At 66.5% G+C, this 55,592-nt stretch carries 56 protein-coding genes and 1 pseudogene (2 of these 57 only partly in view); 35 read left to right on the plus strand and 22 right to left on the minus strand.

What is annotated here, in order from left to right; all coding sequences use genetic code 11:
- From KHO22_RS03280 to clpS, 3 genes are all read right to left on the minus strand, one after another.
- A protein-coding gene (locus KHO22_RS03280) for a tripartite tricarboxylate transporter substrate binding protein (protein ID WP_211945671.1) crosses the window boundary here: on the minus strand, positions 1–851 show its 5' portion. It extends 160 nt beyond the left edge of the window; 851 of the gene's 1,011 nt are visible here — the first part of the coding sequence; its start codon is at positions 849–851; its stop codon lies off the left edge, out of view.
- Positions 852–985: 134 nt separating this feature from the next.
- On the minus strand, positions 986–3,280 hold the full coding sequence (clpA, locus tag KHO22_RS03285; RefSeq protein ID WP_211945672.1) for an ATP-dependent Clp protease ATP-binding subunit ClpA: 2,295 nt from the start codon (positions 3,278–3,280) through the stop codon (positions 986–988).
- Positions 3,277–3,603 carry an ATP-dependent Clp protease adapter ClpS gene (clpS, locus tag KHO22_RS03290; RefSeq protein WP_116318045.1) on the minus strand — a complete coding sequence of 109 codons (327 nt, stop codon included), beginning with the start codon at positions 3,601–3,603 and terminating at the stop codon, positions 3,277–3,279. Before clpS ends, clpA begins: the two co-directional genes overlap by 4 nt.
- A gap of 523 nt (positions 3,604–4,126) precedes the next feature.
- Between clpS and KHO22_RS03295 the strand changes: the two genes are divergently transcribed.
- Positions 4,127–4,336, plus strand: a complete 210-nt coding sequence (locus KHO22_RS03295) for a cold-shock protein (protein WP_211945673.1) — start codon at positions 4,127–4,129, stop codon at positions 4,334–4,336.
- A 232-nt stretch (positions 4,337–4,568) separates the two neighbouring features.
- Here the strand turns inward: KHO22_RS03295 and KHO22_RS03300 are convergent, their stop codons facing one another.
- Both KHO22_RS03300 and icd read right to left on the minus strand, forming a co-directional pair.
- Positions 4,569–5,030: a VOC family protein gene (locus KHO22_RS03300; protein ID WP_211945674.1), complete on the minus strand. Its 462-nt coding sequence runs from the start codon at positions 5,028–5,030 to the stop codon at positions 4,569–4,571.
- A gap of 137 nt (positions 5,031–5,167) precedes the next feature.
- Positions 5,168–6,418 (minus strand): NADP-dependent isocitrate dehydrogenase, encoded by a 1,251-nt coding sequence (gene icd / locus KHO22_RS03305; protein WP_211945675.1) that lies wholly within the window; start codon positions 6,416–6,418, stop codon positions 5,168–5,170.
- 252 nt (positions 6,419–6,670) lie between these two features.
- Between icd and KHO22_RS03310 the strand changes: the two genes are divergently transcribed.
- The 3 genes from KHO22_RS03310 to KHO22_RS03320 all read left to right on the plus strand — a co-directional run bounded on the left by KHO22_RS03310 (position 6,671) and on the right by KHO22_RS03320 (position 8,246).
- Complete coding sequence (locus KHO22_RS03310; RefSeq protein WP_211945676.1) at positions 6,671–7,336, plus strand: pseudouridine synthase; 666 nt, start codon at positions 6,671–6,673, stop codon at positions 7,334–7,336.
- A gap of 103 nt (positions 7,337–7,439) precedes the next feature.
- Positions 7,440–7,640: a hypothetical protein gene (locus KHO22_RS03315; protein WP_211945677.1), complete on the plus strand. Its 201-nt coding sequence runs from the start codon at positions 7,440–7,442 to the stop codon at positions 7,638–7,640.
- A gap of 156 nt (positions 7,641–7,796) precedes the next feature.
- Entirely contained in the window at positions 7,797–8,246 is a 450-nt protein-coding gene (locus KHO22_RS03320; protein ID WP_211945678.1) for a DUF192 domain-containing protein, read from the plus strand.
- A 54-nt stretch (positions 8,247–8,300) separates the two neighbouring features.
- Here the strand turns inward: KHO22_RS03320 and KHO22_RS03325 are convergent, their stop codons facing one another.
- Positions 8,301–8,786, minus strand: a complete 486-nt coding sequence (locus KHO22_RS03325) for a YajQ family cyclic di-GMP-binding protein (RefSeq protein WP_211945679.1) — start codon at positions 8,784–8,786, stop codon at positions 8,301–8,303.
- Positions 8,787–8,924: 138 nt separating this feature from the next.
- Between KHO22_RS03325 and murB the strand changes: the two genes are divergently transcribed.
- Positions 8,925–9,935 (plus strand): UDP-N-acetylmuramate dehydrogenase, encoded by a 1,011-nt coding sequence (murB, locus tag KHO22_RS03330; protein WP_211945680.1) that lies wholly within the window; start codon positions 8,925–8,927, stop codon positions 9,933–9,935.
- Positions 9,936–9,960: 25 nt separating this feature from the next.
- Here murB and ppnP read toward each other — a convergent pair whose 3' ends face one another.
- A complete protein-coding gene (ppnP, locus tag KHO22_RS03335) occupies positions 9,961–10,272 on the minus strand; it encodes a pyrimidine/purine nucleoside phosphorylase (RefSeq protein WP_211945889.1) in 312 nt (103 codons plus the stop codon).
- Between the two features lie 90 nt (positions 10,273–10,362).
- A complete protein-coding gene (argF, locus tag KHO22_RS03340) occupies positions 10,363–11,286 on the minus strand; it encodes an ornithine carbamoyltransferase (protein WP_211945681.1) in 924 nt (307 codons plus the stop codon).
- A gap of 416 nt (positions 11,287–11,702) precedes the next feature.
- Here argF and KHO22_RS03345 point away from each other — a divergent pair, with 416 nt between their 5' ends.
- Positions 11,703–12,002 (plus strand): DUF3579 domain-containing protein, encoded by a 300-nt coding sequence (locus KHO22_RS03345; RefSeq protein WP_211945682.1) that lies wholly within the window; start codon positions 11,703–11,705, stop codon positions 12,000–12,002.
- 122 nt (positions 12,003–12,124) lie between these two features.
- On the opposite strand, the gene rpsT is transcribed toward KHO22_RS03345, so the two are convergent.
- Positions 12,125–12,391 carry a 30S ribosomal protein S20 gene (gene rpsT / locus KHO22_RS03350; protein ID WP_011298911.1) on the minus strand — a complete coding sequence of 89 codons (267 nt, stop codon included), beginning with the start codon at positions 12,389–12,391 and terminating at the stop codon, positions 12,125–12,127.
- Positions 12,392–12,776: 385 nt separating this feature from the next.
- On the opposite strand from rpsT, the gene murJ reads away from it, so the two are divergent.
- Positions 12,777–14,327 carry a murein biosynthesis integral membrane protein MurJ gene (gene murJ / locus KHO22_RS03355; RefSeq protein WP_211945683.1) on the plus strand — a complete coding sequence of 517 codons (1,551 nt, stop codon included), beginning with the start codon at positions 12,777–12,779 and terminating at the stop codon, positions 14,325–14,327.
- 99 nt (positions 14,328–14,426) lie between these two features.
- On the plus strand, positions 14,427–15,275 hold the full coding sequence (locus tag KHO22_RS03360) for a SirB1 family protein (RefSeq protein ID WP_211945684.1): 849 nt from the start codon (positions 14,427–14,429) through the stop codon (positions 15,273–15,275).
- A gap of 21 nt (positions 15,276–15,296) precedes the next feature.
- Here KHO22_RS03360 and KHO22_RS03365 read toward each other — a convergent pair whose 3' ends face one another.
- Positions 15,297–15,950, minus strand: coding sequence for a VTT domain-containing protein (locus tag KHO22_RS03365; RefSeq protein WP_211945890.1), 654 nt, complete (start codon positions 15,948–15,950; stop codon positions 15,297–15,299).
- Between the two features lie 140 nt (positions 15,951–16,090).
- On the opposite strand from KHO22_RS03365, the gene mutL reads away from it, so the two are divergent.
- From mutL to KHO22_RS03380, 3 genes and pseudogenes are all read left to right on the plus strand, one after another.
- Entirely contained in the window at positions 16,091–18,046 is a 1,956-nt protein-coding gene (mutL, locus tag KHO22_RS03370) for a DNA mismatch repair endonuclease MutL (protein ID WP_211945685.1), read from the plus strand.
- 36 nt (positions 18,047–18,082) lie between these two features.
- Positions 18,083–19,039, plus strand: coding sequence for a tRNA (adenosine(37)-N6)-dimethylallyltransferase MiaA (miaA, locus tag KHO22_RS03375; RefSeq protein ID WP_211945686.1), 957 nt, complete (start codon positions 18,083–18,085; stop codon positions 19,037–19,039).
- Between the two features lie 45 nt (positions 19,040–19,084).
- Positions 19,085–19,589: pseudogene (locus tag KHO22_RS03380) on the plus strand (N-acetyltransferase family protein).
- A 13-nt stretch (positions 19,590–19,602) separates the two neighbouring features.
- Here the strand turns inward: KHO22_RS03380 and KHO22_RS03385 are convergent.
- Positions 19,603–20,529, minus strand: a complete 927-nt coding sequence (locus KHO22_RS03385; protein WP_211945687.1) for a LysR family transcriptional regulator — start codon at positions 20,527–20,529, stop codon at positions 19,603–19,605.
- A 121-nt stretch (positions 20,530–20,650) separates the two neighbouring features.
- Here KHO22_RS03385 and KHO22_RS03390 point away from each other — a divergent pair, with 121 nt between their 5' ends.
- Entirely contained in the window at positions 20,651–21,544 is an 894-nt protein-coding gene (locus tag KHO22_RS03390) for a sterol desaturase family protein (protein ID WP_211945688.1), read from the plus strand.
- A 59-nt stretch (positions 21,545–21,603) separates the two neighbouring features.
- On the plus strand, positions 21,604–23,043 hold the full coding sequence (locus tag KHO22_RS03395) for a coniferyl aldehyde dehydrogenase (RefSeq protein WP_230426732.1): 1,440 nt from the start codon (positions 21,604–21,606) through the stop codon (positions 23,041–23,043).
- A gap of 132 nt (positions 23,044–23,175) precedes the next feature.
- Here the strand turns inward: KHO22_RS03395 and purM are convergent, their stop codons facing one another.
- Positions 23,176–24,228 (minus strand): phosphoribosylformylglycinamidine cyclo-ligase, encoded by a 1,053-nt coding sequence (gene purM / locus KHO22_RS03400; RefSeq protein ID WP_211945689.1) that lies wholly within the window; start codon positions 24,226–24,228, stop codon positions 23,176–23,178.
- 158 nt (positions 24,229–24,386) lie between these two features.
- Between purM and KHO22_RS03405 the strand changes: the two genes are divergently transcribed.
- From KHO22_RS03405 to KHO22_RS03445, 9 genes are all read left to right on the plus strand, one after another.
- The gene (locus tag KHO22_RS03405) at positions 24,387–25,457 is read left to right on the plus strand and encodes an AI-2E family transporter (protein WP_211945690.1); all 1,071 of its coding nucleotides are present in this window, start codon (positions 24,387–24,389) and stop codon (positions 25,455–25,457) included.
- Positions 25,458–25,549: 92 nt separating this feature from the next.
- Positions 25,550–26,257 (plus strand): DnaA regulatory inactivator Hda, encoded by a 708-nt coding sequence (gene hda, locus KHO22_RS03410; protein ID WP_211945691.1) that lies wholly within the window; start codon positions 25,550–25,552, stop codon positions 26,255–26,257.
- Positions 26,258–26,331: 74 nt separating this feature from the next.
- A complete protein-coding gene (locus tag KHO22_RS03415; RefSeq protein WP_211945692.1) occupies positions 26,332–27,006 on the plus strand; it encodes a histidinol-phosphatase in 675 nt (224 codons plus the stop codon).
- Between the two features lies 1 nt (position 27,007).
- A complete protein-coding gene (gene pcnB, locus KHO22_RS03420) occupies positions 27,008–28,516 on the plus strand; it encodes a polynucleotide adenylyltransferase PcnB (RefSeq protein WP_211945693.1) in 1,509 nt (502 codons plus the stop codon).
- Positions 28,513–29,040 (plus strand): 2-amino-4-hydroxy-6-hydroxymethyldihydropteridine diphosphokinase, encoded by a 528-nt coding sequence (folK, locus tag KHO22_RS03425; protein WP_211945694.1) that lies wholly within the window; start codon positions 28,513–28,515, stop codon positions 29,038–29,040. Before pcnB ends, folK begins: the two co-directional genes overlap by 4 nt.
- A gap of 34 nt (positions 29,041–29,074) precedes the next feature.
- Positions 29,075–29,719 (plus strand): deoxynucleoside kinase, encoded by a 645-nt coding sequence (locus tag KHO22_RS03430; protein ID WP_211945695.1) that lies wholly within the window; start codon positions 29,075–29,077, stop codon positions 29,717–29,719.
- Between the two features lie 96 nt (positions 29,720–29,815).
- Entirely contained in the window at positions 29,816–30,637 is an 822-nt protein-coding gene (gene panB / locus KHO22_RS03435) for a 3-methyl-2-oxobutanoate hydroxymethyltransferase (RefSeq protein ID WP_211945696.1), read from the plus strand.
- A 3-nt stretch (positions 30,638–30,640) separates the two neighbouring features.
- The gene (locus KHO22_RS03440) at positions 30,641–31,339 is read left to right on the plus strand and encodes an ABC transporter permease (RefSeq protein WP_211945697.1); all 699 of its coding nucleotides are present in this window, start codon (positions 30,641–30,643) and stop codon (positions 31,337–31,339) included.
- Positions 31,336–32,022, plus strand: a complete 687-nt coding sequence (locus KHO22_RS03445) for an energy-coupling factor ABC transporter ATP-binding protein (protein WP_211945698.1) — start codon at positions 31,336–31,338, stop codon at positions 32,020–32,022. Before KHO22_RS03440 ends, KHO22_RS03445 begins: the two co-directional genes overlap by 4 nt.
- 11 nt (positions 32,023–32,033) lie before the next feature.
- Here KHO22_RS03445 and KHO22_RS03450 read toward each other — a convergent pair whose 3' ends face one another.
- The 4 genes from KHO22_RS03450 to KHO22_RS03465 all read right to left on the minus strand — a co-directional run bounded on the left by KHO22_RS03450 (position 32,034) and on the right by KHO22_RS03465 (position 38,097).
- The gene (locus KHO22_RS03450) at positions 32,034–33,767 is read right to left on the minus strand and encodes a chorismate-binding protein (RefSeq protein ID WP_420839573.1); all 1,734 of its coding nucleotides are present in this window, start codon (positions 33,765–33,767) and stop codon (positions 32,034–32,036) included.
- Between the two features lie 290 nt (positions 33,768–34,057).
- Positions 34,058–35,197: a molecular chaperone DnaJ gene (dnaJ, locus tag KHO22_RS03455; RefSeq protein WP_211945700.1), complete on the minus strand. Its 1,140-nt coding sequence runs from the start codon at positions 35,195–35,197 to the stop codon at positions 34,058–34,060.
- Positions 35,198–35,365: 168 nt separating this feature from the next.
- Complete coding sequence (dnaK, locus tag KHO22_RS03460) at positions 35,366–37,306, minus strand: molecular chaperone DnaK (protein ID WP_211945701.1); 1,941 nt, start codon at positions 37,304–37,306, stop codon at positions 35,366–35,368.
- A gap of 215 nt (positions 37,307–37,521) precedes the next feature.
- Positions 37,522–38,097, minus strand: coding sequence for a cob(I)yrinic acid a,c-diamide adenosyltransferase (locus KHO22_RS03465; RefSeq protein WP_211945702.1), 576 nt, complete (start codon positions 38,095–38,097; stop codon positions 37,522–37,524).
- Positions 38,098–38,356: 259 nt separating this feature from the next.
- Between KHO22_RS03465 and KHO22_RS03470 the strand changes: the two genes are divergently transcribed.
- The 11 genes from KHO22_RS03470 to KHO22_RS03520 all read left to right on the plus strand — a co-directional run bounded on the left by KHO22_RS03470 (position 38,357) and on the right by KHO22_RS03520 (position 48,726).
- Complete coding sequence (locus KHO22_RS03470) at positions 38,357–39,787, plus strand: FAD-binding oxidoreductase (RefSeq protein ID WP_211945703.1); 1,431 nt, start codon at positions 38,357–38,359, stop codon at positions 39,785–39,787.
- 5 nt (positions 39,788–39,792) lie between these two features.
- The gene (locus KHO22_RS03475) at positions 39,793–40,683 is read left to right on the plus strand and encodes a LysR substrate-binding domain-containing protein (RefSeq protein ID WP_211945704.1); all 891 of its coding nucleotides are present in this window, start codon (positions 39,793–39,795) and stop codon (positions 40,681–40,683) included.
- A gap of 14 nt (positions 40,684–40,697) precedes the next feature.
- Positions 40,698–41,216: a GNAT family N-acetyltransferase gene (locus tag KHO22_RS03480; protein WP_211945705.1), complete on the plus strand. Its 519-nt coding sequence runs from the start codon at positions 40,698–40,700 to the stop codon at positions 41,214–41,216.
- A 230-nt stretch (positions 41,217–41,446) separates the two neighbouring features.
- Complete coding sequence (locus KHO22_RS03485) at positions 41,447–42,967, plus strand: FAD-linked oxidase C-terminal domain-containing protein (RefSeq protein ID WP_230426734.1); 1,521 nt, start codon at positions 41,447–41,449, stop codon at positions 42,965–42,967.
- Positions 42,968–42,981: 14 nt separating this feature from the next.
- Positions 42,982–43,902, plus strand: a complete 921-nt coding sequence (locus tag KHO22_RS03490) for an ion transporter (protein ID WP_211945706.1) — start codon at positions 42,982–42,984, stop codon at positions 43,900–43,902.
- Positions 43,903–43,939: 37 nt separating this feature from the next.
- Positions 43,940–45,061 (plus strand): glycolate oxidase subunit GlcE, encoded by a 1,122-nt coding sequence (gene glcE / locus KHO22_RS03495; RefSeq protein WP_211945893.1) that lies wholly within the window; start codon positions 43,940–43,942, stop codon positions 45,059–45,061.
- A gap of 43 nt (positions 45,062–45,104) precedes the next feature.
- A complete protein-coding gene (gene glcF, locus KHO22_RS03500) occupies positions 45,105–46,358 on the plus strand; it encodes a glycolate oxidase subunit GlcF (protein WP_211945707.1) in 1,254 nt (417 codons plus the stop codon).
- Positions 46,359–46,441: 83 nt separating this feature from the next.
- The gene (locus KHO22_RS03505; RefSeq protein WP_211945708.1) at positions 46,442–46,834 is read left to right on the plus strand and encodes a CidA/LrgA family protein; all 393 of its coding nucleotides are present in this window, start codon (positions 46,442–46,444) and stop codon (positions 46,832–46,834) included.
- Positions 46,831–47,556: an LrgB family protein gene (locus KHO22_RS03510; protein WP_211945709.1), complete on the plus strand. Its 726-nt coding sequence runs from the start codon at positions 46,831–46,833 to the stop codon at positions 47,554–47,556. The genes KHO22_RS03505 and KHO22_RS03510 overlap by 4 nt, the downstream gene beginning before the upstream one ends.
- An 86-nt stretch (positions 47,557–47,642) precedes the next feature.
- Positions 47,643–48,014: a VOC family protein gene (locus tag KHO22_RS03515; protein ID WP_211945710.1), complete on the plus strand. Its 372-nt coding sequence runs from the start codon at positions 47,643–47,645 to the stop codon at positions 48,012–48,014.
- A 22-nt stretch (positions 48,015–48,036) separates the two neighbouring features.
- Entirely contained in the window at positions 48,037–48,726 is a 690-nt protein-coding gene (locus tag KHO22_RS03520; RefSeq protein WP_211945711.1) for a helix-turn-helix transcriptional regulator, read from the plus strand.
- A gap of 16 nt (positions 48,727–48,742) precedes the next feature.
- Here the strand turns inward: KHO22_RS03520 and KHO22_RS03525 are convergent, their stop codons facing one another.
- From KHO22_RS03525 to KHO22_RS03535, 3 genes are all read right to left on the minus strand, one after another.
- Positions 48,743–49,237, minus strand: a complete 495-nt coding sequence (locus KHO22_RS03525; protein ID WP_211945712.1) for a glutathione peroxidase — start codon at positions 49,235–49,237, stop codon at positions 48,743–48,745.
- 43 nt (positions 49,238–49,280) lie between these two features.
- The gene (locus KHO22_RS03530; RefSeq protein ID WP_211945713.1) at positions 49,281–50,420 is read right to left on the minus strand and encodes a PilT/PilU family type 4a pilus ATPase; all 1,140 of its coding nucleotides are present in this window, start codon (positions 50,418–50,420) and stop codon (positions 49,281–49,283) included.
- Positions 50,421–50,481: 61 nt separating this feature from the next.
- Positions 50,482–51,525 (minus strand): type IV pilus twitching motility protein PilT, encoded by a 1,044-nt coding sequence (locus KHO22_RS03535; protein WP_211945714.1) that lies wholly within the window; start codon positions 51,523–51,525, stop codon positions 50,482–50,484.
- 78 nt (positions 51,526–51,603) lie between these two features.
- Here KHO22_RS03535 and KHO22_RS03540 point away from each other — a divergent pair, with 78 nt between their 5' ends.
- Together KHO22_RS03540 and proC are read left to right on the plus strand one after the other, a co-directional pair.
- Positions 51,604–52,335, plus strand: a complete 732-nt coding sequence (locus KHO22_RS03540) for a YggS family pyridoxal phosphate-dependent enzyme (RefSeq protein ID WP_211945715.1) — start codon at positions 51,604–51,606, stop codon at positions 52,333–52,335.
- A 1-nt stretch (position 52,336) separates the two neighbouring features.
- On the plus strand, positions 52,337–53,173 hold the full coding sequence (gene proC / locus KHO22_RS03545) for a pyrroline-5-carboxylate reductase (protein WP_211945716.1): 837 nt from the start codon (positions 52,337–52,339) through the stop codon (positions 53,171–53,173).
- A gap of 94 nt (positions 53,174–53,267) precedes the next feature.
- Here the strand turns inward: proC and ubiA are convergent, their stop codons facing one another.
- From ubiA to KHO22_RS03560, 3 genes are all read right to left on the minus strand, one after another.
- Positions 53,268–54,125 (minus strand): 4-hydroxybenzoate octaprenyltransferase, encoded by an 858-nt coding sequence (ubiA, locus tag KHO22_RS03550; RefSeq protein ID WP_211945717.1) that lies wholly within the window; start codon positions 54,123–54,125, stop codon positions 53,268–53,270.
- 174 nt (positions 54,126–54,299) lie between these two features.
- Positions 54,300–54,785 (minus strand): Dps family protein, encoded by a 486-nt coding sequence (locus KHO22_RS03555; RefSeq protein WP_211945718.1) that lies wholly within the window; start codon positions 54,783–54,785, stop codon positions 54,300–54,302.
- A gap of 238 nt (positions 54,786–55,023) precedes the next feature.
- Positions 55,024–55,592, minus strand: partial view of a LysR substrate-binding domain-containing protein gene (locus KHO22_RS03560; protein ID WP_211945719.1) — the 3' portion only. The gene runs 382 nt beyond the window's last position; 569 of the gene's 951 nt are visible here — the last part of the coding sequence; the start codon falls outside the window, past its right edge — the gene reads right to left on this strand; it ends in the stop codon at positions 55,024–55,026.

Raw genomic sequence — 55,592 nt, forward strand, 5'->3', positions numbered from 1 at the left:
GCATCATGGATGCGGCTCACGGTGGCCGGCGCCATGCCTGCCGGACCGAACACGCCGATCCACGAGTACGCCTCGAACCCGCGCACGCCCTGCTCCGCCACCGTCGGTACCTGCGGCAACTGCTTCAGCCGGCTGGTGCCCGTAACGCCCAGCACCTTGATGGTCTTGGCCGCGATATGGGCCTGCACGGCCGCGTAGCTGCTGAAAAAGATGTCGACCTCGTTCGACAGCACGGCCTGCACGGCCGGACCGCCGCCCTTGTACGGCACGTGAAGCATGTGCACGCCGGCTTCGGTCGCCAGGGCCTCGGCGGCAAGCTGGTTGAGGCTGCCGATGCCGGATGAGGCATAGCGCACGCCGTCGTGCCTGGCCTTGGCCAGTGCCACCAGCTCTCGCACATTCGAGGCCGGCAGCGCGGGGTTGGCGGCGATCACGAGCGGAAAGCGTACCAGCTGCGAAATCGGGGTGAAATCGCGGAAGGTGTCGTAGGGCAGCTGCTTGTAGGCAAACGGGTTGATGGCGTGGGTATCGAAGGCCATCAGGAGGGTATTGCCGTCGCCCTTGGCCCGTGCAACCGTACTGGAGGCGATCAGCCCGCCCGCCCCCGGCTTGTTGTCGACCACGACCGTCTGGCCCAGCAAGGCCTTGAGGCCCGGCTGCAACTGGCGCGCCACGATATCGACGCTGCCACCGGGCGGGAACGGCAGGACCATCGTGATCGGACGGCCGCTGGCGGGCGATTCGGCGGGCGCGCTGGCGGCAACGGCTTGCACCGCGGTGAGCGGCGTGGCGGCTAATGGCAGGGCTTTGAGCAGCATGCGGCGCAGCCGCGTGCGTTCGGGACGGGACATCGGTCTTTCAGGAAGAGGCAGCCAGCTGGCTGCCGGGACAAAAAACAAGGGGCGGCATTTCTGCCGCCCCTGTATTTTGCCCGAGGATGGCCGCAATTGCAGACAATGTCCTCGTGCGACGCTCAGGTCGCCACTCAGGCCTCCGCGCGCTGCTCGCTTTCCGACTCCGGCGGCTCCGGATCGGCTTCGGAGAAGTCGAGCTTGATCTGGTCCTGTTCGTCGAGATCGACCACTACCTTGCCCCCGGACACCAGCTTGCCGAACAGCAACTCGTCGGCCAGGGCCTTGCGGATCATGTCCTGGATCAGGCGCTGCATCGGGCGGGCGCCCATCAGCGGATCGAAGCCCTTGTGTGCCAGGAACTTGCGCAGTTTCTCGGTGAAGCTGGCTTCCACCTTCTTCTCGTGAAGCTGCTCTTCCAGTTGCATCAGGAACTTGTCCACCACGCGCAGGATGATTTCCTCGTCCAGCGAACGGAAGCTGATCATCGCGTCCAGCCGGTTGCGGAACTCCGGCGTGAACATGCGCTTGATGTCGGCCATTTCATCGCCCTGCTCGCGCGACGTGGTGAAGCCGATGGTGGCGCGGTTCATGGTCTCCGCCCCCGCGTTGGTGGTCATGATGATGATCACGTTGCGGAAATCGGCGCGCCGGCCGTTGTTGTCGGTCAGCGAGCCATGGTCCATGACCTGCAGCAGGATATTGAAGATATCCGGGTGCGCCTTCTCGATTTCGTCCAGCAGCAGCACGCAGTGCGGCTTCTTGGTGACGGCCTCGGTCAGCAGGCCGCCCTGGTCGAAGCCAACGTATCCCGGCGGCGCGCCGATCAGGCGGCTGACCGCATGGCGTTCCATGTACTCGGACATGTCGAAGCGCAGCAGCTCGATGCCCATGATGAAGGCAAGCTGCTTGGCGACTTCGGTCTTGCCCACGCCCGTGGGGCCCGAGAACAGGAAGGAGCCGATCGGCTTGTCGGTCTTGCCCAGGCCCGCGCGCGACATCTTGATCGCCGAGGCCAGCGCCTCGATGGCCGGGTCCTGGCCGAACACTACCGATTTCAGGTCGCGCTCCAGCGTCTGCAGCTTGCTGCGGTCGTCCTGGTTCACGCTCTGCGGCGGGATGCGGGCAATGCGCGAAACGATGTCCTCGATCTCGCCCTTGCCGATGGTCTTCTTCTGCTTCGACTTCGGCAGGATGCGCTGCGCCGCGCCGGCTTCGTCGATCACGTCGATCGCCTTGTCAGGCAGGTGACGGTCGGTGATGAAGCGCGCCGACAGTTCGGCCGCCGCGGTCAGCGCCGACGCCGCGTACTTGACGCCGTGGTGCTCCTCGAAGCGCGACTTCAGGCCACGCAGGATCTGCACGGTCTGGTCGACCGACGGCTCGACCACGTCGATCTTCTGGAAGCGCCGTGACAGCGCCGCGTCTTTCTCGAAGATGCCGCGGTATTCGGTGAAGGTGGTTGCGCCGATGCACTTGAGCTGGCCCGACGACAGGGCCGGCTTGAGCAGGTTGCTCGCGTCCAGCGTGCCGCCCGACGCGGCGCCCGCGCCGATCAGCGTGTGGATTTCGTCGATGAAGAGAATCGCGTTCGGGTTGTCCTTCAGCGATTTCAGCACGCCCTTGAGGCGCTGCTCGAAATCACCGCGGTACTTGGTGCCGGCCAGCAGCGCGCCCATGTCGAGCGAGTACACCGTGGCCTTTTCGAGGATGTCCGGCACCTCGTTCTTGGTGATGCGCCAGGCCAGGCCTTCCGCAATCGCGGTCTTGCCGACGCCGGCCTCGCCGACCAGCAGCGGGTTGTTCTTGCGCCGGCGGCACAGCACCTGCACCACGCGCTCGACTTCGCTTTCGCGGCCGATCAGCGGGTCGATCTTGCCGGCCTTGGCCAGTGAATTCAGGTTCTGGGTGTATTGCTCGAGCGGGCTTTCCTTGCCGTCGCCGCCTTCGCCTTCGCCCGTGCCATCACCGTGCTTGGCCGGCTCGGACTGATCCTTGCGGATACCGTGGCTGATGAAGTTGACCACGTCCAGGCGCGTCACGCCCTGCTGCTGCAGGTAGTAGACGGCATGCGAATCCTTCTCGCCGAAGATGGCGACCAGCACGTTGGCGCCAGTCACTTCCTTCTTGCCGTTGGAGGTCGACTGCACATGCATGATCGCGCGCTGGATCACGCGCTGGAACCCGAGCGTGGGCTGGGTGTCGACCTCATCCGTGCCGGGAACGACCGGTGTGTTGTCAGCGATGAAATTCTTCAGGCTGGTGCGCAAGTCCTCGATATTGGCCGCGCAGGCGCGCAAGACCTCAGCTGCAGTCGGGTTGTCGAGCAACGCCAGCAGCAGGTGTTCCACGGTAATGAACTCGTGGCGTGCCTGCCGGGCCTCAACGAACGCCATGTGCAGGCTCACTTCCAATTCTTGCGCAATCATGCTTCCTCCATCACGCACTGCAGCGGGTGGCCCGCCTGCCGCGCGTGCGTTGACACCAGCTCGACCTTAGTCGCGGCGATATCTCTGGTGTAGATACCGCAGACGCCCTTACCTTCCCGATGAACGGTGAGCATGATCTGCGTCGCCGTTTCACGGTCCCTGCTGAAATACTGTTGCAGGATCATGACTACAAACTCCATCGGAGTGTAGTCGTCATTGAGCAGCACCACCTTGTACATAGCGGGCGGTTTGAGCGCCTGCTCTTTCCGCTCCAGAATGGTGCCTGCTTCGCGTTGTGGGACATTCGCCAGCCGTGTAGCCATGGCTTTATTCTAACCCTTACTCGCAACTCTGCAATTTGGGGAACTGTGGCAGGATTCAAGAGCCCTGCCACTCATTCCGCGTCGTTCGGACAGCGCCAAAGGCACTGCAATGCACGTGGGTGGCGCATGCCGTCGGGCTATCGCCAATGCGCGCCGCTCCCCTGTGCGCCCCCCACACGGTACCATCAGCCGCCGTCCCATTCCCGCCACACCCTGCCGGGAGTGGGGAATCCGCCAGCTTGACAGTGGATTGGTTTGCCAGAAAAATCGGTCGCACACCGGGTTCAGGCCAGCGAGCCAAGCAAAAGGCCGGACCGGGTGATCCGTGAGCAGGGAGGCTTACGAACAGTGGTGGCAATACTGGCATACATTGGCCGGAAGCGTCGCCACGCGATTCACCCATGCTGCGTCATTGCCGTCCGCATCCCGAAAGGAAGCGGCTGCCATGGCGCCGCTGCGCGTGTCATCCAGCTGGCCGCAGGCTTCCCCGCTTTGAAATCTGCTATTTCGTTGGGGGGAGTATATGGCAAGCGGTATCGTCAAATGGTTCAATGACGCCAAGGGCTTCGGGTTCATCAAGCCGGACGAAGGCGATGAAGAACTGTTTGCGCACTTTTCGGCAATCCAGATGGCGGGCTTCAAGACGCTCAAGGAAGGTCAGCGCGTCTCGTTCGAGGTGACCCAGGGCCCCAAGGGCAAGCAGGCCACCAACATCCAGGACGCCCAGGCCTGAAGTGCGCCGCGACCGCACCCGGGCCGACAGAGTTCCGGGGTGGTCACCAAGGATGCGGGGGGAACTCCCCCGGAACGGGATCCACGAAAAACAGCCTTGCCGCCGCCCTCGGGGCAGTGGCAACGCCGTTGCACGGCTCTCAGCTGCACGCTACCGCATCCGACCGAAAGCCCGGCCTCGCGCCGGGCTTTCTGCATGCTGCGCCAGTGGCGTTGCAGCAAACCCGGACCGCTCAGATCCAGCCGTCGATCTTCAGCCCGCTGGCTTGCTCCGCTTCTTCCCGGCTGACCTGCCGCACGGTCTGTCCGAAGGTCCAGACATGGCCCTCGGGGTCGCGGGCAGTGTAGACGCGGTCGCCGTAGAACTGGTCTTCCGGCTCGCTGACGATCACCGCGCCGGCGGCGCGGGCGCGTTCGCAATGCGCGTCCAGCCCGTCCCGCAGGTGGACATGGACCGACTGCGTGTTCTTGCCGTTCACGCTGGCGGGGCTTGCCGTGTAGTCGGTCCACTCGCTCCCGATCATCAGGTAGCTGTCACCGAAACGCATTTCGGCATGCGCCAGCCGGCCCTGGTCGTCCGTGATGACCATGGTGCGCGCGAAACCGAACGCCTGTTCCAGCCAGTCGAGCGCGCCCAGCGGCTCCCTGTAGAACAGGGCCGGGGCTAGTGCGGTGCGGCGAAACGGGTCTTCCATCTGAGCTCTCCCAGCAATTCCGGACACCTTCACGTTCTAGCCAAGGCGTGCGCGCCAGGCAAGAAAAACCCCGGCAGCCGCATGGCGGTGCCGGGGCTTTTGCATGCAGGCGCGCTGGCGCCTGCCGGACCTGTGGATCACATATTGTCGATCATCACCTGGCCAAAACCGGAGCACGACACCTGTGTCGCGCCTTCCAGCAGGCGGGCGAAGTCGTACGTGACCTTCTTGGACAGGATCGATTTTTCCATCGAGGCGATGATCAGGTCGGCCGCTTCAGTCCAGCCCATATGGCGCAGCATCATTTCAGCCGACAGGATTTCCGAGCCCGGATTCACATAATCCTTGCCGGCATACTTCGGCGCCGTGCCGTGGGTGGCTTCGAACATGGCCACGGAGTCGGACAGGTTCGCGCCCGGCGCGATGCCGATGCCGCCGACCTGCGCCGCCAGCGCGTCGGAAATGTAGTCGCCGTTCAGATTCAGCGTGGCGATCACCGAGTATTCGGCCGGACGCAGCAGGATCTGCTGCAGGAAGGCGTCAGCGATGGCGTCCTTGATGACGATGTCGCGGCCGGTCTTCGGGTTCTTGAACTTGCACCACGGGCCGCCGTCGACCAGCTCGGCGCCGAATTCCGCCTGGGCCAGTTCATAGCCCCAGTCACGGAAACCGCCTTCCGTGAACTTCATGATGTTGCCCTTGTGCACCAGCGTCACCGACGGCTTGTCGTTGTCGATGGCGTACTGGATGGCCTTGCGCACCAGTCGCTGGGTGCCCTGCTTCGACACGGGCTTGACGCCGATGCCCGAGGTTTCGGGGAAGCGGATCTTCTTCACGCCCATCTCGTTCTGCAGGAAGGCGATCAGCTTCTTGGCCTGCGCGCTTTCGGCTTCCCACTCGATGCCGGCGTAGATGTCTTCGGAGTTCTCGCGGAAGATGACCATATTGGTCTTCTCCGGCTCGCGCACCGGCGAAGGCACACCCTTGAAGTAGCGCACCGGGCGCAGGCACACATAGAGGTCGAGCTGCTGGCGCAACGCCACGTTCAGCGAACGGATGCCACCGCCGACCGGCGTGGTCAGCGGGCCCTTGATCGAGACGACGTATTCCTTGAGCACGTCCAGGGTCTCGTCGGGCAGCCACACATCCGGGCCGTAGACCTTGGTGGACTTCTCGCCGGCGTAGATCTCCATCCAAGAGATCTTGCGCTTGCCGGCGTAAGCCTTGGCCACTGCGGCGTCCACCACCTTGATCATCACCGGGGTGATATCCAGGCCCGTACCATCGCCTTCAATGTAGGGAATGATCGGCTGGTCCGGGACATTCAGCGAGAAATCCTGGTTGACCGTGATCTTCTCGCCAGCCGGGACCTTGATATGTTGATACATGACGTCTCCAGTACGGAACGGTTAAGACGGCCGCCCGGCACACGACCCGGCAGCAAAATGAGGGAGGTGGAGCGAAGGCATTGTAGCTGGAGGCCAGGGGCCGCCTGCGTTGCGCCGCACCATGCCAGTCTTATATAAGACACAAGACCAGCTAGTTATTATGCAGCAATTCCTTGTGCTCTGCCATGCCGCCAGGCCGCGCCCGGCCAAGGAACGCCGGCAAGCGGCCGGGCTGCGGCATACTGCTGTCCCATGACGCTGATTGCCCTGAACAAGCCCTTTGGCACCATGAGCCAGTTTTCCGAGCACCCCTCGCGCCCGACGCTGGCCGAGTGGATCGCGACGCCCGGCGTGTACCCGGCCGGCCGCCTCGACGCCGACAGCGAGGGCCTGCTGCTGCTCACCGATGACGGCGGCCTGCAGGCACGGATCGCCGATCCACGCCACAAGCTGGCCAAGACCTACTTCGCGCAGGTGGAAGGCATCCCTGACGAGCCCGCGCTGGCGCGCCTGCGGCAAGGCGTCGATCTCGGCGACTTCCATACCCTGCCGGCCAAGGTCCGCGCGGTTGAAGAACCGTCGTGGCTCTGGCCCCGGCATCCGCCCGTGCGCTATCGCGCAGCGATCCCGACCAGCTGGCTGGAGCTGCAGATCCGCGAAGGCAAGAACCGCCAGGTCCGCCGCATGACCGCCGCAGTCGGCTTCCCGACCCTGCGCCTGGTGCGCGCCACCATCGGCCGGCTTGACCTGCGCGAACTGGAACTGCAGCCCGGGCAGTCCTGCGTCGTGGCGCCGGAGCTGCTCGGCCTGCCGCCCACGCGCGCATCGCAACCTGCGCCGCGCGGTTCCGGGCAGGATACCGTCCGGGCACGCGGAGCTGGCGCCGGCAACAAGGGTCGAGTGCGTTACAAAAACTAACACCCGGCACGTCAACGCAGTGGGCGGTGTCGTCGTTGTTGTCGGTGACGCGTCCAATTGCGCGCCAACTTTCCGACTACAGTCACTCTTCGAGGTAATAGCAATGAAAAAACTGATCGCTGCTCTGGTTGTTGGCCTGTTCGCCACCGGCGCCTTCGCCCAGGCTTCGGCTCCGGCCGCCGCCGAGGCAGCTCCGGCCGCCAAGGAAGCCCCGAAGGCGAGCACGAAGAAGAGCTCGCACAAGAAGCACCACTCCAAGAAGGCAGCTGCTTCGGCACCGAAGGCCGAAGGCGCCGCACAGTAAGCACGCGGCCGCGTCGGATATCCGACGCACGTGTGAAAGGCAGGTTGCCCGGCAACCTGCCTTTTTTTGTATCCACCTGGCGTCGTGCGGATGCCGCTCAGTCTGCGCGTGCGTGCGTTATGCTTGCGCCTGCCATCGAACCCAAGCCGCATTGCCATGCGAATCCTGACCAAGACCCTGCTTTCCCGCTGCATCCTGCTGGCCGCCACCGTCACGGGCCTGGTCCACGCACAGAGCGACCTGCCCGTAGTGCCCCTCACGGCCGGGATGTACGCCATTCAGGCCGAGGTCGCGTCGACGCCCGCGGCGCGCGAGCAAGGGCTGATGTACCGCAAGTCGATGCCGGCCAATGCCGGCATGCTGTTCATGTTCGAGCAGAAGGCCGGGCACTGCTTCTGGATGAAGAATACGGACCTGCCGCTGTCGATCGCCTTCCTGGCTGACGACGGCAGCATCGTCAATATCGAGGACATGGCGCCGCAGACGCAAGACAATCACTGCCCCAAGGCAGCGATCCGCTACGCGCTCGAAATGAACAAGGGATGGTTCGCGCAGAAGGGCATCCGGGCCGGCGCGAAGATCGGCGGGCTGCCGCAGCCGCGCTGAGCGCAGCGGGCAGCCTCGCCAGGCGCCGGCATTGCACCGGTGCCCGTACGGGAATCAGTCCCGGAAGTTGTTGAAGTCCAGCGGCGCCTCGGACACGTCCTTGCGCAGCATCGCGATCACGCCCTGCAGATCGTCGCGCTTGGTGCCGGAAACCCGCACGGCGTCGCCCTGGATGCTGGCCTGCACCTTGATCTTGCTGTCCTTGATCATGCGCACGATCTTCTTGGCCAGGTCGCCGGTCACGCCCTTCTTGATGGTGATGACCTGCTTGACCTTGTCACCGCTGATCTTCTCGACCTTGCCGTAGTCGAGGAAGCGCACATCGACATTGCGCTTGGCCATCTTGTTGATCAGCACATCCTTGACCTGGCCCAGCTTGAAGTCATCGTCCGCGAAGGCGGTCAGTTCGCCCTCCTTTTGCTCGACTCGTGCGTCCGAACCCTTGAAATCGAAACGCGTCGAGATCTCCTTGTTGGCCTGTTCGACCGCATTCTTGATCTCGACCATATTGGCTTCGCACACTACGTCAAACGACGGCATTGCATTCTCCTTGTCACTTGCCTGCACGGCGTCCATGGCCCGATCGGGCCACGCCGGCACTTCCGTATAATCCAGCCTGCCTCGCACCCATGAGGCGCCTGGCCCCGCTGTGGCGGCCGCATCACCCCTCTAGCTTGCATGGCAGATTTCCACGAATTTTATCCCCTGCGCCGCCACAATACATTCGGATTCGATGTCCGCGCGCGCTATGCCGTCCATGTCCGCAGCGAAGCCGACCTGCTGGCCGCGCTGGAAGACCCGCGCGGCCGGGGCCTGCCGCTGGTGGTGCTCGGTGGCGGCAGCAATGTCGTGCTGACCGGCGATCTCGACGCGCTGGTGCTGCTGATGGAGATTCCGGGATACCGCGTCGAAACGGGCACTGATGCATGGCTGGTCACGGCCGGTGCCGGCGAGAACTGGCATGGCCTGGTCTGCCGCACCATTGCCGACGGCCTGCCTGGCCTCGAAAACCTGGCGCTGATTCCGGGCACCGCGGGTGCGGCACCCATCCAGAACATCGGCGCCTATGGCGTGGAACTGCGCGAGCGCTTTGCCGGCCTGCGCGCGCTCGACCGCCAGACGCTGCGCTTCGTGGACCTCGACCTGGCACAGTGCGCATTCGGCTACCGCGACAGCCTGTTCAAGCAGGCGGGCCGCGATCGCTACATCATCACGGCGGTGACGCTGCGCCTGCCGCGCAACTGGCAGCCAGTGCTCGCCTATGGGGAACTGGCACGGGAACTCGAAGGCGATGCGACGCCCGATGCCGCGGCGATCCGCGATGCGGTGATTGCGATCCGTTCGCGCAAGCTGCCGGATCCCGCGCAGATCGGCAATGCGGGCAGCTTCTTCAAGAATCCACTGGTCAGCGCCGAGCAACGGCACGCGCTGCTGGCCAGCCACCCCGACCTCGTCAGCTATGCCCAACCCGACGGCACGTTCAAGCTGGCTGCGGGCTGGCTGATTGACCGCTGCGGCTTCAAGGGTGTCAGTGACGGCCCGGTGGGCGTCTATGGCAAGCAGGCGCTGGTGCTGGTGCACCATGGCGGCGGTAGCGGCGCAGCGCTGCTGGCACTGGCCGCGCGCATCGCCGATACGGTCCAGGCCCGCTTCGGCGTGCGCATCGAGCCGGAACCGGTCGTGCTCTGACCGGCTCCGTGGCCACTATCAGCGATCAGGCGAAGTGGCAGACGTAGTCGAGGGTTTCCTGCACTTCGATATCGAAGCTGCTGTTGCCCGGCACGCTGAACTGCTGTCCGGCGCCATAGGTCTGCCAGGCGTCCGAGCCGGCCAGGCGCACGCGGCACACGCCCGCGTTGACTTCCATGATCTCCGGCGCGCCGGTGTTGAACGTCAGCGTCGACGGGAAGATCACGCCCAGCGTCTTGCGCGTGCCGTCGGCAAACAGCACCGTGTGGCTTACGCACTTGCCGTCGAAATACAGGTTGGCCTTCTTGACGACCGATACGTTGTCGAACTGGCTCACTTCCATCTCCTTGATTGCAGTCATGTGGATGCGGTCACGTAAAAAGAGGGGCCATCGCGGCCCCTCCCCTTGTGCCTGTCGGCGCTTGCTTCAGTAGCGGCCGCAGAGCAGGTATTCCATCAGCGCCTTCTGCACGTGCAGGCGGTTTTCCGCCTCCTCCCAGACCACGCTCTTCGGGCCGTCGATCACCGTGGCCTCGACTTCCTCGCCACGGTGGGCGGGCAGGCAATGCATGAACAGCGCATCGGACTCGGCGCGGTCCATCATGGCCGTGGTCACCATCCAGTCCTTGAAGGCGCGCTTGCGGGTATCGTTCTCGGCCTCGAAGCCCATGCTGGTCCACACGTCGGTGGTCACCAGGCTGGCACCCTGGCACGCAGCCAGCGGATCGTCGAACACCTTGAGCTGGCCCGCGGCCGATGCCGGCACCATCGCCGGATCGAGCTGGTAGCCCGGAGGCGCCGAAAAATTGAAGGTGAAACCCAGTCGCTCGGCCGCCTGGATCCAGGTGTAGGCCATGTTGTTGGCGTCACCGATCCATGCCACGGTCTTGCCGCGGATGCTGCCGCGCTGCTCGATGTAGGTGAACACGTCGGCCAGCACCTGGCAAGGATGGTATTCGTTGGTCAGGCCGTTGATGACCGGCACGCGCGAATGCGCGGCGAAGCGTTCGATGATGTCCTGCCCGAACGTGCGGATCATGATGACGTCGACCATGCGCGAAATCACCTGCGCCGCATCTTCGATCGGCTCGCCGCGGCCCAGCTGGGAGTCGCGCGTGTTGAGAAACACTGCGTGGCCGCCAAGCTGGTGGATGCCGGCTTCGAACGACAGGCGCGTACGCGTCGAGTTCTTCTCGAAGATCATGGCCAGGGTGCGGTCATGCAGCGGGTGCCATGTCTCGTAGTTCTTGAACTTGGCCTTGAGGATCCGTGCGCGGTCCAGCAGGTACTCGTACTCGTCCGGAGACAAGTCGCTGAACTGGAGGTAATGCTTGATCGGGGTTGAGCTCATAAAACAAAGAAGGCGGCCCGGAGGAGACACGCCGTCATGAACCTGCATGACAGAAGCGCGTCGCGGAGCCGCCTTTCGCGTCGCATACGCAATTTACGTGCGTCGATCATAAGGGATTATTTCTGCTTTGGCGAGCCCGGAAGAACCCGGTCCGGCACCCGCCTGACAGGTTCCTGACAGGATTTCGGGCTTATGCGCAAGTCTTATATAAGATATAATACTCGCTGATTCACGCGGGGCCCGGCATACCCTTGCCGCCGCCCGCCGCCGGCATCAAAAGTGCCCCCGCAGACACCGACGCCCCGCCACCCCGGCCGGAAAGAGCGAACCAAACACTCGCCGGCCGCGTCAAACGGGCGCCCGTTCCGCGGGTTTTCCGTCGAGTCACCTCGCCTCACCCGCAGTCGCCCAGTCTCATGAACCCCAATGTTCGCGAATACTTCATCCAAGGCATTACCAAGGAAGGCAAGACCTTCCGTCCAAGCGACTGGGCTGAACGACTCTGCGGCGTCATGGCGCAATTCCGCCCCGAAGGCGATTCCGGCGATCCCCGCCTGACCTATTCCCCCTATGTGCGCCCGATCTTCTCGGGCAACGTCAAATGCGTGGTGGTCGATGTGCGCCTGCGCGAGATCGAACCCAAGGCGCTGGACTTCGTGCTGAACTTCGCACGCGACAACAACCTGCAACTGGTCGAAGCCTGCTCGCTGGAATAAGACGCCCGGCACCGCGCGAAGCGGTAGCCGGAAAACAAAAAAGCTCGTCGCATGACGAGCTTTTTTATTGGGCGGGCACCTTGCGGTACCCGTCGGGGCCGCCGTGGCGGCCCTGGCAACTATCAGGCAGCCATGGCCTTGATGGCGGCCGACAGACGCGACTTGTGACGCGCAGCCTTGTTCTTGTGCACGATCTTCTTGTCGGCAATGCTGTCGATGGTCGCTTGCGAATTCTTGAAGATTTCAGCAGCGGCAGCCTTGTCGCCGGCGTCGATGGCCTTGCGGACAGCCTTGACGGCGGTACGCAGGCGCGAGCGCAGGCTGGAGTTGTGAGCGTTCTGCGCAACGGCTTGGCGAGCGCGCTTGCGGGCTTGTGCGGAATTTGCCATTTAATTAAATATCCTGAATTCAGATGCGTGCCGCGGGGGACACAACAATTAAGTCATATCAAGCGACCCGGGATGCACTGACACACGAATCCGGAACGCAACTGTCCTTGTGAATCGGCAATTATACACATACGGCGGAGCCACACGCAAGGCCGGACTGGGTATACCAAGCAACGCCGCTGAGCAGCACCGGGTTGCGGCCGGGACGATCCGTATAATAGGCGCCACTTCGCCGCACGCGGCGTGCCGCCGCGGCAACTTTGCCGCGCGCCGGGCGTCTGAACCGCCATCCCCGTGCCTGCGCGCGATCCGCACGATACGCGGCACGCACGCCGCGATGCGCCAGCCCGCGCCTGCCCGATCCACCGCTTCCCGCCGACTCACCTTGAACCTGCTCAAAGCGCTCGCCACCATCAGCAGCCTGACCATGCTCTCGCGCATCACGGGCCTGGTGCGCGAAATTCTGATTGCCCGGGCGTTCGGCGCGTCGGACATGACCGACGCCTTCAACGTGGCGTTCCGGATCCCCAACCTGTTGCGGCGCATCTTCGGCGAAGGCGCGTTCTCGCAAGCCTTCGTGCCGATCCTGGGCGAGTACCACGCCAAGCGCGGCGACGCCGACACCAGGCACCTGATCGACGCCGTCGCAACGATCATGACCTGGGCGCTGATGGGCGTGTCGCTCTTGGGCGTGATCGGCGCGCCACTGGTGATGACCGTGGTGGCGACCGGCTTCCGCGGCCAGGGCGAGACCTACACCGCAGCCGTCTTCATGACGCGCGTGATGTTCCCGTACATCGGCCTGATCTCGCTGGTGGCGCTGGCGTCCGGCATCCTGAACACGTGGCGCAAGTTCGCGGTGCCGGCCTTCACGCCGGTGCTGCTGAACCTGTGCCTCATCTTCGCGGCGCTGTTCGTCGGCCCGCGCATGGCGCAGCCGATCTATGCGCAGGCGTGGGGCGTGCTGGTTGGCGGCATCCTGCAACTGCTGATCCAGGTGCCCGCGCTCAAGCGCCTGGGCGCCATGCCGCGCGTGAGCTTCAGCGTGCGCCAGGCCTGGGCCGACCCCGGCGTGCGCCGCATCCTCCGGCAGATGGGTCCGGCGCTGCTGGCCGTGTCGGTCGCGCAGATCAGCCTGATCATCAATACCAATATTGCCTCGCGCCTGGCCGCGGGCAGCGTGTCGTACCTGACCTATGCCGACCGGCTGATGGAGTTCCCGACCGCGCTGCTCGGCGTGGCGCTCGGCACCATCCTGCTGCCGAGCCTGTCGAAAGCGAGCGCCCAGGACAATCGCGACGAGTACTCGGGACTGCTCGACTGGGGCCTGCGCCTGACGTTCCTGCTCGCCGTGCCGTGCGCGGTGGGCCTCTATGTCTTCGGCGCGCCGCTGACCTCGGTCCTGTTCAACTACGGCAAGTTCGACGCGCACGCCGTTGAAATGACACGCCAGGCGCTGGTGTCCTACGGCACCGGCCTGCTCGGCCTCATCGTCATCAAGATCCTCGCCCCGGGTTTTTATGCCCGGCAGGACATCCGCACGCCGGTGAAGATCGCACTGGTGGTGCTCCTCATCACGCAGGCCTGCAACTACGTGTTCGTGCCGTGGATGGGCCATGCGGGCCTGGCGCTGTCGATCAGCGTCGGCGCCACCCTCAACGCGCTGCTGCTGTTTGCCGGCCTGGTCCGGCGCGGCTACTACCGGCCCGCGCCCGGCTGGGGGCTGTTCCTGGCGCAGTTGGTCACCGCGGTGCTGCTGCTGTCCGGCCTGCTGCTCTGGTTCGTGCGCAACTTCGACTGGGTCGGGCTGGGCGCCACGCCACTGCTGCGCATCGCGCTGCTGGCTTCCTGCCTGGTACTTGCAGCGGTGGTCTACTTCGGTACACTGTGGCTCATGGGACTGCGATACGCCGCCTTCAAGCGCCGGACGGTCTAGGGCACGTTCATCGATGGGGCACGTTCATCGATGGAACGGGCCGTAGCCATCAAGTGAGCGCGAGGGCACGGCACGGCCGTGCCGCATCAGGAATCCGCAATGACAAGTACGAAAGTCCTTGATTACTTCGCCAGCCTTGTGGCGGACGAGAACGGCATCCCCCTGACTGAAACCGCACTCTCCATCGCGCAGGACGCCTTCCCCGACGTGGACCTGCAAGCCGAACTGGCCGCGCTGGATGTGCTGGCGCTGCGCCTGAAACGCAGGATCGCCGAAGGCACACCTGCCATTCAGCGGCTGCGCCTGCTGAACCACTTCTTCTACCGCGACCTGGGTTTTGGCGCCAACGCCAACGACTACTACGACCCGGACAACTCGTACCTGAACGTGGTCCTGAAGCAGCGGCGCGGCATCCCGATTTCACTTGCCGTGCTGTACATGGAACTCGGCCAGCAGATCGGCCTGCCGCTCAAGGGCGTGTCCTTCCCGAACCATTTCCTGGTGCGCATGACGATCCCCGCCGGGGAAGTCATCCTCGACCCCCTGACCGGCGAGACCCTGTCAAAGGAACAGCTTCAGGAAATGCTTGACCCCTATCTGGAGCGCGAGGGGATTTCCGATCCCGGCCAGGTGCCGCTGGGCCTGTTCCTGCAGGCAGCCAGCCACCGCGAGATCATTGCGCGCCTGCTGCGCAACCTGAAAGCGATCTACCTGCAGGAGTCACGCTGGCAGCGGCTGCTGGCGGTGCAGAACCGCCTGGTTATCCTGCTGCCCGGATCGATCGAGGAAGTGCGCGACCGAGGCCTCGCCTATGCCAACCTGGAGTGCTTCCGGCCGGCGCTGGAGGATCTGGAGGCCTACGTGCAGGCGCGCCCGGATGCCGCCGATATTGCGCAGATCCGCGACCGCATGCCGGCCCTGCGCATGATGAGCCGCAGCCTTAGCTAGGGCAGCTGCGGCTGCGCATGCTCAGCGCTCGGCACTCGACGCGCGGCCCTTGTTGCCGCGCACGAGCCTCCACAGCCCGCCCAGCAACAGCGGCACCACGGCCGCGCCGATACCGGCCAGCACGATCAGGTTCAGGTACTGCTTGATGAACGGCAGGTTGCCGAAGAAGTAGCCCGCGAACACCAGTCCCGCCACCCACGCCAGCGCGCCGATCACGTTGAAGAACTGGAAGCGCGCGAACGTCATCTGCGAAACGCCTGCCACGAAGGGCGCGAACGTGCGCACGATCGGGACGAAACGCGCCATCACCAGCGTCTTGCCGCCGTGGCGCTCGTAGAAATCGTGCGTGCGGCGCAGCGATTTCTGGTCGAGGAAGCGCCACTGGTGGTCGAACACCTTCGGGCCGATCCAGCTGCCGACCCAGTAGTTCACCGTGTTGCCCGAGATCGCCGCCGCCAGCAGCAGCCCGATCAGCACCCATTCGTTCATCGCCCCCGTGGCGCAGAACGCACCGGCGATGAACAGCAGCGAATCCCCCGGCAGGAACGGCAGCACCACCAGCCCGGTTTCGGCAAACACGATCGCGAACAGAATGGCGTAGACCCAGGCACCATACTGCTGGATGACCGTGCCGAGATATTTGTCGACGTGCACCAGCATGTCGATGAGCTGCAGAGCGAGATCCAAGTCTTTCCCCGTTGTGTTGTAGGTTGATCCAACCAGCGCGACATCATACAAGAGCCGCCCGACGTATCGGTCACCTGCGGGGCCCGGCGTAGCCGTCCCGCGTGCGGCACGGCACGTATAATCGCCGCATGCCAGCCTCCGCCTCCCGAACCGCGCAGCCGCCGCGGCCGATCCGTCCCCTGCCCGACCAGCTCATCAGCCAGATTGCCGCGGGCGAGGTCGTGGAACGCCCGGCCTCCGTGGTGAAGGAACTGCTCGAGAACGCGCTCGACGCGGGCTCCAGCCAGCTCGGCATCCGGCTTGAAGAAGGCGGCGTGCGTCGCATCGTCATCACGGACAACGGCTGCGGCATCCCGGCGTCCGAACTGCCAGTGGCGCTGCTGCGCCACGCTACCAGCAAGATCGCTTCGCTGGACGAACTCGAGGCCGTGCTGACCCTCGGTTTCCGCGGCGAGGCCCTGGCCTCGATCGCTTCCGTGTCCCAGCTTTCCCTGACCAGCCGTACCGCGAATGACCCGCACGCCACGCAGGTCAGTGCCGATACCGGCGCATTGCAGCCGGCATCTGGCGGAGTCGGCACAACGGTCGACGTCCAGCATCTCTACTTCAACACGCCGGCGCGCCGAAAGTTCCTCAAATCGGAACAGACCGAGCTCGGGCATTGCCTGGAAATGGTCCGGCGTGCAGCACTGGCCCGTCCCGACGTAGCGATCTCGGTCCACCACAACGGCAAGCCGCTCGAACACTGGAACGCCGGCGACGTGGCCACCCGCACGGCGCAGGTACTCGGCAGCGACTTTGCGCGGGCGCGGTTGCCGCTCGATGAAGAAGCCGGCGAGCTGCATCTCTATGGTTTCGCCGGCCTGCCTACCGCCTCGCGCGGGCGGCCGGACCAGCAGTACTTTTTCGTGAACGGCCGCTTCGTGCGCGACAAGCTGCTCAACCACGCGGTGCGCAGCGCCTACCAGGACGTGCTGCACGGCGACCGCTTCCCGTCCTACGTGCTGTGCCTGGACCTGCCGCCGGAGACGGTGGACGTGAACGTCCACCCGTCCAAGATCGAGGTGCGCTTCCGCGAATCGCGCGCCGTGCACCAGTTTGTCTATCACGCGGTGCAGCGCTGCCTGGCACGCCAGGCCGGCGAAAACGGCGACAGCCTGCACACCGGCGCGGACGATGAACCCGTGCCCGCACCGGGCACCATCCAGCTGCAAGAGCCACGCGCCGCCTACGGCGGTGCCGCAGGCGGCGGCAGCCAGTGGATCAACTATTCGGCGGCACGCCAGACCGAACTTGGCATCGCCCAGCCACGCCAGGCCTACCTGGGCATGGTGCGTGACGCCACGGCACCGCGGCCCTATATGCCGTCGTCCCAGCCGCCCGCGTGGCTGGCCGATGCGCAGGCCGCGCGGGCCGCAGAGCCGCCCGGCCTGCTCGACGGCATCGCCGTGGCCAAGGTCGCCCTGCCCCCCTCGGGTGACGCGGCCCAGGCCACCGACGACCACCCGCTCGGCTACGCCATCGCCCAGTTGCATGGCGTCTACGTGCTCGCGCAGAATGCGCGCGGCCTCGTGCTGGTCGACATGCATGCGGCGCACGAACGCATCCTGTACGAACAGATCAAGGATGCGCTGGATGCGCGCGACCTCGCCGTGCAGCCGCTGCTGCTGCCCGTGACCCTGCCCGCCAACCCGGTGGAGATCGGCACGGCCGAGGAGCATCGCGAGACGCTGGAGCTGCTCGGCTTCGACATCACGCCGGTGTCGCCGACCACGCTCGCCGTGCGCGCCGTGCCGGCGCTGCTGCAGCAGGCCGACGCCGAGGCGCTGGCGCGCGACGTGCTGCGCGACCTGAACGCCTACGGCGGCTCGCGCGTGCTGGCCGAGCGCCGCAATGAACTGCTGGCCACGCTGGCCTGCCACAGCGCCGTGCGCGCCAACCGCAAGCTCACGCTCGAAGAGATGAACGCGCTGTTGCGCCAGATGGAGCAGACCGAGCGCGCCGACCAGTGCAACCACGGCCGCCCGACCTGGGTGCAGCTCAGCGTGGCCGAACTCGACCGCCTGTTCCTGCGCGGCCAGTAAGCCCGCCTTCGCGCACCACGCCCTGCCTGAGCCCTGATGTCCGCCTTGCCATCGTCCGAACACCCGCCCATCGTCTGCCTGCTGGGCCCGACCGCCTCGGGCAAGACCGCTGCCGCGCTGGCCCTGGCACAGCAGGCGCCGGTCGAGATCATCAGCCTGGATTCCGCGCTGGTCTACCGCGAGATGGATATCGGCACGGCCAAGCCCACGCCCGACGAGCTGGCCGCGGTGCCACACCACCTGATCGACATCATTGATCCGGCCGACAGCTACTCGGCCGCGCAGTTCGTCGCCGACGCCGAACGGCTGATCGGCGAGATCCGCGCGCGCGGGCGCCAGCCGCTGATCGTCGGCGGCACCATGCTGTACTACAAGGCGCTGACGCAGGGCCTGAACGACCTGCCCCAGGCCGATCCGGCCGTGCGCGCCGAACTGGACGAACTCGCCGCCGAACGCGGCTGGCCCGCGCTGCATGCGATGCTGGCGCAAGTCGACCCGGTCACGGCGGCGCGGCTCGCGCCCAACGATGCCCAGCGCATCCAGCGCGCGCTGGAGATCCACCGGCTGTCCGGACAAGCGATGTCCGAGCTGCTGGCGCGGCAGGCAGACGGCCGCACCTTTACCGGCGCGGCGGACCAGCGCTACCGCGTGATCGCGCTGGAGCCGTCGGACCGCGCCGTGCTGCACGCGCGCATTGCCGCGCGCTACGACGCCATGCTGGCCGGCGGCCTGATCGAGGAAGTCGAACGCCTGCGCCGGCGCGGCGATCTCCATGCCGGCCTGCCCTCGATCCGCTGCGTGGGCTACCGGCAGGTCTGGGAATACCTGGACGGCGACAGCGACTACGCGACCATGCGCGAACGCGGCATTGCGGCCACGCGCCAGCTCTGCAAGCGCCAGATCACATGGCTGCGCAGTACGCCGGAGCGCTTGTCCGTCGATTGCCTCGCGCCGGACTACGTCGCGCAAGTCGCGCGTCTGGCCGGGATGTGACGAGAGCGGCGATAATCGTCGCCCGTCCCGACGATGTCCTGCCCCATGCCGTCTCCTTCCTTTGCCATCCGCCCCGCCACGCCCGCCGACAGCACCACGCTGTTCCGCCTGATCTCGGCACTGGCCGAATACGAAAAGCTGACCCATCTGGTCGAGGCCACGCCGCAGAAGCTGGAACAGGCCGTTGTTCGGCGCGCAGCCGCAGGCCGAGGCCGTGCTGGTCGAAGCCCATACGCCCGATGGCGCGCAGCCCGTCGGCTTCGCGCTGTTCTTCCACAATTTCTCGACTTTCCTGGCCAAACCCGGCCTGTACCTCGAAGACCTGTTCGTCGAACCGGCGTGGCGCGGGCATGGCCTTGGCAAGGCGCTGCTCAGGCACCTGGCGGCGCTGGCCGTGGAGCGCGGCTGCGGCCGCTTCGAATGGTCGGTGCTCGACTGGAACACGCCGTCCATCGAGTTCTACAAGGCGATGGGCGCGGACGTGATGCCGGACTGGCGCATCTGCCGCGTCACCGGCGACGCGCTGGCCCGCCTTGGCACGCCGGACTGATCCCGGCTATCGCCTATTGCGGCGAGGCATCGCGCTCGCCGCTGATCTCCGCCGCCACCCGCTCGACGCAGCGGATCGCTTTCACCGCCATCGGTGAGGGCGTCCGGTTGCGCAGGCTCACGATGCCCATGCCGGCCTTCATCGCCGGCAATCCCTCCACGTCCAGCGCAACCAGTTCGCCGGAGGCCAGCTCCGCCCGGACCGACGCATCGGTTGCGCCAAGCACCATGTCCGTGGACAAGGTGACCGCGCGGATCACGGCGAAGTCGTCGCACTCCAGCGCCAGCACGGCCTGCTGGCCGGCCGGCAAGCCGAGCGCGCGGGAGAACGCCGCCTTCACCACGCGGGGCGCCTTGACGCCCGCGACACCGTACTGCCAGGCCTCGGCGATCGTGCATGCCGCACCGGCCAGCGGATGCCCCACACGGACAAAGAAGCGCGCGGACTGACCCGGCAGCGGGCGAACGTCGAGCGACGCGTCCTCCGGCAGGTCGCGCACGTCGGCGACGAAGAATTCGATGTCCTCCGCGCGCAGGCGCTCCAGCAGCAGGACCCAGTTGCTCTCCTCGACACGCAACGAGACCTGCGGATGCTGGCGCCGCAGCTCCGACAGCACCCGCGGCATCAGCGTCACGGCCGGAAACGGTCCGACGCCGAACGCCGTGTCGCCGAGCTGGGTGTCCCGGTAAAGAGCGACATCGCGCTGCATGCAGCGCGCCTCGAACAGCAGCCGCCGCGCGCGTTCGAGCACGAATTCGCCAGCCGGAGTGGGCCGGATGCCACCGGCATCGCGCTCGAAGAGCCGCACGCCGAGATCACTTTCGATCGCCTGGATGCTGCGGCTGAACGCCGGCTGGCTCAGGTGAACCTGTTCTGCGGCGCGGGCGAAGTGCAGCGTGTCGGCGAGGGCGATCACATGGTTGAGCCGGCGAAGGTCCATGGCAATCCTCGTTGCGTATGACACATTAGAACGATGTTGATTATGCATTGGACGCATTGACGGCGCCAACCTAGAGTTTCCGCACACCCAGCACGACCGAAGATATCGGGAGACAACGCGCATGAACCTGCAGCTACAGAACCTGCTGATCGGCAGCATCATCCTTGGCTTTGCCGCCATGGAATTCGCCACGCGGCGCTACCAGCAAAGCGTGCGTGCCGACGCCAACGACACCAAGCTCGAAGTACTGATGTTCGTGAGCCTGATCGCCGTGACGCAGCCGCTCGCGCTGCTAGGCGCCAACTGGCTGTGCAACGGGCTCATGCCCGGCATGCGCGGCGCGTGGTCCCACCTGCCGTGGTGGGCCATGGCCGCGATCCTGCTGGTCGCCGACGACATGACGCAGTACTGGTGGCATCGCGCGTCCCACACACCATGGCTGTGGCCGCTGCATCGCGCGCATCACTCGGCGTCGTACATGAGCATCCGTGTCACGTACCGGAACAACTTCTTCTACTACCTGATGATGCCGGGGCTGTGGAGCGCGGGCGTGCTGCTGTACCTCGGCTTCGGCAAGGTCTATGGCGTGTACATCGTGGTCAAGATGCTGGTGATCCTCGGCGCGCACTGCGCATGGCGCTGGGACGAGCCGCTGTACCGCGTCCGCGTGCTGCGCCCGCTGATGTGGGTGGTGGAAAGGACCATCTCCACGCCGGCCACGCACTGGGCTCACCATGCGCTGACCAATGCCGACGGCATCGGCCACTACAAGGGCAATTTCGGCAACCTGCTGTTCTTCTGGGATGTGCTGTTCGGCACGGCCCACATCACCCGCAAGTACCCGGCAAAGGTCGGGCTGGAGGACGACCGCCGCTTCGGCGCCGAGCACTGGGCCGCACAGATGTTCTACCCGCTGCGCCACTCGCAACGCCAGCATACGGCGCTGCGCTTCGGCGGGCAGGCCTACGGCGACCAGGACGCCGCCACCGATGCCACGGCCGCTGGCAATCCATGACGCGCAGCGCCATCGGCACGACTTGCCGCTTCAACCGGAACCAATCAACAGGAGACCCCGTGGGTGCCATCGACCTGCTTGCCGATCACGTGGTGATGCCGGAGGAATTCAAGGCCTGTTTTGCACGTCAGCGGCAGGCCTATCTCGCCGACCCCGAGCCGGGTCGCGCGCAACGCATCGCCGACCTTGCGATGCTGTCGCGCATGCTGAAGGAAAACCGCGCGCAGATCGTCGAAGCGATCGGACGCGACTACGGCAGCCGCTCCGAGTTCGAGACCCTGTTCGCGGAGTTCTTCGTCGCGCTCGAATCGATCCGCGACGCCCGCAAGCAGTTGCGCAAGTGGATGAAGCCGCAACGGCGCCATATCGACGTGCTGATGTACCCGGGCGCGCGCAACCGCGTCATCCCGCAGCCGCTGGGCGTGGTCGGGGTCATCGTGCCGTGGAATTTTCCGCTCAACCTGGCGTTCTGCCCGCTTGCCGCGATCTTCGCGGCCGGCAACCGGGCCATGGTCAAGATGTCGGAAAACTCGCGCCACCTCGCGCAGTTGCTGGCACGCATCAGCCCTCGATACTTCCCCGAAGACAAGCTGAGGTTCTTCGAAGATGGCGGCGGGCGCGGGCCGGCCTTTTCCTCGCTGCCCTTCGACCACCTGCTGTTCACCGGCTCGGGCGCCACGGGTCGCGCGGTCATGGCCAATGCGGCACGCAACCTCACACCGGTCACGCTGGAACTGGGCGGCAAGGCCCCCGCGATCGTGGCACCGGACTTTCCCGTCCAGACCGCCGCCGAGCGCATCTTGTGGGTCAAGATGTTCAATGCCGGGCAGATCTGCACCAATGTCGACTACGTCTTCCTGCCCGAGGGCACGGTAGACGCGTTCGTCGCGCATGCCAGGCGGCTGATTGCCGGGCGTTTCCCCGATCTGAACAGCAACGACTACACCGCCATCATCGACCAGCGCGCCTATGACCGCTTGCGCGCGACGCTGGAGGATGCCAGGGCAAAGGGTGCCACGATCATAGAGCTTGCCACCGCCGACGCCGCAACGCGCAAGTTCGCGCCGTGCCTCGTGCTCAATCCCGGCGACGACATGCTGGTATCGCAACGCGAGATCTTCGGGCCGATCCTGCCCATCCGTACCTATCGCGACCGGCAGGAAGTGGCGGACTACATCAATGCGCATGACCGGCCGCTGGCGATCTACCCGTTCACGCATGACAAGGCGCTGCAGCAGTACTACATCACGCATGTGATGTCCGGTGGCGTATCGGTGAATGATGCGCTGCTGCACGTGGCGCAGCATGACCTGCCGTTTGGCGGCGTCGGGCCGAGCGGCATGGGGCATTACCACGGCCGGGAGGGGTTCAATACCTTCTCCAAGCTGCGGCCGGTGTTCTATCAGGGGCCGGTGTCGCTGGTGCAGAAGCTGTTTCAGCCGCCGTACGCGGGAAGGGCCATGAAGCTGATGAACCTCCTGACCAGGCTGAAGGGATAGCGTTTCGGGCTCAGGCTTTTTGCCGGGCGGTCCTGTCCGGCGTCGCCCAAAAATCAAAAAGGGCACATGCCATGCATGTGCCCTCTTCAATGACCGTCACAGGCCGGAAAGCCGGCGGATGGCAAGGCCCGCTCAGACCACCACAGTCTGCGCCTGACCTTCCGCGCGCTCGCGGATCTCGCCAATCTGCCACACAGCCTCACCCGCAGCCTGCAGATGGCGGATCGCACGTTCGGCATCTTCCTTCGCCACGATCACCACCATGCCGATACCGCAATTGAACACGCGATGCATTTCGTCGTCCGCCACGCGGCCCTGCGACTGCAGCCACTGGAACAGCGGCGGCAGCGTCCAGGCGTCGCGCTGGAGCACGGCCGTGGTGTTCTGCGGCAGCACGCGCGGCACGTTTTCGGTCAGGCCGCCGCCGGTGATGTGGGCCATGCCCTTGACCGGCAGGGTTTCGATCAGCGACAGCAACGGCTTCACGTAGATATGCGTCGGCGCCATGATGGCGTCCTGCAGGCGCTGGCCGTGGAAATCGGCGTTCAGGTCCGGCTTGGCCACTTCAATGATCTTGCGCACCAGCGAATAGCCGTTGGAATGCGCGCCCGACGAGGCCAGGCCCAGTACCACGTCGCCCGGCTGGATCGTGGTGCCGTCGATGATCTTCTTCTTTTCCACCGCGCCGACCGCGAAGCCGGCCAGGTCGTATTCGCCGTCCGGGTACATGCTCGGCATTTCGGCGGTCTCGCCGCCGATCAGCGCGCAGCCGGACCGTTCACAGCCACGGGCGATGCCCTGGATCACGGTGGCGGCAGTGTCCACATCCAGCTTGCCGCAGGCGAAGTAATCCAGGAAGAACAGCGGCTCGGCACCCTGCACCAGGATGTCATTCACGCTCATGGCCACCAGGTCCTGGCCCACGGTGTCGTGGCGGTTCAGCTGGAACGCCAGCTTGAGCTTGGTGCCCACGCCGTCGGTGCCCGACACCAGCACGGGCTCCTGGTACTTCTTCGACAGTTCGAACAACGCGCCAAAACCGCCGATGCCGGCCATCACGCCTTCGCGCATGGTCCGCTTGGCAAACGGCTTGATGCGGTCGACCAGGGCATCGCCGGCATCGATGTCAACACCGGCATCGCGGTAGGAAAGGCCTGCCTGGCCGGCGGTCGGGGAAGCGCTCATGGGAACCTGCTTGTGTCAGAGGAGATAAAGTGGTGAGTTCGCCGCTCCGGCGGCCCCAGCAACAGCGGGGGGCGGGCGCGAGTCCAGTAGAATCGCGATTTTAACGGATACAGGCGCCCGGCTACCAGTTTCGCCAGTTCCATCCCATGCGCCCATCGATGAACGCTCCCCTGCTGAACCAAGAGACCAAGCGCGTCCTGCTGTGGATTGCGGTCGCTGCGGGCCTGTTTGCGGCCATCGTCGCGCTGGCGCCGATCCTGACGCCGTTCCTGCTGGCGTTCATCTTCGCCTACATCCTGACCCCCGGCGTGGACTGGCTGCAGCGGCGCCGCGTGCCGCGCGCGGTCGGCGTGGCGCTGATGATCCTGCTGCTGGCCGTGGTCGGCGTGGTGCTGGTGCTGCTGCTGATCGCCGTGCTCCAGCGTGAAATCCCGCAGGTCCGCGAGCAGCTCCCGGTGCTGCTGAAAAAGCTCAATGCGGTGGTGGCGCCGCGCCTGGCTGATTTCGGCGTGCGCGTGCGCTTCGATTTCCCGGGCCTGCGCAGCATGCTGTCGGACCGCTTCTCGGCCAGCCCCGAAGACCTGCTGGTGGTGTTGCTGAACTATGCCAAGGTGTCCGGCTCGGCCCTGATCGAGGTCGCCGGCCTGCTGTTCATCGTACCCATCGTCATGTTCTACCTGATGATGGACTGGCACATGGTGATGCGGCGTATCGAAGGCGTGGTGCCGCGCCGCTGGGTGCCGAAGGTGAACGAACTCACCAGCGAGACCGACGTGCTGCTGTCGCAATACCTGCGCGGCCAGATCCTGGTGATGGTGATCCTGGCCTCGATCTATTCGATCGGGCTGACCGTTGCCGGCTTTGACGTCGGCGTGCCCGTGGGCGTGTTCACGGGGCTGGCGGTCTTCATCCCCTATATCGGTTTCGGCGTCGGCCTGGTGCTGGCGATCCTGGCCGCGCTGCTGCAGTTCGGCGACTGGTACGGGCTGGCGGCGGTCGCGGTCGTGTATGGCTTCGGCCAGTTCATCGAGAGCTTCTACCTGACGCCGCGCCTGGTCGGCGAGCGCATCGGGCTGCACCCGCTGGTGGTGATCTTCGCGCTGCTCGCCTTCGGCCAGCTGTTCGGCTTCTTCGGCGTGCTGCTGGCGCTGCCGACATCGGCCGTATTGCTGGTCGGCGCCAGGCAGGTACGCCGCGTGTACCTGGCCAGCGACCTTTATCGGAAATAACGGAAGCAACGGGAAAAATGACGGACAATAGTCGGCTTGAGCCGATTCCAAGCGCACCGCGCGAGCTGTCCCCCGCAAGCAAGCCATACGTCATGTCCCCGCGTCCCAAGCAACTCTCGCTCGAGCTTGGCAGCCCTCCGCCTTCGACCTTCGACAATTTCGTCGTGGCTTCGAATCGCGAGGCGGTGCAGCGCCTGCGCGACCTGCCCAACGCGGTCGCGCAGGAGCGGGCCGTGGACCGGCTGGTCTACCTGTGGGGCGAAGTGGGCTGCGGCCGCACACACCTGCTGCACGCCGTGTGCGAAGCCACGCCCCAGACCGGCATCGACTGCCGCTACCTGAGCCCGCACCATCCGCTGTCGGACTTTTTGTTCGATCCGTCCTGCCAGCTCTATACGGTGGACGATGTCGATCTGCTCGACGAGGCACGCCAGATCGCGGTGTTTTCGCTGTACAACGAAGTCCGCGCGCACGTGCGCACCGCGCTGGTCGTGGCCGGTGGCCTGGCGCCGCGCGCCATGCCGGTGCGTGAAGACCTGCGCACCCGGCTGGGCTGGGGCCTGGTCTATCAGGTGCAGCCGCTGTCGGACGAAGACAAGATGTCCGCGGTGCTGCAGGCGGCACGCGAGCGCGGACTGCAACTCTCCCCGGAAATCACGCACTGGCTGGTGACGCGTCATTACCGCGACATGCCCAGCCTGATGGCGCTGCTCGATGCGCTCGACACATACTCGCTGGAGCGCAAGCGCCCGGTGACCCTGCCCCTGCTTCGCGAAATGTTCGCGGAGTTCCGGGAATAATCGCCACCAGCTTCGATCTGGCCGGAGCGGTCGCGTACCGACCGGTCACCTCCATTAAGGTAAAATCGCGCCCCATGAATCTGGCACTCTTTGATCTCGACCATACCCTGATCCCGACTGACAGCGACCACGAATGGGGCCGCTTCCTGGTGCGCCAGGGCGTTGTCGACGAGGAATCCTACCGCCGCAAGAACGACGAGTTCTATGGCCACTACAAGGCCGGCACCCTGGATATCCAGGCTTTCCTGCGCTTTGCGCTGGCGCCGCTGGCCGCCAACTCGCGCGACCAACTCGACGCCCTGCGCCGGCGCTTCATGCACGAAGTGATCGACCCGGTCATGACGCCGCAGGCCCGCGCGCTGGTCTGCAAGCACCTGGAAGCCGGCGACCTGTGCGCCGTGGTCACCGCCACCAACAGCTTCGTCACGGCGCCGATCGTGGCGGCGTTCGGCATCAAGCACCTGATCGCCACCGAACCGGCGACGGTCGACGGCAAGCCTGAAAGCCGCTTCACCGGCGAGGTCGACGGCGTGCCGAGCTTCCGCGAAGGCAAGATCACCCGCGTCGACGCCTGGCTCAAGAGCCAGGGCGCGCACTGGAACGATTTCGGCACCACCTTCTTTTACAGCGACTCGGTCAACGACCTGCCGCTGCTGGAAAAGGCCAGCGAGCCGATCGCCACCAACCCGGACGATCGCCTGCGCCAGCATGCCGCCGCAGCAGGCTGGCGCATCATGGATCTGTTCTGACGTGATCAAGAAACTCATCAACCGGCTGCTGGGCAATCCTGGCCCCAAGCAGCGCCGCATCGGCCGCGCCCACACGCCGCGCATCGTTACCGTGGAAGAGCACCGCATTGACCCGACGCTGCTGTCGCGCAATGCCGTGAAAGTCACTTCAACGCTGCAACAGGCGGGCTACCAGGCCTTTATCGTCGGCGGCGCGGTGCGCGACGTGCTGCTGGGCATCAAGCCCAAGGATTTCGACGTCGCCACCAATGCCACCCCCGACCAGGTGCAGGCGCTGTTCCGGCGCTCGCGCATCATCGGGCGACGCTTCCAGATCGTCCACGTGACGTTCTATGGCGGGCGCGAGCAGGAGATCATCGAGGTTTCCACGTTCCGCGCGCTGGTCGATGCCGTGGCCAGCGAAACGCTGCCCGAAGGCCGGCGCCTCAAGCGCTCCGAGCTCGACAACAAGACCCATGCGATCGATGCCTCGGGCCGCGTGCTGCGCGACAACGTGTGGGGCTCGCAGGCAGAAGACGCGGAACGCCGCGACTTCACCATCAACGCGATGTACTACGACCCGGCCGCGCAGACCGTGCATGACTACCATCACGGCATGGAAGACATCCGCGCACGCACGCTGCGCATGATCGGCGACCCGGTCACGCGCTACCGCGAGGACCCGGTGCGCATGCTGCGGGTGGTGCGTTTCGCGGCCAAGACCGGCTTCGGCATCGACGAGGCCACGCGCGAGCCGATCACGGGCCTGGCCACGCTCATCCACAACGTGCCCAGCGCGCGCCTGTTTGACGAAATGCTCAAGCTGCTGATGTCCGGCCACGCCTGGGCATCGCTGCAGGAACTGCGCAAGGCCGGCCTGCACCAGGGCCTGCTGCCGCTGCTGGACGTGGCGCTGGAGCAGCCCATGGGCCAGCGCTTCGTGCAGCTGGCGCTGGACAACACCGACCGTCGCGTGCAGGCCGGCAAACCGGTATCGCCGGGCTTCCTGTTCGCCGCGCTGCTGTGGCACCACGTGCTGCAGCACTGGAATGCCGAGCGCGCGCGCGGCGAGCACCCGATCGCGGCCCTCAACACGGCCATGGACGCCGTGCTGGAAAAGCAGACCGGCCAGCTCGCCATCCAGCGCCGCTTCGTCACCGACATGCGCGACATCTGGGGCATGCAGCCGCGTTTCGAGAAGCGCGTGGGCCGCATGCCGTTCCGCCTGCTGGAGTCGCCGCGCTTCCGCGCCGGTTTCGACTTCCTGCACCTGCGCTGCCAGTCCGGCGAAATGCCGGAGGAACTGTCCCGCTGGTGGCAGGACTTCCAGGACGCCGACCCCGACGAGCGCGAAGGCCTGATCGATGGCGCGCGCACGGCGCGTGGCCCGGCGGCCGAAGGCGAAGGCCCGGCGCGCAAGAAGCGCCGCCGACGCGGTCCGCGGAAATCGGATAAAGTTTCTTCCCGGAGCGACACGGAAGCGGGGCAGGAAGTCAATGCCGGCCGCGACCAGCCGGAGGAACATCAATGAAACTCGCCTTCATCGGCATCGGCGCCAACCTGGGCGATGCCCGCCAGGCGCTGAAAGACGCCATCGTGTGCCTGGCCCAGCAGGTCGGCATCACGGTGCTGGCACGGTCCTCGCTGTACCGGACCGCGCCCGTCGATGCCGGTGGCGACGATTACTACAACGCGGTGGTCAAGGTGCAGACCTCGTTCACCGCTGCGCAGCTGCTGCGCATCTGTCACCACATCGAAGACCAGTTCGGCCGTGAACGGCCGTTCCGCAACGCACCGCGCACGCTGGACCTCGACCTGCTGGTGTTCGGCGACGAGCTGCACAACGACGAACAGCTGACGGTGCCGCACCCGCGTGTCACCGTACGTGCCTTTACGCTCGTGCCGCTGCTCGAACTGGCCCCGGAACTCGTGATCCCCGGCATGGGCCCGGCCGTCGACTACCTCGCGGGCGTCGGCGACCAGCGCATCGAGAAGGTTTCCTCCTGCAAGTGCCTGCGGGCGCTGGCGGCCGGCGGCGCCGGCACCGGCGACTGAGCCGCCGGGCAGTCCGACCCGCGCCGGCAACGATATGCTCGAACACCTGCGTCGCATCGTGGTGGAAGGCCCGGTCGGCTCCGGCAAGACCGCGCTGGCCCAACGCCTCGCGCACACGCTGCACGCGGCGGAGCTCCTCGATGGCGCCCGCGCCACCCCCTTCCTGGAACGCTTCTACCGCGAACCTGCACGCTACGCGCTGCCGCTGCAGCTCGCCTGCCTGAACAAGCGCGCCGACCAGCTCCAGCAATGGCAGAACGCCCTGCTGGCCGGGCAGCGCATGGTGACCAACTTCCTCTTCGCACGGGACCGCCTGTACGCTTCCCTGACGCTGCCCGAAGACGAACTGGCGCTCTATGACGCCATTGCCGCCCGGCTGCAGCTGCCACCGCAGCGCACCGACCTCGTGATCATGCTGCAGGCCACCCCGTCCCTGCTGCGCGAGCGCATCGCCCGCCGTGGCGAGCCCGGCGAGGCCACCGGCATCGACGAGCAACACCTGCAACGGCTGACCGACGCCTACGGCGAACTGTTCCATCGCTACGACGAAGCCCCGGTGCTGATCGTGGATACGGCCCATTTCAATCCGGTGGACAACGATGGGGATTTCCGTACACTACTGACGCGCATCGAGAACATGCGCGGACGCAGGGCCTTTCTCAATCTGGCTGCGCCCTGACCCCTCCGGGCCATGACCCGGGGCGGCACATAACCATAGCGACTGCCGCGCCGGCCGCCACAACGCCGGGCGCCTCTCTCCTGACTCGTCACTGCCATGAGCTACCTCCTCGACCCCACCCGCAAGACCGTCACCGTCACCCGCCTGCAGGCCATGCGCGACGCCGGTGAAAAGATCGCCATGCTGACCGCCTACGACTCCAGCTTCGGCGCACTGCTGGACTTCTGCGGCGTGGAAGTCATCCTCGTGGGCGACTCTCTCGGCAACGTGATGCAAGGCCAGCAGACCACGCTGCCCGTGACGCTGGAGCACATGGCCTACCACACCGAATGCGTGGCGCGCGCCAACCAGACCGCGCTGCTGGTGACCGACCTGCCCTTCGGCACCTATGGTACGCCGGAAATGGCCTTTGCCAGCGCGGTCGCGCTGATGCGCGCGGGCGCCCACATGGTCAAGCTCGAAGGCGGCGACTGGCTCGCCCCGACTGTGAAATTCCTGGTCGAACGCAGCATCCCGGTGTGTGCCCACATCGGCCTGACGCCGCAATCCGTGCACGCGTTCGGCGGCTTCAAGGTGCAGGGCAAGACCGACGAAGGCGCGGCCCAGCTCAAGCGCGACGCGCTCGCCATGCAAGCCGCTGGCGCGCAGATCGTACTGATGGAGGCCGTGCCGGCCACGCTGGCCGGCGAGATCACGCAGCAGCTCAAGGTACCGACGATCGGCATCGGCGCCGGTGCCGACTGCTCCGGCCAGGTGCTGGTGCTGCAGGACATGATCAACGTCTACCCGGGTCGCAAGGCCAAGTTCGTGCGCAATTTCATGGACGGCCAGACCTCGATCGAAGGCGCGATCCGTGCCTACGTGGCCGCCGTGAAGGACGGCAGCTTCCCCGCGGCAGAGCACACCTTCTCCGCCTGACCGGTGGAGATCGGCGCCGCCACGCTGGCCGCATTCCGCCTGCTCGCCAGCGGCGACGCGGCGCTCTGGTTCATTGTCTGGACCTCGCTGATGGTGGCGGTGCTGGCGCTGGCCGTCGCCACCGCCCCGGCGGTAGGCGCTGCGTGGCTGATCGCCACGCACCGGTTTCCGGGGCGCCGCGCGGTGGTCGTGGTGGCGCAGGCCTTCCTCTCTTTCCCAACCGTGCTGGTCGGGCTCATCCTCTACCTGCTGCTGACGCGCCAGGGACCGCTGGGCAGCCTGGCGCTGCTGTTCACGCCGGCCGGCATGGTGCTCGGGCAGGCGGTGATCGGCTTTCCCGTGATCCTCGCGTTCTCGCTGTCCACGCTGCAGGGCGCCGACCCGCGCCTGCGCGAAACCGCGCGCGTGCTCGGCGCGGGACGCTGGCGTACGTTCGTCACGGTTGTCCGGGAGCTGCGCTTCGGGCTGATGGCGGCCATCGTGGCGGGCTTCGGCCGCGTGATTGCCGAGGTGGGCTCGGCGCTGATGATCGGCGGGAATATCGAAGGCTCGACGCGCACCATCACCACGGCGATCGCGCTGGAAACGAGCAAAGGCGAATTCGCGCAAGGCATAGCGCTTGGCATCGTACTGGTGGCGCTGGCGCTGCTGGTGAACATTGCCCTGGCCTGGCTGCAGGGCGCCGGAGGCTTCCGCCGATGAACGGTTCGACCACGCCCTTGCTGACCTTGCGCGGACTGTCGCGCTCCATTGGCGCACGCCGGCTGTTCGAGGTCGGCGAACTGGTCTTTCCGCGCGCCACGGCCATCGTGCTGACGGGACAGAACGGCGCGGGCAAGACCACGCTGCTGCGCATGGTCGCCGGCCTGGAGCCTGCGCCTGGTGCCACCGTGCACTGGACCGGCGAAAACGCCGCTGCGCGCAGCGCACCGCTGGACCCGCTGCCTCGCGAACTGCGCGAGCGCATCGCCTACCTGCATCAGCACCCCTACCTGTTCCGCACTTCCGTGCGCGAGAACATCGCCTACGGCCTGCACGCACGCGGGCTGCCGCAGCAGGAGATCACGCGGCGGGTGGATGAGGCCCTGGCATGGGCGGGCGTCGCGCACCTGCAGGACACTGCTCCCGAGCGGCTGTCGGGCGGCGAGGTCCAGCGCGTCGCGCTGGCGCGCGCCAAGGTGCTGGAGCCGGAACTGATGCTGCTCGACGAGCCTACTTCCAGCCTGGACGGCCAGGCACGCGAACAGGTCATTGCGCTCGTTCGCGAACTGGCGGCCGAAGGCCGCACCGTGGTGATGATCTGCCACGACCGCGACCTGATCAATCTGCCTGGCGTGGTGCGGTGGAAGCTGGGCGACGGAATTCTGGATACGCACCATCGGTAGCGGTGCGACCGCTACCCCTGTAGAACAGCCCGCATCGCCCCGCGCAGCGAATTGACTGCCACGATCGCCTGCGCGCGCATCAGCATCGCGCGCGTCACAACTGCCTCGCGGGCGGTGCCATCGAGCAGCGCATCGCCCTCCTCCAGCACCACCGCCCGCATCACGCCGGGCAGGATGTCCGCAACCAGCGGCGGGGTCAGCCATGCGCCGTCGACCTTGACAAACACCGAGCTGCGGCCGCCTTCGAGCAATTCGCCGCGCGTGTTGAAGAACAGCCGATCAAAGCAGCCTTCGCGTTCCGCCGCCTGCCAGCCGGCGTCATAGACCGCGCGCACACTGGTCTTGTGCCGGCGCAGCGGCTCGGCGTCCGGCAGCGGTTCGGCAGCAAGGTCGAGTGCGACGGTCTGCGCGGCCAGCGGCTGCAGCGCACCGCTGGCGAAGGCAAGTTTGCCGGCCTTGTCGACGCTCATCCGCAGGCGCCAGTTGCCGGCGCCAAGACGCGCGGCCTCGGCCTCGACAGCGGCCGCGGCGGCCGCCTTGTCGAAGGCAAACCCGAACGTCGCCGACGATGAGGCCAGGCGCGCAAGATGGCGCTCGCGGCGCAGGCAATGGCCATCCTCGACACGCATGGTCTCGAACAGCGTGAAGCCCGGATCATGGCGGGTCAGGAAGCGTGCCTTCCAGCCGCACTCGGCAAACTCGTCCGCCGCCACGCTGTCGTGCACGATGCCGCCGCCCACGCCCATCTCGCCGGCACGCAAGCCGTCCGCCGCGCGTGGCGACAGCGCCAGCGTGCGGATGGCCACCGACATGGCAAAGCGGCACAAGCCGTGATCGCCGGGGGCTGGCGCGTCCAGCCAGCCGATTGCGCCCGTATAGAGCCCGCGCGGTGCGGCTTCCAGCTCGGCAATGATCTGCATGGTGCGCCGCTTGGGCGCACCGGTGATCGAGCCGCACGGGAACAGTGCGCCGAACAGCTCGCCAAAGCGCGTATCCGGCCGTGCGGTCGCCGTGACGGTCGACGTCATCTGCAGCACGGCGCCGAACGGCTGCACGACGAAGCGGTCGGGCACCGCCACGCTGCCCGGCTGCGCGATGCGGCCCAGGTCGTTGCGCAGCAGGTCGACGATCATCACGTTCTCCGCGCGGTTCTTGGCATCGGCCGCGAGTGCGGCAGCGGCTTGCGCGTCTTTTTCCGCATTGCCCGAAAGCGGCGCGGTGCCCTTCATCGGCCGCGTCACCAGACGGCCATCGCCGTCGTGCTGCACGAACAACTCGGGGGACAGGGACAGTACCCACGTATCGCCGGGCAGGCAGGCCAGCACGCCGAACGGCACAGGCTGTGCGGCGCGCAGCGCCGCATAGAGCGCGCGCGGATCACCGAAGGCCGAGAACGCGAGCCGTTGCGTGAAATTGACCTGGTAGGTGTCGCCGGCCTCGATCCAGGCGTGGATGCGCGCGATCGCGGCATCGAAGGCTTCGCGCGGGGTATCGGCGGCGATATCCATGAGCCCGGCCGGCGACTGTGCGTCCGGCGCCGGCAACCACGTGCGCACGGCATCGCCGTCCAGCCGCCGCATCTCGCGGAACCACAGCAGGCGCACGGCGCCGTCATGAAACGGCAGGCTGCCGTCCGTATGGTCCGTATGGGCAGGCGCACCTACCAGCGCACCGCCGAATTCATAAGGGGCGAACAGCGTGGCATGCCAGCCGCGGCGCCAGCCTTCGGCGAGCAGGGTATCCATCTGCGCGGTGTCGCCACCGGCTGGCAGCAGGACTTCGCGGACCAGGCCGATATACAGGCGCGAGGCCGCTGCGCCGGGCGACGCAGTGGCATCGTCCAGCAGCACGAAAGGTTCGGAATCCGGGCAGGAATCCGGGCAGGAATCCGGGCAGAAATCGGGGCGAGAATGCGGGGAAGGCACGGCGGCAAGCGGGGAAAACGCAGCGCCTGCATTATGCGCTGCCGGCCCGCGTCGCGGGCACAAAAGCAAACCGGCCACGCGCTGGCGTGACCGGTCTTGCGGGGCCTGGCTTAGCTGAAGAAGCTCTTCACCTTGTCCAGCCAGGACTGCTCCTGCGGACTGTGGCGCGAGCCGCCTTCGTGCACCGAGCGGTCGAACTGGCGCAGCATGTCCTTCTGGGCCTCGGTCAGCTTGACCGGCGTCTCCACGTTCACATGCACGTAGAGGTCGCCCGGATAGCCCGAACGCACGCCCTTGATGCCCTTGCTGCGCAGGCGGAAGGTCTTGCCGGACTGCGTCGCCTCGGGCACCGGGAAGGTGGCCTTGCCGTTCAGCGTCGGCACTTCCAGGTCTCCACCCAGCGCCGCGGTGGCGAAGGAGATCGGCATCTGGCAGTGCAGGTCGTCGCCGTCGCGTTCGAACACCGGGTGCGCCTTGATGTGGACTTCCACATACAGGTCGCCCGGCGGGCCGCCGTTGATGCCCGGCTCGCCATTGCCCGACGAGCGGATGCGCATGCCTTCGTCGATGCCGGCCGGAATCTTCACTTCCAGCGTCTTCTGCGACTTCAGCTTGCCCTGGCCGTGGCACTTGGTGCATGGCTTCGGGATGAACTTGCCGCTGCCGTGGCACTTCGGGCAGGTCTGCTGCATCGTGAAGAAGCCCTGCGACACGCGCACCTGGCCGTTGCCGTGGCAGGTCGGGCAGGTTTCCACGCTCGAACCGGGCTCGGCGCCCTTGCCGTGGCAATGGTCGCACTCGTCCCAGTGCGGTACGCGGATCTGGGCCTCGTGGCCGTGGGCAGCCTGCTCCAGCGAGATTTCCATGCTGTAGCGCAGGTCGGCGCCGCGATAGGCCTGCGGACCGCCGCCGCCGCGGCGTCCGCCACCGCCCTGCTGGCCGAAGATGTCGCCGAAGATATCGCCGAAGGCCTCGGCGAACCCGCCGTAGCCGCCGGCGCCGCCGAAGCCGCCCGCCATGTTCGGGTCCACGCCGGCGTGGCCGTACTGGTCGTAGGCCGCCTTCTTCTCCGGGTCGGAAAGCATCTCGTAGGCCTCTTTGACCTCCTTGAATTTTTCCTCGGCATCCTTGCTGTCCGGATTGCGGTCCGGGTGGTACTTCATCGCGAGCTTGCGATAAACCTTCTTGATCTCGTCGTCGCTCGCGTTCTTGCCCACCCCGAGCACTTCGTAGTAGTCACGTTTTGCCATGGTGGCTCATTACCGTTTGGCCCGGAACCGCCACTGCGGCGGCTCCCGGCGAATAGCAAAAAAGCCGAGCGAGGCATCCGACTGCGGTTTCCCGCTGGGTCCGATGTCCTTCGCCCGGCGTCGGGACGGGGCGGCGCCGGCGCATGCCCGCGCCACCGCCCTTCCCGATTACTTCTTGTCGTTGACTTCCTTGAACTCGGCGTCGACCACGTTATCGTCCTGCGGCTGGGCCTGCTGGGCACCGGCACCTGCGGCACCCGCCGCGCCCTGCTCACCGGCCTTCGCCTGCATGTCGGCGTAGACCTTCTCGCCCAGCTTCTGGCTGACTTCCGACAGCGCGGCAACCTTGGCGTCGATCTCGGCCTTGTCGCCACCGCGTGCGGCGTCTTCCAGTTCCTTGATCGCAGCTTCGATCTTTTCCTTCTCGCCGCCGTCCAGCTTGTCGCCGTACTCGGTCAGCGCCTTCTTGGTCGAGTGGATCAGCGCGTCGGCCTGGTTGCGGGCGTCAGCCAGCTCGCGGGCCTTCTTGTCTTCCTCGGCGTTCGCCTCGGCGTCCTTCACCATGCGCTGGATCTCGTCTTCCGACAGGCCCGAATTCGCCTTGATGGTGATCCGGTTTTCCTTGCCGGACGCCTTGTCCTTGGCGCCCACGTGCAGGATGCCGTTGGCGTCGATGTCGAACGACACCTCGATCTGCGGCGTGCCGCGCGGGGCCGGCGGAATGCCTTCGAGGTTGAACTCGCCCAGCAGCTTGTTGCCGGTCGCCATTTCACGCTCGCCCTGGTACACCTTGATGGTCACGGCCGGCTGGTTGTCGTCGGCGGTCGAGAACACCTGCGCATGCTTGGTCGGGATGGTGGTGTTCTTGGTGATCATCTTGGTCATCACGCCGCCCAGGGTTTCGATACCCAGCGACAGCGGCGTCACGTCCAGCAGCAGCACGTCCTTGCGGTCGCCCGACAGCACCGAACCCTGGATCGCGGCACCGACGGCCACGGCTTCGTCCGGGTTCACGTCCTTGCGCGCTTCCTTGCCGAAGAACTCCTTGACCTGTTCCTGCACCTTGGGCATGCGGGTCATGCCGCCGACCAGGATCACGTCGTCGATGTCGCTGACCTTCACGCCCGCATCCTTGATCGCGGTGCGGCACGGCTCGATGGTGCGCGTGATCAGCTCTTCCACCAGGGATTCGAGCTTGGCGCGGGTCATCTTCAGGTTCAAGTGCTTCGGACCCGAGGCATCGGCCGTGATGTACGGCAGGTTGATCTCGGTCTGCTGCGAGCTCGACAGTTCGATCTTGGCCTTTTCAGCGGCTTCCTTCAGGCGCTGCAGTGCCAGCACGTCCTTCGACAGGTCGACGCCCTGGTCCTTCTTGAACTCGGCGATGATGTAGTCGATGATGCGCTGGTCGAAGTCTTCGCCGCCCAGGAAGGTGTCGCCGTTGGTCGACAGCACTTCGAACTGCTTCTCGCCGTCCACGTCCGCGATCTCGATGATCGAGATGTCGAAGGTGCCACCGCCGAGGTCATACACGGCGATCTTGCGGTCGCCCTTCTCGTTCTTGTCCAGGCCGAAGGCCAGCGCGGCCGCGGTCGGCTCGTTGATGATGCGCTTGACGTCCAGGCCGGCGATGCGGCCGGCGTCCTTGGTGGCCTGGCGCTGCGAGTCATTGAAGTACGCGGGCACCGTGATCACGGCCTCGGTCACCGGCTCGCCCAGGTAGTCCTCGGCGGTCTTCTTCATCTTGCGCAGCACTTCGGCGGAAACCTGCGGCGGCGCCAGCTTCTGGTCGCGCACGCCCACCCATGCGTCGCCGTTGTCGGCCTTGACGATGGCATACGGCATCAGGCCGATGTCCTTCTGGACTTCCTTCTCTTCGAACTTGCGGCCGATCAGGCGCTTCACGGCATACAGCGTGTTGCGCGGATTGGTAACGGCCTGGCGCTTGGCGGGGGCACCGACCAGGATCTCGCCGTCTTCCATGTAGGCGATGATCGAAGGGGTGGTGCGAGTACCTTCCGAATTTTCGATGACCTTGGGCGTGTTGCCTTCCAGGATCGATACGCAGCTATTGGTGGTACCGAGGTCGATACCGATGATCTTACCCATTTATTCTCTCCTATTGAGCCATCGCTATGCGCGCGGCTGCAATTCATCCTGAGTGCGAAATGTGGCCGTCCAAGGCCATTTCAAGGGCGGAACCTGCAAATCCGAGTAATTTTCTCGGTTACTTCCGTCCGATCAACGGCGCGCCCGCGTCCGGCCTTGAGCGATACGCTGCGCAAGGCCATTGCAAACGATCCGCGGCGGCAAAAAGCAGTCCTTCAATCACTTTTTTTCGGGATATTTGCCGTATCGCGCCCGCGCTGCCACAGCACGTCGCTCCCCCCGTCGACGCGATTGAGCACCCGGGCCAGCACGAACATCAGGTCGGACAGCCGGTTCAGGTACTGGCGCGGTGCTTCATTGAGCGCCTCCATGGCGCCAAGCGCGACCAGCGCACGCTCGGCGCGCCGGCAGACGGTGCGGCAGATATGGGCCAGCGCGGCGGCCCGGCTGCCGCCGGGCAGGATGAACTCGGCCAGGCGCGGCAGTCCGGCGTTGTAGTGGTCCAGCCAGGCGTCGAGCTGCGCCACCTGCCCGGGCTGGAGCAAGGTATAGCCGGGGATGGAGAGTTCGCCACCGAGGTCGAACAGGTCATGCTGGATGTGCAGCAGCGCATCGCGCACGTCGGCCGGCAGCGCTTCGGTGAGCAGCACCCCGATCTGCGAATTGAGTTCGTCCACGTCGCCGATGGCGGCGATGCGCAGGCTGTCCTTGCCCGTGCGGCTGCCGTCGCCGAGGCCGGTGGTGCCGGCGTCGCCGGTGCGGGTGGCAATCTTGGACAGGCGGTGGCCCATGCCGGTCTCCTCTGGAAGTCTTGGGGATGGCGCGCATTATGGCGTGCTTTGCCTCCCGCGCGAACGGCTCGCGCCGCAAGGGAATTCCGATCGTCCCGGACTGGCGCGGGGGTGCATCCGGCGCCGCGCGGCGTAGAATGGCGGCATTCGCCAATCAACAATCGGGTCGCGCTCCTTCCGCCGCCACACCCGCCGCCGACACCCCGCCGACGGTTCCGGAAGCCTGGCTGCACGCCGCGGCGACCCGCCGGAGACCTGCATGAACCACCCCACGCCACACGCCGCCCTGGCACGCCGCCCCTTGCCGCCCGCCCTGCGTGACGCGCTGCAGGCCCGCTTCGGCGACCGCTTCTCGACCTCGGCCGGCGTCTGCGAGCACCATGGCCGCGATGAATCGCCGTTCCCGCCGGCGCTGCCGGACGGCGTCGTGTTCGCCCACAGCACCGAGGAAGTCGCCGAGGTCGCGCGCCTTTGCAACCAGCACGGCGTGCCGCTGATCGCCTACGGCGCGGGCTCTTCGCTCGAAGGGCATCTGCTGGCCGTAGCCGGCGGCATCAGCCTGGACCTGTCGCAAATGAACCGGGTGCTGGCGATCCAGCCGGAAGACCTGACCGTGACCGTGCAGCCGGGCGTCACGCGCAAGCAGCTGAACCAGGAGATCAAGGATACGGGCCTGTTCTTCCCGATCGACCCGGGCGCCGACGCGTCGCTGGGCGGCATGTGCGCCACGCGGGCCTCCGGGACCAATGCGGTGCGCTATGGCACCATGCGCGAGAACGTGCTGGCACTGACCGTGGTGACCGCCGACGGACGCGTGATCCGCACCGGCACGCAGGCACGCAAGTCGTCGGCGGGCTATGACCTGACGCGCCTGTTCGTCGGCAGCGAGGGGACGCTGGGCATCATCACCGAGGTGACCGTGCGCCTGTACCCGCAGCCCGAGGCGATTTCCGCCGCGGTCTGCGCGTTCCCGAGCATGAGCAGCGCGGTGCAGGCCGTGATCCAGACCATCCAGCTTGGCGTGCCGGTCGCGCGCGTCGAGTTCGTCGATGCGCTGGCCATCCGCGCCATCAACCGGCACGACAACCTGACGCTGCCGGAAATGCCGCACCTGTTCTTCGAGTTCCACGGCACCGGGGCCGGCGTGCGCGAGCAGGCCGAGACCGTGCAGCAGATCACCGCCGAGCATGGCGGCCAGGACTTCGAATGGGCCACGCGGCCCGAAGACCGCAGCCGCCTGTGGAACGCGCGCCATACCGCCTACTTCGCCATGCTGCAGCTCAAGCCCGGCTGCCGCGCGGTGACCACCGACGTGTGCGTGCCGATCTCGCGCCTGGCGGATTGCGTCGCCGAGACCGAGCAGGACCTGATCGCCTCGTCGCTGCCCTGCCCGATCGTCGGCCATGTCGGCGACGGCAATTTCCACGTGGCGATCCTGGTCGACCCCGGCAAGCCGGAAGAGATGGCCGAGGCCGAGGACATCAACCGCCGCATCGTCGAGCGCGCGCTGGCGATGGGCGGCACCTGCACCGGCGAGCATGGCGTGGGCCTGCACAAAATGGATTTCCTGGTGCGCGAGCACGGCGAGGATGCGCTGGACCTGATGCGCGTGATCAAGCAAGCGCTCGATCCCAACGGCATCCTGAACCCGGGCAAGATCTTCCGCTCCGTGCGCGGCCCGGCCGGCTGAGCGGGATGGCGTCGATGTTCAACCGCGTCCCGCCGCTGCACCTGCTGGTGGCCTTCGAAGCCGCGGCGCGCCTGGGCAGTTTCGCGCGCGCGGCCGAAGAGCTGTCGGTCACGCCCAGCGCGGTGTCGCATCGCATCAAGAACCTCGAAGAACTCTGGGGCGAAGACCTGTTCGTGCGTTCGAACGCCGCGCTGCGCCTGACCGCGGCCGGCACGCGCTACCTGCGCAACGTGCAGGACGCGCTCAAGTCGCTCAACGAACTGGCGCGGCCCGAGTACAACAAGCTGCGCACGCGCCTGCGCGTGGCGATCCCGCCGACCTTCGGGCGCCAGCACCTGGTGCCACGCCTGCCCGAGTTCGGCGCGCTGTACCCGCATATCGACATCGAACTGCACCTGGCCATCCCGTTCCTGGACGTGAAGGCCGAGGACAGCGATGTCGAGATCCGCTACGGCACCGGCCGCTACCCGGACCTGAAGACCACCAGGCTGCTGGTCGAGCCCGTGTTCCCGGCCTGCGGGCGCGAGTACTACGAGCGCGTCAACGGCCGCGCCATCACCAGGCCTGAACACCTGCACGGCCTGGTGCTGCTGCGCAGCCCGCTGGAGCCCTGGAAGCCGTGGTTCGAGACCGCCGGCCTGGACTGGCCCGAGCCGCAGACCGGACCGCAGTTCAACGATATCGGCCTGATGCTGGAAGCGATCGCCTCGAACCAGGGGGTGGCGCTGGTGCGCCAGCGCATGGCGCGGCACTGGCTGTCGCTGGGGCAGATGGTGCGGCTGCTCGATGTCGAATCGGTCTCGCCGCACGGCTACTACATCGTCGAACGCGAACACGCGCCGCTCAAGCCCGAGGCGCGCTACTTCGTCGACTGGCTGTTGAGCCTGGACTGGTAAGGACGAAACCTGCGATGGAACTGCGCCTGCTGAGCCCCGCCGATGCCGCCGTGTTCCAGGCCCTGCGCCTGGAAGGACTGGTCGAGGCGCCCGAGGCATTCGCCTCCAGCCTGGACGAGGAAAAGGACCTGCCGATCCCCGTCGTGGCCGGCCGCCTCGCGGCGAGCGACGATGGCGCCGTGTTCGGGGCCTTCGACGGCGCCGCGCTGGCCGGGGTGGTCGGCGTGATGCGCGAAGCCAGGGCCAAGCACCGGCACAAGGCCTTTATCTGGGGCATGTACGTCGCGCCCGCCTGGCGCGACCGCAAGCTCGGCCGCGCGCTGATGGAGCTTGCGCTGCGGCGCGCCGCGGCCATGCCGGGCGTACGCCAGGTCACGCTGTGCGTCAACGCGGGCAGCACCGGCGCCGTGCGCCTGTACGAGTCGCTCGGTTTCGTGCGTTTCGGGCTCGAACCCGACGCGCTGTACATTGCGCCGCACTTCCACGACAAGGTCGACATGATGGTCCGCCTGCCTGCCCCGGCGGCGTCCTGACCCTGCACGGCGCGGCCTTTCCTGCACGCGCCGCCCGGTGCTACGCTGAATTGACAGGCCACGCCAGCGCGATGGGCTGCGCGCATGATGAGCATTATTGATCGGCCTGGCGCGCCGAATTCACGTACCCCGGCGTGCTGGCGGCGCAGGCGCTGCGCTATAGTCACCCGTCGTCACCCGTCCCCTCCGGCCGCACGCCGGCCTCGCAGACCGGCCCCACAGGAGTTGCCATGAATGCCCCGCACGAAGCCCCACTGAGCGCCAGCGCCAGCCCTGGCAGCAAGGGCGCCGACGACGGCCGCCGCAGCGCGCTGCTGGCGGGCCTGGCGCAGATCCTGCCCGACGCGGCGCTGCTGTGGAAACCGGAAGACACCGTTCCCTACGAATGCGATGGCCTGGCCGCCTACCGCCAGGTGCCGATGGCCGTGGCCCTGCCCGACACCGAGGAACAGGTCTGCGCGATCCTGCGCCTGTGCCACAAGCTGGGTGTGCCCGTGGTGCCGCGCGGCGCCGGCACCAGCCTGTCCGGTGGCGCCATGCCGATCGCCGAAGGCCTGGTGCTGTCGCTGGCCAAGTTCAAGCGCATCCTGAAGGTGGATCCGCACTCGCGCACCGCCGTGGTCCAGCCCGGCGTGCGCAACCTGGCCATCTCGGACGCGGCCGCGCCCCACAACCTGTATTACGCGCCGGACCCGTCGTCGCAGATCGCCTGCACCATCGGCGGCAATGTCAGCGAGAACTCCGGCGGCGTGCACTGCCTGAAGTACGGCCTGACCGTGCATAACGTGCTGCGCGTGCGCGCGGTGACGATGGAAGGCGAAGTCGTGGTGTTCGGCTCGGAAGCCCCGGACGCGCCGGGCCTGGACCTGCTGGCCGCGATGATCGGCTCCGAAGGCATGCTCGGCGTGGTGACTGAAGTCACCGTGCGGCTGATCCCCAAGCCGCAGCTTGCGCAGGTGATCATGGCCTGCTTCGACGATGTGGAGAAAGGCGGCAACGCGGTGGCCGCGGTGATCGCCGCCGGCATTATCCCGGCCGGGCTGGAGATGATGGACAAGCCCGCCACGGCCGCCGTGGAGGAATTCGTGCACGCCGGCTACGACCTCGACGCCGCCGCCATCCTGCTGTGCGAGTCCGACGGCACGCCCGAGGAAGTGGCCGAGGAAATCGAACGCATGAGCGAAGTGCTGACCGCCTCGGGCTGCACGCGCATCGTGGTATCGCAGAACGAGGCCGAGCGCCTGCGCTTCTGGAGCGGGCGCAAGAACGCCTTCCCGGCGGCGGGCCGCATTTCGCCCGACTACTACTGCATGGACGGCACCATCCCGCGCAAGCACATCGGCACGCTGCTGCGGCGCATCGAGGAAATGGAGCGCAAGTACGCGCTGCGCTGCATCAACGTGTTCCATGCCGGCGACGGCAATATGCATCCGCTGATCCTGTTCGATGGCGCGGACCAGGACGAATGGCACCGCGCCGAACTGTTCGGCGCGGACATCCTGGAAGCCTGCGTGGAACTGGGCGGCACGGTCACCGGCGAGCACGGCGTGGGCGTCGAGAAGCTCAACTCGATGTGCGTGCAGTTCTCGCGCGCCGAGTGCGAAGCCTTCTTCGGCGTCAAGGCCGCGTTCGATCCGGCACGCCTGCTGAACCCGGACAAGGCCATTCCCACGCTCGCGCGCTGCGCCGAATACGGCAAGCTGCACGTGAAGAAGGGCCTGCTGCCCCACCCCGACCTGCCACGCTTCTGAACGGCACGCCAGCCATGCCGCCACGCCAGACCAACGAGACCCTGCGCCAGCGCCTGGGCCGGCCCGAGACCGGCTGGCGCGAGCGCTGGTACACGATCATCTTCGAGGCCGACACCCGCGCGGGACGGCTGTTCGATATCGCGCTGCTGGTGGCCATCGTGGCCAGCGTGCTGGTGGTGATGATCGACAGCCTGCAGGGCGTGAACGAACACCTGCGCCAGCTGTTCACGGTGCTGGAATGGATGTTCACGCTGCTGTTCACGGCCGAGTACGTGATGCGCATCCTGGTGGTGCGGCGGCCCTTTCGCTATGTCTTCAGCTTTTTCGGCGTCATCGACTTCCTCTCGATCATGCCGACCTGGCTGGCGTTCTTCCTGCCGGAGCTGGCGTTCCTGATCGACGTGCGGCTGCTGCGGCTGCTGCGCGTGTTCCGGATCCTCAAGCTCACGGTGTACTTCGAGGAAGCCGAGATCCTGTACCGCGCGCTGGCCAACAGCCGGCGCAAGATCTTCGTATTCCTGGGCACGGTGTTCATCATCACCGTGATCCTGGGCACCATCATGTACGTGGTGGAAGGCCCGCAGCACGGCTTTACCAGCATCCCCGTCAGCATGTACTGGGCCGTGGTGACGCTGACCACCACCGGCTTCGGCGACATGGTGCCGAAGACGCCGCTGGGGCAGTTCATCACCTCGCTGACGATCCTGCTGGGCTACGGCATCATCGCGTTCCCGACCGGCATTGTCGGTGCCGAGCTGGCGGCCAGCATCATGAAGCGTCCGCTCACCACGCGCAGCTGCACGCACTGCCTGACCGAGGGGCATGACCCGGACGCGGAGTACTGCAAGCATTGCGGCAGCCAGTTGCCCGAATACCAGAATGATCGCCCGGAGGTCCCGGGCGATCCCGCCGGCGGACGCCGGAAAGATGCCTGACCACGGCGACACGTACCAGCACCAGAACCGGACCCACATGCAAGCCACTCTCGACTCCTTCCGCGATGCCGTGCGGCATGCCACCGAGACGCGCACGCCGCTGCGCCTGCGCGGCGGCGGCAGCAAGGACTTCTACGGCCAGGCCATGGACGGCCAGCTGCTGGATACGCGCGCGTATCGCGGCATCGTCGAATACGATCCGGCCGAGCTGGTCATCACCGCGCGCTGCGGCACGCCGCTGGCCGAGATCGAGGCCGCGCTGGCGGAAAAGCGCCAGATGCTGGCATTCGAGCCGCCGCATTTCGCGGCGCCGGGCCAACCCAGCGCGGCGACCTTCGGCGGCGCCGTGGCCGCCGGCCTGTCGGGGCCCCGCCGGCAATCGGCCGGCGCGCTGCGCGATTTCGTGCTGGGCGCGCAGATGATGGACGGCCAGGGCGAGGTGATGAACTTCGGCGGCCAGGTCATGAAGAACGTCGCTGGCTATGACGTGTCGCGGCTGCTGGCGGGCTCGCTCGGCACGCTCGGGCTGATCCTGGAGGTCTCGGTCAAGGTGCTGCCGACCCCGTTCGACGACGCCACGCTGCGCTTCGAGATGAGCCAGGCCGAGGCCATCGACCGCCTGAACCAGTGGGGCGGCCAGCCGTTGCCGATCGCCGCATCGGCCTGGCACGAAGGCGTGCTGCATGTGCGCCTGTCCGGCGCTGCCGCGGCGGTACGGGCCGCGCGCGCGCGGCTCGGCGGCGAGGCCGTCGGACCGGATGACGGCCTGGCGTTCTGGCAGTCGCTGCGCGAGCAGACGCATGCGTTCTTCGCTCCGTCCCTGCAAGGCCGTGCGCTGTGGCGCCTGGCCGTGCCGCCGACCTCGGCGCCACTGGACCTGCCCGGCTCCCAACTGGTCGAGTGGGGCGGCGGACAGCGCTGGTGGCTGCCTGAAGCCGGTGCGGGGGCGGGTGCGGGTCCGGACGGCAACCATGCCGGGCTCGTGCGCGGCATTGCGCAGGCGGTCGGCGGGCATGCGACGCTGTTCCGCAACGGCGACAAGTCGGTGGGCGTGTTCACGCCGCTGGCGTCGCCGCTGGCCGCGATCCATACGCGGCTGAAGGCCAGCTTCGACCCGGCCGGCATTTTCAATCCGCAGCGCATGTATCCCGGCCTCTGAGCCGCGCGCACCGTTCAACGCCAAGGCAACCACACCCCACACCATGCAAACGACCCTGGCCGATTTTCTCCGCAATACGCCCGAAGGCGAGGAAGCCAAGTCCATCGTCGGCAAATGCGTGCACTGCGGCTTCTGCACCGCTACCTGCCCGACCTACCAGCTGCTCGGCGATGAACTCGACGGCCCGCGCGGACGCATCTACCTGATGAAGCAGGTGCTGGAAGGCCATGCCGTCAGCGAAAGCACGCGGCTGCACCTGGACCGCTGCCTGACCTGCCGCAACTGCGAATCGACCTGCCCGTCGGGCGTGCGCTACGGACGGCTGGTGGACATCGGCCGGCAGGTGGTGGACGACCAGCTCGAAGCCCGCGGCATCCGCCGCCCCGCGCGCGAACGCGTGACGCGCTGGGTGCTGCGCGAAGGCCTGACGCGTCCGGCGCTGTTCGGCACGGCACTGAAGCTCGGGCAAATGGTGCGCCCGATGCTGCCGGCCACGCTGCGCAACAAGGTGCCGGAACTCGGCAAGACCGCCGCGCCCGGCCAGTGGCCACGCACCGCGCACGCGCGCAAGATGCTGTTGCTCGACGGTTGCGTGCAGCCCGCGATGTCGCCCAACATCAATGCCGCGACGGCGCGCGTGTTCGACCGTGTCGGCGTACAACTGGTGGTGGCGCGCGAAGCCGGTTGTTGTGGCGCCATCCGCTTCCACACGGGCGACCACGATGGCGGCCTCGACAATATGCGCCGCAATATCGATGCGTGGTGGCCGCATATCGAAGCCGGCGCGGAAGCGATCGTCATGACCGCTTCAGGCTGCGGCGCGATGGTGAAGGACTACGGCCACCTGCTGCGCAACGACCCGCAGTACGCCGAGCGCGCGCGCCGCGTCTCGGCGCTGACGCGCGACCTGTCGGAGATCCTGCCGGACTTTGCCGATGCGCTGCGTGCGCGTGCCGGCGCGGTGCCGCGCGATGGCCGCCGCGTGGCCTACCATCCGCCGTGCACGCTGCAGCACGGCCAGCAGATCCGCGGCAAGGTGGAAGCGCTCTTGACCGGCCTCGGCGTGGAAGTCAAACTCTGCGCTGACAGCCACCTGTGCTGCGGTTCGGCGGGCACGTATTCGGTGCTGCAGCCGGAACTGGCCTACCGCCTGCGCGACGACAAGCTCGCCAAACTGCAGGCGACCCAGCCCGAAGCCATCGTGTCGGCCAATATCGGCTGCATCACCCACCTGCAGGGCGGTACCGAAACGCCGGTCATGCACTGGATCGAACTGGTGGACAAGATGCTGGGCTGAAGAGCCCCGGAATCGGGGCGGTGTGGTTGTCGCCCCTCTCCCGCCTGCGGAAGAGGGGAAATCAGTACAACCCAAGACGCCCCATGCTCCAGACCTTTGCCATCCTCCTGGTTTTCCAATCCGTCGGCGAGGTGATCAGCTACGCGCTGCACCTGCCGGTGCCCGGCCCCGTGCTGGGCATGATCCTGCTGTTCGGCTGGCTCGTCTTCGACGACCGCCTGCTGCCCATCATCCAGGGCACCACCAGCGAACTGCTCAAGCACCTGTCGCTGCTGTTCGTGCCGGCCGGCGTCGGCATCATGGTCCACGCCAGCCGCATCGAGGGCGAGTGGTTTCCGATCCTGATCGCGCTGGTGGTATCGACGTGGCTTGCCATCGCCACCACCGCCGTGGTCACGCGCATGCTGATGCGCAAGCCCGCGGGACCGGCGCCGCAGGCGGCCAGCGTCGCGGACAACAGCGGAGAACAGGCATGATGACGCCGCGCCTCAACGAGATCTGGGTCTACCTGGCCGCGAGCCCGCTGGTGGGGCTGACCGCCACGCTGCTCGCCTACGTCTTCGCGTTCCGCATCTACGAGCGCTCGCGCTTTTCGCCGCTCGCCAACCCGGTGATGATCGCCGTCGCGCTGCTGGTCACGGTGCTGACGGTCACCGGCACGCCGTACAAGACCTATTTCGACGGCGCGCAGTTCGTGCACTTCCTGCTCGGCCCCGCCACCGTGGCACTGGCCGTACCGCTCTACCTGCAACTGCCCAAGCTGCGCACGCACGTCTTCCCGTTGCTGGTCGGGCTGGTGGCCGGGTCGCTGGTGGCCGTGGTGTCGGCGGTTGGCATCGCATGGCTGCTCGGCGCCTCGCGCGAAACGGTGCTGTCGCTCGCGCCCAAGTCGGTGACGATCCCGATCGCGATGGGCGTGGCCGAGAAGATCGGCGGACTGCCTTCGCTGACCGCGGTGCTGGTGATGGCCACCGGCATCATCGGCGCCGTCAGCGCGACCAGCGTGCTGAACTTGCTGCGCATCCGCGACTACACCGTGCGCGGCTTCGCCACCGGCGTGGCGGCGCACGGCATCGGCACTGCGCGCGCGTTCCAGGTGAACCAGGAGGCCGGCGCGTTCGCCGCATTGGGCATGGGCCTGAACGGCGTGCTGACAGCCATCATGGTGCCGGTGCTGGCGGCGTGGATGCCGCACTGATTCCTGCTGCCATGCTCCTGACAGGACGCTGTCAGCAGCCCCGGCGCAAGATGCGGACTCCTTTCCCCGTGACCAAGGAGTCCATCATGAGCAATGGCCTGATCAACTGGCTGGAGATCCCCGTCGACGATATGAAGCGTGCGATCCACTTCTACGAGCAGGTGTTCGAAACGACGCTCAGGCGCGAGACCATGAGCCAGGTCGACATGGCGGTGTTCCCGAATCCCGACCCCGGCGGCGCGCTGGTGGCCGGTGAAGGCTACCGGCCCAGCCAGCACTACGGCCCGGTGCCCTACCTGCATGCGCCGGGGCTCGACGCCCTGCTCCAGCGCGTGGCCCATGCCGGCGGCAAGACCGTGTTCGGCCCGCTGCAGCTGCCCGGCGACATCGGCCGCATCGCGCATATCGCCGACAGCGAAGGCAACCGCATCGGCCTGCACGAGCCGATCGCGGGCTGACGCCCGCCACACCGGAGGACCGATGAGCCGCCGCGCCGACCGCCTGTTCCAGATCGTCCAGGTCCTGCGCGGACGCCGCCTGACCACGGCGGCGCTGCTCGCGCAGCGGCTCGGCGTGTCCGAGCGCACCGTCTACCGTGACATCCAGGCGCTGTCGCTGTCAGGCGTGCCGGTCGAGGGCGAGGCCGGCATCGGCTACCGGCTGCGCGCCGATTTCGATATACCGCCGCTGATGTTCACCGCTCTCGAAGTCGAAGCGCTGGTGGCCGGCCTGCGCCTGCTCAAGGCCTGGGGCGGCGGCGCGCTGGCAGCCGCGGCCGACCCGGCGCTGGAAAAACTGATGGCCGCGCTGCCGCCGCCGCGCCGGCTGGCCGCGCAGCAAAGCCGCGTGTTCGCGCCGGAGTACGTCAACCGCGCGCAGGTGCGCGAGGCGTTCGATGTCGTGCACGGTGCGTTGGGCGCGCAGAAGCTGCTGCTGCTCGACTATTGCGACGCGGAACAGCGCGTCACCGAACGCGTGGTGCAGCCGCTGGGATTGTTCTTCTGGGGCAATGCGTGGCTGCTGGCGGCATGGTGCACGACGCGCACCGACTACCGCAGTTTCCGCCTGGACCGCTGCCGCGCGATCAGCATGCTCGACGACCATTTCCACGAAACGCCGGACCGCTCGCTCAATGGCTTCCTGCGCGCGGTGCGGGCCAGCGGAACGTAGCGCCGAACCTAGCGCCTCAGGCGGCGGGATCGGCCATCAGCGTCTCGATGTCCGCGCGGATCTCTTCGGGCTTGGTCATCGGCGCATAGCGCTTGTACACCGTGCCGTCGCGACGCAGCAGGAACTTGGTGAAATTCCACTTGATGGCCTGTGTGCCGAGCACGCCGCGCTTCTCGCTGGTCAGCCACTGGTACAGCGGATGCGCGTCGGCGCCCTTCACGTCGATCTTGGCGAACATCGGGAACGTGACGCCAAAGCGCGCTTCGCAGAACTGGCCGATCTGCTGCGCGTCGCCGGGCTCCTGCTTGCCGAACTGGTTGCACGGGAAGCCCAGCACTTCGAGCCCGCGCGCGGCATACGCATCGTGCAGCGCCTGCAGGCCGGCGTATTGCGGGGTGAAGCCGCACTCGCTGGCGGTGTTGACGATCAGCAGCACCTTGCCGCGAAACTGCGACAGCGGCACCGGCTGGCCGGCAAGGGAATTGGCTTCGAACTGGTAGACATTGCTCATGATGGACTAGCCTCCTGGATCGGACGCGGGCGGGCCGCGCGGATCAGATCACGTTCAGGTGCTCGGTGCCGGCGCCGAGGTCGGCGTCCTTCCTGGTGGCACTGTGCAGCTTGATCATCAGCCGCAGGTCATTGAGCGAATCGGCATTGCGCAGCGCGTCCTCGTACGTGATCTTGCCGCTTTCGTGCAGGTCGAACAATGCCTGGTCGAAGGAAACCATGCCCTGCTCGCGCGATTTCTTGATCACTTCCTTGAGTTCGTGGATCTCGCCCTTGAAGATCAGGTCGGCTACCAGCGGCGTGCCGATCATGATTTCCACGGCCGGCACGCGCCCCTTGCGGCCCGCGCGCGGCAGCAGGCGCTGGGAGATCATGCCCTTCAGGTTCAGCGACAGGTCGATCAGCAATTGCTGGCGCTTTTCCTCGGGGAAGAAGTTGACGATGCGGTCGATGGCCTGGTTGGCGTTGTTGGCGTGCAGCGTGGCCAGGCACAGGTGGCCGGTCTCCGCGTACTGCATCGCGTATTCCATGGTCTCGCGGTCGCGGATTTCGCCGATCAGGATCACGTCGGGCGCCTGGCGCAGCGTGTTCTTCAGCGCGACGTGCCAGGACTCGGTGTCGATGCCCACTTCGCGCTGCGTGACGACGCAGTTCTGGTGCGCGTGCACGTATTCGATCGGGTCCTCGATCGTGATGATGTGGCCGTAGGAATGCGCGTTGCGGTGGTCCAGCATCGCCGCCAGCGTGGTCGACTTGCCCGAGCCCGTGGCGCCGGTCACGATCACCAGGCCGCGCTTGGACATGACGATCTCATGCAGCGTGGGCGGCAGGTCCAGGTCCGACACCGACGGAATGCGCGTGTTGATGGTCCGCACCACCATGCCCGCCTTGCCCTGCTGGATGAACGCCGACACGCGGAAGCGCCCGGCCTTGGCCGCCGAGATGGCGAAGTTGCATTCGCGGCTGTCGTCGAACTCCTTGACCTGGCGCTCGTTCATGATCGAGCGCACCAGGCCGAGAGCCTGCGCCGGGTTGAGCGGCTGCTGCGAGACGGGCGTGATCTTGCCGTCGACCTTGATGGCCGGCGGAAAGTCGGATGTGATGAACAGGTCCGACCCGCGGTTGCTCACCATGATCTCGAGCAGGTCGTTGATGTACTTGGCGGTGGATTCGCGGTCGAGCATGGCATGGTCCTGCGAGGAAGCGGCCGCCGCGGTGGCGCGGCCGGAGGGCAAGGCGCGGGCCTCAGCCCATGAAGGCGTCGGGGTTCTTGGCAATGGCCCGTGCGTCGCTGTAGCTGATCATGCTGCGCTTGATCAGGTCCGACAGGCACTGGTCCAGGGTCTGCATGCCCAGCCCGCTGCTGGTCTGCATCATCGAGTACATCTGCGCGATCTTGTTTTCGCGGATCAGGTGGCGGATCGCCGGCGTGGCGATCATGATCTCGTGCGCGGCGGTACGGCCGTTGCCGTCGCGCGTCTTCAGCAGCGTCTGCGAGATCACCGCCTCCAGCGATTCGGACAGCATGGTTCGCACCATGTCCTTCTCTTCGGGCGGGAACACGTCGACCACACGGTCGATGGTCTTGGCCGCGGAGCTGGTGTGCAGCGTGCCGAAGACCAGGTGGCCGGTTTCCGCCGCGGTCAGCGCCAGGCGGATGGTTTCGAGGTCGCGCAATTCGCCGACCAGCACAACGTCCGGGTCTTCACGCAGCGCCGAGCGCAAGGCGTTGGCGAACGAATGCGTGTGCGGGCCCAGTTCGCGCTGGTTGATCAGGCTCTTCTTGGACTGGTGCACGAATTCGATCGGGTCCTCCACCGTGAGGATGTGGCCCATGTCGTTGTCGTTGCGGTGGTCCACCATTGCCGCCAGCGTGGTGGACTTGCCCGAGCCGGTCGGCCCGGTCACCAGCACCAGGCCACGCGGCTTCATGCACAGGTCGGCGAATACCGCCGGCGCGCGCAGCTCTTCGAGCGAGAGAACCTTGGAGGGAATCGTACGGAACACCGCGGCCGCGCCGCGCTGCGTGTTGTAGGCATTGACCCGGAAACGCGACAGGCCGGCGATTTCAAACGAGAAATCGATCTCCAGCCGTTCTTCGTAGCTCTTGCGCTGGGAGTCGCTCATGATGTCGTACACCATGGCGTGGACATCCTTGTGCGCCATGGGAGCGACGTTGATGCGCCGCATGTCGCCGTGGATACGCACCATCGGCGGCATGTCCGCCGAGAGGTGTAGATCGGACGCCTTGTTCTTGACTGCGAAAGCCAATAGCTGCGCGATGTCCATCTATAATGACCCCACCCGAATAATTGTAGTTAGTACTTTTCGTACTTCTTTTTACTTCTTCTGTATGTCCGCCGGATTATGTCTGTAATTGCCGCCAACTTGCAAGCTGTGCACCGCGGCATCGCGGCGGCGGCACAACAAGCCGGAAGAGTCCCTGAAGACGTGGCCTTGCTGGCCGTTTCCAAGACCGTCGCGCCCGGCATCGTGCGCGAGGCATTCGAGGCCGGACAGCGCGATTTTGGCGAAAACTACGTGCAGGAAGGCGTCGAAAAGATCGTGGCGCTGGGCGATCTGCGCAGCCGGATCGCGTGGCATTTCATCGGGCCGCTGCAAAGCAACAAGACGCGGCTGGTGGCCGAGCATTTCGACTGGGTGCATGCGATCGACCGACTCAGGATTGCGCAGCGGCTGTCCGAGCAGCGTCCGGCCGGCATGGCGCCGCTGCAGGTCTGCATCCAGGTGAATATCAGCGACGAAGCCAGCAAAAGCGGCGTCGCCCCGCAAGACGTGCCGGAACTGGCCCGCGCGGTGGCCGCCCTGCCCGGACTGCGCCTGCGCGGGCTGATGGCGATTCCCGAGCCCGCGAGCGACCCGGCCGCGCAGCGCCGGCCGTTTGCCGCGATGCGCGCCCTGTTGCAGTCGCTGCGAACGGCGGACCTGCCGCTCGATACCCTGTCGATGGGCATGTCGGGCGACATGGATGCCGCCATCGCCGAAGGCGCCACCATCGTGCGCATCGGCACGGCCATCTTCGGCGCGCGCGTGAGCGCCACGACAGCATTCCCCAATTCCCTTCCAGCCAGAGACTGACATGCTCGAAACCCTGACCTTCGGCTTCCTTGGTGGCGGCAACATGGCCACCGCCCTGATCGGCGGCCTGATCGCGCGCGGCGTGCCTGCCGGATCCATCCGCGTGGTCGACCCGTTCGCCGACGCACAACAGCGCCTGGCGCGCGACCTGGGCGTGCATGCGTCCGGCGCGCCGGATGCGGCCTTCGGCGCGTCCGACGTTCTGGTGCTGGCCGTCAAGCCGCAGCAGTTCCGCGAAGCCGCGGCCAGCCTGCTGCCTTACTTGCCCGCAAGCGGCGCCGGCAACCTCGTCATCAGCGTGGCCGCCGGCATCCGCCTGCAGGACATGCAGCGCTGGCTGGGTGGCCGTGCCCGGCTGGTGCGCGCCATGCCGAACACCCCCGCGCTCTCGGGCATGGGCATGACGGGCCTGGCTTCACCTGCCGGATTGTCGGCGCAGGACCGCGCCATTGCCACCGCGGTGGCCGAAGCCGTGGGCAAGTGCGCGTGGGTCGATGGCGACGACCAGATCGACGCCGTCACGGCGATTTCCGGCAGCGGCCCGGCCTATGTGTTCTTCTTCATCGAAGCGATGGAACGTGCCGCTGCCGAACTCGGACTGAGCGCCCGGCAAGGCCGTGAACTGGCGGTGCAGACTTTCCTGGGCGCCGCCACGCTGGCCGGCGAGTCGCCGGAAGCGGTGTCCACGTTGCGTGAACGGGTGACGTCCAAGGGCGGTACGACGTATGCCGCGCTGACGGCCATGCAAGGCGCCGGCATCGCGGATGCGTTCGTGCGGGCCATGCACGCCGCCGCGGCGCGTGGGAAGGAGATGGGGGAAGAGTTCGGCAAGGATTGAGCGGCATGGCGTGGCGGGCACGCCTGGTGCCGACACCGCCTGCCATGCGGCAAGGTCGCTCCCCTCTCCCGCAAGCGGGCGGAGGGGAAGAACATCAGCGGATGGCGTAGGCCAGCGCCGTTCCGGCAAACACACACGCGCCCAGCCAGTTGTTGTGGCGGAACGCCGCAAAGCAGCGCATGCGGTCGCGGTCGCGAATCAGGGTGTAGTGATAGCCCGCGCAGACAGCCGCTGCGGCCAGGCCCACCCAATACGGCCATCCCAGCGACAGCAGCGAGCCGGCCCACGCCATCAGCCCCAGAAAGGCCGCGTAGCAAACCATGATCGCGGCCACATCGAAGCGGCCGAACGTGATGGCCGAGGTCTTGATGCCAATCAGCAGGTCGTCGTCGCGATCGACCATCGCATAGGCCGTGTCATAGGCGACCGCCCAGAACACATTGGCCAGCAGCATCACCCACGCCACCGGCGGCACCTGGTCCTGCACGGCGGCAAACGCCATCGGAATGCCGAAGCCGAACGCGATGCCCAGGTAGGCCTGCGGAATCGCGAAGAAGCGCTTGAAGAACGGATAGGTTCCGGCGACCACGGCGGCCACGACTGCCAGCCACTTGGTCAGGCTGTTCAACGGCAGGATCAGCGCGAATGCGGCCAGCGCCAGCACCGCCGCTACCAGCAGCGCTTCCCATGCCGCGATCTTGCCCGCCGTCAGCGGCCGTTCCTTCGTGCGCTTGACGTGCTTGTCGAAGTCGCGGTCGGCGTAGTCGTTGATGGCGCAGCCCGCCGAGCGCATCAGGAACGTGCCGACAAAGAAGATGCAGAACACGGTCAGGGCCGGCGGGCCGCCGGCTGCCATCCACAGCGCCCACAGCGTGGGCCACAGCAGCAGCAGCGTGCCGATGGGCTTGTCGATGCGCACCAGGCGGGCATAGAGGGCAAGGCGTTCAGACATGGGGGCTCGGGGACAGGAAAGCAGCACGGCAACAGCGGAGGCAGGAGGAATCGGAGGGACACGGGTTCAGCGCGCAGCGGCGCATCGAACGCAAACGCGCCGCAGCCAGGACGGTTGCGGCGCGTCGTGCCGGCATGGCAGTCAGGCCAATCAGACGGCCAATCAGACGGCCAATCAGGCCAGCATCGAGCGCAGCATCCACGCCGTCTTTTCGTGCGTCTGCATGCGCTGGGTCAGCAGGTCGGCCGAGGGCTCGTCGCTGGCGGCATCGACCAGCGGGAAAATCGAACGCGCGGTGCGGATCACGGACTCCTGGCCTTCGACCAGCTTGCGGATCATCTCGGTGGCTTCCGGCACGCCGTCTTCTTCCTGGATCGACGACAGGCGCGCATATTCCTTGTAGGTGCCCGGAGCCGGGTAGCCCAGCGCGCGGATCCGCTCGGCGATGGAGTCCACGGCCAGCGCCAGTTCGGTGTACTGCGTCTCGAACATCAGATGCAGCGTGTTGAACATGGGGCCCGTCACGTTCCAGTGGAAGTTGTGGGTCTTGAGGTAGAGGGTGTAGGTATCGGCCAGCAGCTTGGACAGGCCTTCCGCGATCTTCTTGCGGTCCTTGTCGGAGATGCCGATATTCACGCTCATCTCATTCTTCTTTGCCATGGTAAGTACGCTCCATTCTGGAAAAGCACGAGGATTGCCACACGACCGAGCCGAGCGGCATAGCCCCGACATTATTGCACTACCCTGCAAGCCCGGACAAACCCCAGCCTGCCCACCGCTTGAAGGGCCCGGCCTGCGCGCGGAAGATTTCCGTCCGGCATTCAGCAAAGCCATTGCCGCGTACGCCATGAAAAAGGGCCGCTCATGGCGGCCCCGATTCACGGCATGCGGAAGTGCGTCAGGCCGCCTCGGCCAACTCCTTGGCATTGAGCTTGCGCACGCCCGGCAGCTCGCACGCCGCCACCGCGCCGGCCAGCGCCTCCATGGCGGGCAGGCGGGTGAAGCTCTTGCGCCAGGCCAGCACCACGCGGCGGTCCGGCACCGGGTCGGCGAACGGCACGTAGGCCAGCATATCGCCCTTGGCCTTCATGTCGGGCACCGAGGTGCGCGGCAGCACGGTAATGCCGACGCCGCTGGCGACCATATGGCGGATGGTTTCGAGCGACGAGCCTTCAAACGTCTTCTGGATGCCGTCCGATGCCTGCGAGAAGCGCGACAGCTCCGGACAGACGCCCAGCACGTGGTCGCGGAAGCAATGGCCGCTGCCGAGCAGCAGCATGGTCTGCTGTTTCAGTTCATCCGGATCGACGTGGCTGACCTCGGCGAGCTGGTGCCCGCGCGGGACCGCGACGACGAACGGCTCGTCATAGAGCGGGCGCACGGTGAGGCCGGAGTCGGCAAACGGCTCGGCCATGATGGCGCAGTCGATCTCGCCCTGCTTGAGCAGCTCGATCAGCTTGACCGTGT

This window comes from Cupriavidus yeoncheonensis (assembly GCF_905397275.1).
In the GTDB taxonomy this organism is placed as follows: domain Bacteria; phylum Pseudomonadota; class Gammaproteobacteria; order Burkholderiales; family Burkholderiaceae; genus Cupriavidus; species Cupriavidus yeoncheonensis.

Coding starts and splice junctions, on each gene's coding strand:
- clpA (WP_211945672.1), bottom strand. CDS start 3,280: ATGATTGCGCAAGAATTGGAAGTGAGCCTGCACATGGCGTTCGTTGAG.
- clpS (WP_116318045.1), bottom strand. CDS start 3,603: ATGGCTACACGGCTGGCGAATGTCCCACAACGCGAAGCAGGCACCATT.
- KHO22_RS03295 (WP_211945673.1), top strand. CDS start 4,127: ATGGCAAGCGGTATCGTCAAATGGTTCAATGACGCCAAGGGCTTCGGG.
- KHO22_RS03300 (WP_211945674.1), bottom strand. CDS start 5,030: ATGGAAGACCCGTTTCGCCGCACCGCACTAGCCCCGGCCCTGTTCTAC.
- icd (WP_211945675.1), bottom strand. CDS start 6,418: ATGTATCAACATATCAAGGTCCCGGCTGGCGAGAAGATCACGGTCAAC.
- KHO22_RS03310 (WP_211945676.1), top strand. CDS start 6,671: ATGACGCTGATTGCCCTGAACAAGCCCTTTGGCACCATGAGCCAGTTT.
- KHO22_RS03315 (WP_211945677.1), top strand. CDS start 7,440: ATGAAAAAACTGATCGCTGCTCTGGTTGTTGGCCTGTTCGCCACCGGC.
- KHO22_RS03320 (WP_211945678.1), top strand. CDS start 7,797: ATGCGAATCCTGACCAAGACCCTGCTTTCCCGCTGCATCCTGCTGGCC.
- KHO22_RS03325 (WP_211945679.1), bottom strand. CDS start 8,786: ATGCCGTCGTTTGACGTAGTGTGCGAAGCCAATATGGTCGAGATCAAG.
- murB (WP_211945680.1), top strand. CDS start 8,925: ATGGCAGATTTCCACGAATTTTATCCCCTGCGCCGCCACAATACATTC.
- argF (WP_211945681.1), bottom strand. CDS start 11,286: ATGAGCTCAACCCCGATCAAGCATTACCTCCAGTTCAGCGACTTGTCT.
- KHO22_RS03345 (WP_211945682.1), top strand. CDS start 11,703: ATGAACCCCAATGTTCGCGAATACTTCATCCAAGGCATTACCAAGGAA.
- rpsT (WP_011298911.1), bottom strand. CDS start 12,391: ATGGCAAATTCCGCACAAGCCCGCAAGCGCGCTCGCCAAGCCGTTGCG.
- KHO22_RS03360 (WP_211945684.1), top strand. CDS start 14,427: ATGACAAGTACGAAAGTCCTTGATTACTTCGCCAGCCTTGTGGCGGAC.
- mutL (WP_211945685.1), top strand. CDS start 16,091: ATGCCAGCCTCCGCCTCCCGAACCGCGCAGCCGCCGCGGCCGATCCGT.
- miaA (WP_211945686.1), top strand. CDS start 18,083: ATGTCCGCCTTGCCATCGTCCGAACACCCGCCCATCGTCTGCCTGCTG.
- KHO22_RS03385 (WP_211945687.1), bottom strand. CDS start 20,529: ATGGACCTTCGCCGGCTCAACCATGTGATCGCCCTCGCCGACACGCTG.
- KHO22_RS03390 (WP_211945688.1), top strand. CDS start 20,651: ATGAACCTGCAGCTACAGAACCTGCTGATCGGCAGCATCATCCTTGGC.
- purM (WP_211945689.1), bottom strand. CDS start 24,228: ATGAGCGCTTCCCCGACCGCCGGCCAGGCAGGCCTTTCCTACCGCGAT.
- KHO22_RS03405 (WP_211945690.1), top strand. CDS start 24,387: ATGAACGCTCCCCTGCTGAACCAAGAGACCAAGCGCGTCCTGCTGTGG.
- hda (WP_211945691.1), top strand. CDS start 25,550: ATGTCCCCGCGTCCCAAGCAACTCTCGCTCGAGCTTGGCAGCCCTCCG.
- KHO22_RS03415 (WP_211945692.1), top strand. CDS start 26,332: ATGAATCTGGCACTCTTTGATCTCGACCATACCCTGATCCCGACTGAC.
- folK (WP_211945694.1), top strand. CDS start 28,513: ATGAAACTCGCCTTCATCGGCATCGGCGCCAACCTGGGCGATGCCCGC.
- KHO22_RS03430 (WP_211945695.1), top strand. CDS start 29,075: ATGCTCGAACACCTGCGTCGCATCGTGGTGGAAGGCCCGGTCGGCTCC.
- panB (WP_211945696.1), top strand. CDS start 29,816: ATGAGCTACCTCCTCGACCCCACCCGCAAGACCGTCACCGTCACCCGC.
- KHO22_RS03445 (WP_211945698.1), top strand. CDS start 31,336: ATGAACGGTTCGACCACGCCCTTGCTGACCTTGCGCGGACTGTCGCGC.
- KHO22_RS03450 (WP_420839573.1), bottom strand. CDS start 33,767: ATGGATACCCTGCTCGCCGAAGGCTGGCGCCGCGGCTGGCATGCCACG.
- dnaJ (WP_211945700.1), bottom strand. CDS start 35,197: ATGGCAAAACGTGACTACTACGAAGTGCTCGGGGTGGGCAAGAACGCG.
- dnaK (WP_211945701.1), bottom strand. CDS start 37,306: ATGGGTAAGATCATCGGTATCGACCTCGGTACCACCAATAGCTGCGTA.
- KHO22_RS03465 (WP_211945702.1), bottom strand. CDS start 38,097: ATGGGCCACCGCCTGTCCAAGATTGCCACCCGCACCGGCGACGCCGGC.
- KHO22_RS03470 (WP_211945703.1), top strand. CDS start 38,357: ATGAACCACCCCACGCCACACGCCGCCCTGGCACGCCGCCCCTTGCCG.
- KHO22_RS03475 (WP_211945704.1), top strand. CDS start 39,793: ATGGCGTCGATGTTCAACCGCGTCCCGCCGCTGCACCTGCTGGTGGCC.
- KHO22_RS03480 (WP_211945705.1), top strand. CDS start 40,698: ATGGAACTGCGCCTGCTGAGCCCCGCCGATGCCGCCGTGTTCCAGGCC.
- KHO22_RS03485 (WP_230426734.1), top strand. CDS start 41,447: ATGAATGCCCCGCACGAAGCCCCACTGAGCGCCAGCGCCAGCCCTGGC.
- KHO22_RS03490 (WP_211945706.1), top strand. CDS start 42,982: ATGCCGCCACGCCAGACCAACGAGACCCTGCGCCAGCGCCTGGGCCGG.
- glcE (WP_211945893.1), top strand. CDS start 43,940: ATGCAAGCCACTCTCGACTCCTTCCGCGATGCCGTGCGGCATGCCACC.
- glcF (WP_211945707.1), top strand. CDS start 45,105: ATGCAAACGACCCTGGCCGATTTTCTCCGCAATACGCCCGAAGGCGAG.
- KHO22_RS03505 (WP_211945708.1), top strand. CDS start 46,442: ATGCTCCAGACCTTTGCCATCCTCCTGGTTTTCCAATCCGTCGGCGAG.
- KHO22_RS03510 (WP_211945709.1), top strand. CDS start 46,831: ATGATGACGCCGCGCCTCAACGAGATCTGGGTCTACCTGGCCGCGAGC.
- KHO22_RS03515 (WP_211945710.1), top strand. CDS start 47,643: ATGAGCAATGGCCTGATCAACTGGCTGGAGATCCCCGTCGACGATATG.
- KHO22_RS03520 (WP_211945711.1), top strand. CDS start 48,037: ATGAGCCGCCGCGCCGACCGCCTGTTCCAGATCGTCCAGGTCCTGCGC.
- KHO22_RS03525 (WP_211945712.1), bottom strand. CDS start 49,237: ATGAGCAATGTCTACCAGTTCGAAGCCAATTCCCTTGCCGGCCAGCCG.
- KHO22_RS03530 (WP_211945713.1), bottom strand. CDS start 50,420: ATGCTCGACCGCGAATCCACCGCCAAGTACATCAACGACCTGCTCGAG.
- KHO22_RS03535 (WP_211945714.1), bottom strand. CDS start 51,525: ATGGACATCGCGCAGCTATTGGCTTTCGCAGTCAAGAACAAGGCGTCC.
- KHO22_RS03540 (WP_211945715.1), top strand. CDS start 51,604: ATGTCTGTAATTGCCGCCAACTTGCAAGCTGTGCACCGCGGCATCGCG.
- proC (WP_211945716.1), top strand. CDS start 52,337: ATGCTCGAAACCCTGACCTTCGGCTTCCTTGGTGGCGGCAACATGGCC.
- ubiA (WP_211945717.1), bottom strand. CDS start 54,125: ATGTCTGAACGCCTTGCCCTCTATGCCCGCCTGGTGCGCATCGACAAG.
- KHO22_RS03555 (WP_211945718.1), bottom strand. CDS start 54,785: ATGGCAAAGAAGAATGAGATGAGCGTGAATATCGGCATCTCCGACAAG.